43 protein-coding genes (2 of these 43 cut by a window edge) are annotated in these 57671 nt (G+C 57.3%); 23 read left to right on the plus strand and 20 right to left on the minus strand.

Annotation, left to right across the window (positions count from 1 at the left end):
* The 4 genes from FAES_RS03105 to FAES_RS03115 form a co-directional block, all read right to left on the minus strand.
* Positions 1-4483: the 5' portion of an alpha-2-macroglobulin family protein gene (locus FAES_RS03105; RefSeq protein ID WP_015329735.1), read on the minus strand. It extends 1109 nt beyond the left edge of the window; 4483 of the gene's 5592 nt are visible here — the first part of the coding sequence; the start codon lies at positions 4481-4483; its stop codon lies beyond the left edge, outside the window.
* 322 nt (positions 4484-4805) lie between these two features.
* Entirely contained in the window at positions 4806-5936 is a 1131-nt protein-coding gene (locus FAES_RS03110) for a mevalonate kinase family protein (RefSeq protein ID WP_015329736.1), read from the minus strand.
* Positions 5937-5990: 54 nt separating this feature from the next.
* Positions 5991-6161 carry a hypothetical protein gene (locus FAES_RS30290; RefSeq protein ID WP_158408745.1) on the minus strand — a complete coding sequence of 57 codons (171 nt, stop codon included), beginning with the start codon at positions 6159-6161 and terminating at the stop codon, positions 5991-5993.
* A 108-nt stretch (positions 6162-6269) separates the two neighbouring features.
* Entirely contained in the window at positions 6270-7580 is a 1311-nt protein-coding gene (locus FAES_RS03115; protein WP_015329738.1) for a Gfo/Idh/MocA family protein, read from the minus strand.
* A 649-nt stretch (positions 7581-8229) separates the two neighbouring features.
* Here FAES_RS03115 and FAES_RS03120 point away from each other — a divergent pair.
* Positions 8230-8676, plus strand: a complete 447-nt coding sequence (locus FAES_RS03120; RefSeq protein ID WP_158408746.1) for a hypothetical protein — start codon at positions 8230-8232, stop codon at positions 8674-8676.
* Positions 8677-8853: 177 nt separating this feature from the next.
* Here the strand turns inward: FAES_RS03120 and carB are convergent, their stop codons facing one another.
* Together carB and FAES_RS30585 are read right to left on the minus strand one after the other, a co-directional pair.
* The gene (carB, locus tag FAES_RS03125; RefSeq protein WP_015329739.1) at positions 8854-11727 is read right to left on the minus strand and encodes a carbamoyl-phosphate synthase large subunit; all 2874 of its coding nucleotides are present in this window, start codon (positions 11725-11727) and stop codon (positions 8854-8856) included.
* Between the two features lie 269 nt (positions 11728-11996).
* Positions 11997-12155 (minus strand): hypothetical protein, encoded by a 159-nt coding sequence (locus tag FAES_RS30585; protein ID WP_015329740.1) that lies wholly within the window; start codon positions 12153-12155, stop codon positions 11997-11999.
* Positions 12156-12464: 309 nt separating this feature from the next.
* Here FAES_RS30585 and FAES_RS03135 point away from each other — a divergent pair, with 309 nt between their 5' ends.
* The 4 genes from FAES_RS03135 (at position 12465) to FAES_RS03150 (ending at position 19683) form a co-directional block, all read left to right on the plus strand.
* The gene (locus FAES_RS03135; protein WP_041257465.1) at positions 12465-13883 is read left to right on the plus strand and encodes a hypothetical protein; all 1419 of its coding nucleotides are present in this window, start codon (positions 12465-12467) and stop codon (positions 13881-13883) included.
* On the plus strand, positions 13880-15022 hold the full coding sequence (locus FAES_RS03140) for a CaiB/BaiF CoA transferase family protein (protein WP_015329742.1): 1143 nt from the start codon (positions 13880-13882) through the stop codon (positions 15020-15022). Before FAES_RS03135 ends, FAES_RS03140 begins: the two co-directional genes overlap by 4 nt.
* A 400-nt stretch (positions 15023-15422) precedes the next feature.
* Positions 15423-17081, plus strand: a complete 1659-nt coding sequence (locus tag FAES_RS03145; RefSeq protein ID WP_015329743.1) for a T9SS type B sorting domain-containing protein — start codon at positions 15423-15425, stop codon at positions 17079-17081.
* 106 nt (positions 17082-17187) lie between these two features.
* Entirely contained in the window at positions 17188-19683 is a 2496-nt protein-coding gene (locus FAES_RS03150) for an OmpA family protein (protein ID WP_015329744.1), read from the plus strand.
* A gap of 8 nt (positions 19684-19691) precedes the next feature.
* Here FAES_RS03150 and aroC read toward each other — a convergent pair whose 3' ends face one another.
* Together aroC and FAES_RS03160 are read right to left on the minus strand one after the other, a co-directional pair.
* Entirely contained in the window at positions 19692-20771 is a 1080-nt protein-coding gene (aroC, locus tag FAES_RS03155) for a chorismate synthase (protein ID WP_015329745.1), read from the minus strand.
* 80 nt (positions 20772-20851) lie between these two features.
* Positions 20852-22348 (minus strand): BatD family protein, encoded by a 1497-nt coding sequence (locus FAES_RS03160; RefSeq protein WP_041257468.1) that lies wholly within the window; start codon positions 22346-22348, stop codon positions 20852-20854.
* Between the two features lie 130 nt (positions 22349-22478).
* Here FAES_RS03160 and FAES_RS03165 point away from each other — a divergent pair, with 130 nt between their 5' ends.
* On the plus strand, positions 22479-22682 hold the full coding sequence (locus FAES_RS03165; protein ID WP_015329747.1) for a hypothetical protein: 204 nt from the start codon (positions 22479-22481) through the stop codon (positions 22680-22682).
* Positions 22683-23022: 340 nt separating this feature from the next.
* A complete protein-coding gene (gene secA, locus FAES_RS03170) occupies positions 23023-26427 on the plus strand; it encodes a preprotein translocase subunit SecA (protein WP_015329748.1) in 3405 nt (1134 codons plus the stop codon).
* A gap of 93 nt (positions 26428-26520) precedes the next feature.
* Here secA and FAES_RS03175 read toward each other — a convergent pair whose 3' ends face one another.
* On the minus strand, positions 26521-27222 hold the full coding sequence (locus tag FAES_RS03175) for an HAD family hydrolase (RefSeq protein WP_041257470.1): 702 nt from the start codon (positions 27220-27222) through the stop codon (positions 26521-26523).
* Between the two features lie 234 nt (positions 27223-27456).
* Here FAES_RS03175 and FAES_RS03180 point away from each other — a divergent pair, with 234 nt between their 5' ends.
* From FAES_RS03180 to FAES_RS03195, 4 genes are all read left to right on the plus strand, one after another.
* On the plus strand, positions 27457-28602 hold the full coding sequence (locus tag FAES_RS03180) for a DUF922 domain-containing protein (RefSeq protein ID WP_015329750.1): 1146 nt from the start codon (positions 27457-27459) through the stop codon (positions 28600-28602).
* Between the two features lie 187 nt (positions 28603-28789).
* Positions 28790-29908 (plus strand): glycosyltransferase, encoded by a 1119-nt coding sequence (locus FAES_RS03185; protein WP_015329751.1) that lies wholly within the window; start codon positions 28790-28792, stop codon positions 29906-29908.
* A 57-nt stretch (positions 29909-29965) separates the two neighbouring features.
* The gene (locus FAES_RS03190) at positions 29966-30229 is read left to right on the plus strand and encodes a hypothetical protein (RefSeq protein WP_041257472.1); all 264 of its coding nucleotides are present in this window, start codon (positions 29966-29968) and stop codon (positions 30227-30229) included.
* Positions 30219-30629, plus strand: a complete 411-nt coding sequence (locus tag FAES_RS03195; protein WP_041257474.1) for a putative toxin-antitoxin system toxin component, PIN family — start codon at positions 30219-30221, stop codon at positions 30627-30629. Before FAES_RS03190 ends, FAES_RS03195 begins: the two co-directional genes overlap by 11 nt.
* 119 nt (positions 30630-30748) lie before the next feature.
* Here FAES_RS03195 and rnr read toward each other — a convergent pair whose 3' ends face one another.
* The 4 genes from rnr to FAES_RS03215 all read right to left on the minus strand — a co-directional run bounded on the left by rnr (position 30749) and on the right by FAES_RS03215 (position 35211).
* Positions 30749-33235, minus strand: coding sequence for a ribonuclease R (gene rnr / locus FAES_RS03200; RefSeq protein ID WP_041257476.1), 2487 nt, complete (start codon positions 33233-33235; stop codon positions 30749-30751).
* Positions 33236-33311: 76 nt separating this feature from the next.
* Positions 33312-33716, minus strand: coding sequence for a hypothetical protein (locus FAES_RS29935; protein WP_015329755.1), 405 nt, complete (start codon positions 33714-33716; stop codon positions 33312-33314).
* A gap of 55 nt (positions 33717-33771) precedes the next feature.
* Positions 33772-34491: a lipoyl(octanoyl) transferase LipB gene (gene lipB / locus FAES_RS03210; RefSeq protein WP_015329756.1), complete on the minus strand. Its 720-nt coding sequence runs from the start codon at positions 34489-34491 to the stop codon at positions 33772-33774.
* 48 nt (positions 34492-34539) lie between these two features.
* The gene (locus FAES_RS03215; RefSeq protein WP_015329757.1) at positions 34540-35211 is read right to left on the minus strand and encodes an AlbA family DNA-binding domain-containing protein; all 672 of its coding nucleotides are present in this window, start codon (positions 35209-35211) and stop codon (positions 34540-34542) included.
* A 170-nt stretch (positions 35212-35381) separates the two neighbouring features.
* Here FAES_RS03215 and FAES_RS03220 point away from each other — a divergent pair, with 170 nt between their 5' ends.
* On the plus strand, positions 35382-35825 hold the full coding sequence (locus tag FAES_RS03220; protein ID WP_015329758.1) for a sterol desaturase family protein: 444 nt from the start codon (positions 35382-35384) through the stop codon (positions 35823-35825).
* On the plus strand, positions 35822-37483 hold the full coding sequence (locus FAES_RS03225) for a glycerol-3-phosphate dehydrogenase/oxidase (protein ID WP_015329759.1): 1662 nt from the start codon (positions 35822-35824) through the stop codon (positions 37481-37483). Before FAES_RS03220 ends, FAES_RS03225 begins: the two co-directional genes overlap by 4 nt.
* A gap of 82 nt (positions 37484-37565) precedes the next feature.
* Here the strand turns inward: FAES_RS03225 and FAES_RS03230 are convergent, their stop codons facing one another.
* The 5 genes from FAES_RS03230 to FAES_RS03250 all read right to left on the minus strand — a co-directional run bounded on the left by FAES_RS03230 (position 37566) and on the right by FAES_RS03250 (position 43954).
* Entirely contained in the window at positions 37566-38330 is a 765-nt protein-coding gene (locus tag FAES_RS03230) for a glycosyltransferase family 2 protein (protein ID WP_015329760.1), read from the minus strand.
* Between the two features lie 97 nt (positions 38331-38427).
* The gene (locus FAES_RS03235; protein WP_015329761.1) at positions 38428-39372 is read right to left on the minus strand and encodes an aldo/keto reductase; all 945 of its coding nucleotides are present in this window, start codon (positions 39370-39372) and stop codon (positions 38428-38430) included.
* Between the two features lie 107 nt (positions 39373-39479).
* Positions 39480-40268: a TauD/TfdA family dioxygenase gene (locus tag FAES_RS03240; protein ID WP_015329762.1), complete on the minus strand. Its 789-nt coding sequence runs from the start codon at positions 40266-40268 to the stop codon at positions 39480-39482.
* A 267-nt stretch (positions 40269-40535) separates the two neighbouring features.
* Positions 40536-42638, minus strand: a complete 2103-nt coding sequence (locus FAES_RS03245; protein WP_015329763.1) for a BatA domain-containing protein — start codon at positions 42636-42638, stop codon at positions 40536-40538.
* Positions 42639-42727: 89 nt separating this feature from the next.
* Positions 42728-43954: a bifunctional 3,4-dihydroxy-2-butanone-4-phosphate synthase/GTP cyclohydrolase II gene (locus FAES_RS03250; RefSeq protein WP_015329764.1), complete on the minus strand. Its 1227-nt coding sequence runs from the start codon at positions 43952-43954 to the stop codon at positions 42728-42730.
* Positions 43955-44290: 336 nt separating this feature from the next.
* Here FAES_RS03250 and FAES_RS03255 point away from each other — a divergent pair, with 336 nt between their 5' ends.
* The 9 genes from FAES_RS03255 to FAES_RS03295 all read left to right on the plus strand — a co-directional run bounded on the left by FAES_RS03255 (position 44291) and on the right by FAES_RS03295 (position 52944).
* Positions 44291-46135 carry a T9SS type B sorting domain-containing protein gene (locus FAES_RS03255; protein ID WP_041257478.1) on the plus strand — a complete coding sequence of 615 codons (1845 nt, stop codon included), beginning with the start codon at positions 44291-44293 and terminating at the stop codon, positions 46133-46135.
* Positions 46136-46245: 110 nt separating this feature from the next.
* Positions 46246-46593, plus strand: coding sequence for a YbaB/EbfC family nucleoid-associated protein (locus tag FAES_RS03260; RefSeq protein ID WP_015329766.1), 348 nt, complete (start codon positions 46246-46248; stop codon positions 46591-46593).
* 55 nt (positions 46594-46648) lie between these two features.
* The gene (locus tag FAES_RS03265; protein WP_015329767.1) at positions 46649-47650 is read left to right on the plus strand and encodes a glycosyltransferase family 2 protein; all 1002 of its coding nucleotides are present in this window, start codon (positions 46649-46651) and stop codon (positions 47648-47650) included.
* Positions 47651-47792: 142 nt separating this feature from the next.
* Complete coding sequence (locus tag FAES_RS03270) at positions 47793-48671, plus strand: secreted repeat of unknown function (RefSeq protein ID WP_015329768.1); 879 nt, start codon at positions 47793-47795, stop codon at positions 48669-48671.
* Between the two features lie 47 nt (positions 48672-48718).
* Positions 48719-49294 (plus strand): RNA polymerase sigma factor, encoded by a 576-nt coding sequence (locus FAES_RS03275; protein WP_015329769.1) that lies wholly within the window; start codon positions 48719-48721, stop codon positions 49292-49294.
* Entirely contained in the window at positions 49275-50891 is a 1617-nt protein-coding gene (locus FAES_RS30295; protein WP_041257480.1) for a hypothetical protein, read from the plus strand. The genes FAES_RS03275 and FAES_RS30295 overlap by 20 nt, the downstream gene beginning before the upstream one ends.
* A gap of 83 nt (positions 50892-50974) precedes the next feature.
* A complete protein-coding gene (locus tag FAES_RS03285; RefSeq protein WP_015329771.1) occupies positions 50975-51526 on the plus strand; it encodes a QcrA and Rieske domain-containing protein in 552 nt (183 codons plus the stop codon).
* A gap of 105 nt (positions 51527-51631) precedes the next feature.
* Positions 51632-52333 carry a hypothetical protein gene (locus tag FAES_RS03290; protein ID WP_015329772.1) on the plus strand — a complete coding sequence of 234 codons (702 nt, stop codon included), beginning with the start codon at positions 51632-51634 and terminating at the stop codon, positions 52331-52333.
* A gap of 77 nt (positions 52334-52410) precedes the next feature.
* Positions 52411-52944 (plus strand): YceI family protein, encoded by a 534-nt coding sequence (locus FAES_RS03295; RefSeq protein ID WP_015329773.1) that lies wholly within the window; start codon positions 52411-52413, stop codon positions 52942-52944.
* A gap of 86 nt (positions 52945-53030) precedes the next feature.
* Here the strand turns inward: FAES_RS03295 and FAES_RS03300 are convergent, their stop codons facing one another.
* Both FAES_RS03300 and FAES_RS03305 read right to left on the minus strand, forming a co-directional pair.
* Entirely contained in the window at positions 53031-54569 is a 1539-nt protein-coding gene (locus FAES_RS03300) for a S41 family peptidase (RefSeq protein ID WP_015329774.1), read from the minus strand.
* Positions 54570-54787: 218 nt separating this feature from the next.
* The gene (locus FAES_RS03305) at positions 54788-55738 is read right to left on the minus strand and encodes a DUF2279 domain-containing protein (protein WP_015329775.1); all 951 of its coding nucleotides are present in this window, start codon (positions 55736-55738) and stop codon (positions 54788-54790) included.
* Between the two features lie 183 nt (positions 55739-55921).
* Between FAES_RS03305 and scpA the strand changes: the two genes are divergently transcribed.
* On the plus strand, positions 55922-57671 hold the 5' portion of the coding sequence (gene scpA, locus FAES_RS03310; RefSeq protein WP_015329776.1) for a methylmalonyl-CoA mutase. 500 nt of this gene lie beyond the right edge of the window; 1750 of the gene's 2250 nt are visible here — the first part of the coding sequence; it begins with the start codon at positions 55922-55924; its stop codon lies off the right edge, out of view.

A 57671-nucleotide genomic window follows, 5' to 3' on the forward strand; every position in this document is an offset into this window, starting at 1 on the left:
GGTTGGTGCCGGTGAGGGTCGTCAGCCGATCCACGATCTTGCTCTTCACGCCGGCACTGACTTCGTACCCGGCCTTCTGCGCTTCGACCATGAAATGCAGCGCGTAGGCTGTAGTCCAGGAATCTTCAAGAGTAAAGCCGGGCCACAGCGAAATACCGCCATTGTATAACTGCCGACTCTCGATCTGCTGCAACGCCTGCTGGATATTGGTTGCGGGGTTGTAATCGCTGTCGCCAGTTCGGACGAAATAGACCGTGCCCTGCCGTACGCTTTTCGTGAGGTCGGCAAAATAGAGCTGCGGGAAGGCTTTCGAGATGGTTTGCTCCGTACAGCCGTGCGGATAACCGAGCAGGTAACTCAGCGTTTTGGCGTACTGCGTCACCGGTGACCGGCTGATGGTGAGGCTGTTGCGCGTCGTGCCGGGCACGAAATCGCCCGTAAGCGAGAGCGTGGCACTGCGCCCTCCGGCTACGGCTCCCGATATCGTCGTTCTCTGCAACGGCGCGGCGGGCCGGACGGTGATGTCAGTTTTTTCGACGAATGTTTTGCCCATTGCCTTCACCGTTATAGTAATGTCGCCGGGGCCAACGCCACCCGTTGCCCGAATGCGGAAGGCCGTGCGGCTCTCGCGGCCGGGCTGAACGGTCAATGACTGAGCCGTACCGGCACCCCGCCTGACGGCCGAGTCGGCCACGACCTGCAACGGCCCGCTGACGGTGACGCTCGCCGTGACGCCCGCCGCCTGACTGGTGGTGTTGCTCAGGTTGACGGGCATGTTCAGCTCATCGCCGGGCGACAGAAACCGGGGCACACCCGCACTGATGACGATGGGGTCGGAGACGGTTATGCCCTGCTCGGCGGAACCGAAAGCGTTGTCTTTATAGGCCACGGCCATCACCCGCAACGTACCTGAGAACTGCGGAATGTCGATGGTGTATTCGGCCTCGCCCGACGATCCCGTTTTCAGGTGCCCGCTCCAGAGAGCTACCAACTGCACGCGCTTGTTGCTGAGCGGGTTGACGCGTCGTTCGAGGTCGTAGCCATCACCCCCCACGCTCGACCGGCTTCGCAGCGACAGCTCGGGATAAAGCAAGGCGTAACCGTCGTAGGCCTCCACTTCCAGCGCTCGTTTCTGGAAGAAGAACCCATGTGGATTCGGCGTCTTGAAATTCTTGAGTTGTAAAATACCCTCGTCGACCACCGCCACCGTGACTTCGGCGTTGGCTTTGGTTTTGACCCGGATGGTCTGTTTCGTTTTGGAAAACGACTTGGCAACGGCCTCAATCGTGACGGGCAGCTGGGTGGCGGGATCGGTAACCGTGACGGGCGCAAAGCCGTGAGCAACGGTCAGAGGCAGATCGGTGCCGTCCATCGCCCGGATGAGCGTAGCCGTGACGTAGGCAGTGGGCAGGTGCGCATCACCCACCGAAAAGCTCCATTCGGCGGCTTTGTCTTTCGTTTCGAGCCAATGCTGTTCCAGCACCGAGTTGCGCTCGACAGTTACAAGCAGCTTGCCATTGAACGGAGCTTTGAACAGCACTTTTACGGTGGAGCCGGTTTCATAGCTGGGTTTGTCGAACTCCATCAGCACCTGCCCCTCGGTGCTCACCTCAAACGACGAGGCCGACGTGCTGCCCCACCCGTAGGCGTAAAACTCGGCGGAGGTGTATCCAACCGCGTTGGGCCGACGTACTCGTACTTCGTATTCCCCTGATACGGTAGGTACGTATCGGAACGTACCGGCGGAAGCCGCCCCACCCAGCGAGAGGATATTGGTGTACACGATTTTCTCGCGGCGCTTGCTGCTGTATTTGATCTGGCCGTTATCCTGCTTTTCGGTGACGGTCTGGTAATCGAAGCGAACCACCTCGACCTGCGCCTTGGCGGCCTGCGGACGCCCTTCGTTGGTCAGTGCCACCACATCGACTGCCAGCGGCGTGTTGGTCGTCAGGTACGTATCGGCCAGGCGAATGCCGTAGAAAATGGGCTGCGTTTGGATGTCCAGGCGACGCAGGCGGTTGACTGGGCGGCCATTTTCGTCGAACACCGTCACAAACAGTTTGGCTTCGAGCAGGCCAATGTCGCGGTACTCAGTGGGGATGGGGAAGGCCTCGGTAGCCTGCCCGTTGGCATTGGTGCGGCCCTGGCGGAGCGTTTTTTCAAACGTAGCGGGTACGCCCGTTCCCTCGATGGGTACGTTGAAGTGGTATTGTTCGTAGCCTTTCGGCGCGAAATTCTTGCGTTTCAGCTGCAACTCCACCTCGTAGGCACGGTCAGAAGCGGGCGGGCCAAACAGGTTCTGCGCCGTAGTCTGCAACGTGATGGTTTGCCCCGCGCTGTACGATTCGCGGTCGGTTTTTACGTCGACTTTGATGCGGTCAGGAATGAACTCTTCCACGCTAATGGCCTGCGACGCCAGCAGGGTCTGGTTGGCGTTCAGTACCTCGACGGTGTAGCTGCCCGTTACGGCGGCGGGGTCGATGGGTACGTCGGTGAGCACGGCGCCCTGCGCGTTGGTCGTCTGGCGAAACGAGCGGTATTCGGCCCCGTTGGGCATGAGCACGCGCAGGGTTAGCGGCAACGCATCGACATCGGTTTTCGGCAGTTCGCCGCGCAGCACGGTGTTCAGGTGAATGGTTTCGCCGGGGCGATAGATGTTGCGGTCGCCGTAGACGAAGGCGTTCAGGCCGGTGGGGTTGCTGCGTTTGCCGTCAACCTCGAACCGCGACGTTTCAACCTGCGTGTCAGCCAGGTACAGGAAGTTGAAGTCGCCCTGATTGGCGTCGCTGGTGGTGCGAGCGGTGAGCATGGCGATCTTGAAACCGGGCGCTTTTTCGGCCACTTTCTCGAAGCGCACAAAGCCATCACTGTCCGTTTTGAGCGTATAAACCGACTGATTGTTGCTGCTGATGAGTGTGATTTCGACGTTGCTCAGCGGCGCGGCGGTCTGGATGGAATTGGCCCAGACCAGCAGTTCGTTGTCGGTTTTGCGGGTGATCAGGCCAATATCGGAGATCGACACCAGTTGTGTAGCCGACACATAAGCTTCGTCTTTCGACTGCACCGACACCAGGTACGCGCCGCGCAACGGCCGGTCGGGATTACTGCCAGCGGCACCTTCGGGAATCGACAGGTTGAGCGCCGATACACCCCGCACCTTGGGCAAGTCGGTCGTGGTGATGGTTTTGTCGATCAGCACGCTGCTTAGGTCGCCTTCTTCATCGTTGCCATAGGTGTACTTGCCCGTTGGCCCCCACTGGGCCTCTTCGCCATCACCCTGCTGCGCGTATTCCTCATACCGGCCGTTCTTGAAGTAGCTGAGCAGGTTATTTTCATACAGTCGCGAAATCTTCACCTGTACTTTATCGACGTTCGTAATGCTCAGCCCCACGTTGCGCGCCCCTTTCGACGACAGGTACAGCGCCGTGCGGTTGGCAAATTGCAGCCCGGCGGGCATCTTCCCGAAAAAGACATCGCGGGCTACCGGCTCAGTGAGTTTGGCACCCAATACGCCCCGCATAGCGTCGGTGAACGTGACGACGTAGGTGTCGGTTTCGTTGAAATCACCCCGAATCAGCAAGCCGTTATCGGTCAGCTCGGCTTTGGTGTCGATGGCGGGCTGAATGGTGTAATACTGGTTGAGGTTGCCGGGTTGCAGCGTTTGTGTGGTCACGACCCGCACAACGCCCTGCTGCCGCGTATAGCTGGTTTGCACGTCGACCACCTCGAGCCGCGTCGGTGTCGGCAACGTACCTGTCTGCTCGATTATCTCCTTGCTGGTGTAGGCGGTGTTGGGTACGTTCAACCCCTTGTCGACGGTGAGGGTCAGAGGTTGCTCATTGTCGGCTCGGGGGGCGTTGGGCAGCGTGACCACCAGACCCCCACCCATCAGTGGATCGGCGTTGCCCTGCAAAGGCCCCAGCGTCAGCGCCTGTTCGCCCGTTTTCAGGCTGAGTTTGGGTGCTACCTCGGCCCCCGACACGGCATAGTTGAACCGGAGCCGGGTTTTGGCGACGGGCTGCCCGTTGTCGGTTTGGCGCGTCCACCAGGTTTCGGTGCCGGTGAGTTGTAGATACGGCGTATGAAACTGGACCTTATCACCCGATACACTCAGGTCTTTGCTGTCGGCGCGGGTGAGCACGGCTTTGGTCAGCTCGGCGCGGTAGTCGGTAGCCGGGTCGAACGCCACGGCAGGTGAAAAGAGCAACTCGCTGGGCGACACCCATTTGAATTGGCCTTTGACGGCTGGTTTGAACTCGATGTAGGGCGTCGTTTCCCAAACGTCGGTGGGGTTTTCGGGCCCCACGTTTTTATTGAATGAAAACGTCAGGTTCTGCGACTGCTGAATCTCATCGTCGAAGTTGCGTCCGGTGATCTGAACCGTGTTGGAGAGGCGGGCGCATTGGGTAAGCAGAAGGGTGGTTGTGAGAAGCAGAAGGGCCGGGCGAAGCAGTGCCAGACGGGCAAACAGGGGGGAGCGCATAAATGGCCGGAATTAAGACCAGCCAATTAACGCAGAATTCAGACGGGAAAACAGGTTACTCTGGACGAGTGATTGAGTGGCAAGCCAACCGGGACTCTCGTGCAATAACCTAAAAAAAAGCCTACCCGACCGGAGGCGTTTCCGCTCCGGTGGGTAGGCCGCTCGTTAACGGTGGGATAAGAACGATAGGCCGCTTATGGGGCCGTCTTGTTACGGATTGGCTGCCGTTGCCCGTCGTGTTCGGCCCATGGCCATGAGGCTGCTCGCCAGCAAACCGAAGCAATGCATAAGGGCTGTTCAGTTGTTCATCGTAGCGAGTCGGTCAAACCAGGGTTGCGGGGCGTTCATGGGTAGTGGCCTGCGAGATGCGTGTGGTGCCTTCATCGACCGAAACGATATACGCCCGGCCACCTGCCTGCCGAATGGCCTCGGCTACTGGTTCGGGATTAATGGGTGCGTAGGCAAACATGCAACCCCCGCCGCCCGAACCGTTGATTTTGCCGCCCAGCGCCCCCGCCGACAGTGCCGCGTCGAGCATCCGGTCGATTTTGGGCGTCGAGATCCGTTGCGCGTCGCGCAGGTTGGCGTGGTGTTCGGTCAGGAGTTGCCCAAAGCGGCGATCATCAAATGGGGTTGCAGAGGGGGTAGCCCGAATCAGTGTCAGTGCCTGACGCAGGATGTCGCGGTTGGCCAGGTTACCCACCAGAAGGGTATAGTCGTCGGGCGACAGGCGGTTTTTATAAGCCGCCAACGCCCCTACATCGGCCGTAGGGAGCGAGAATACCGGGTCGAGGCGGGTCAGCTCGTTCACAATCCGCAGCATCCCAAACTTCACCCGGCTCAGAATCCCGATGGTGTCTTTGGGTTCGCCGGAGTCGCCCAGCACGAACGTACCCAGCCGGGGCTGGTAGGCTTCGAGCCGGATAGCTGGTTTCGATTCAAGATAGACCACACCGCCAACGGCTGTCGAGTAATGATCCATCATGCCGCCCGGTTCACCAAACTCCAGCACTTCGGCCTCATAGGCCAGTTCGGCAAGTTGCTGGGGGGATAGGGGCTGCGGGTTGTCGGCCAGTTGGCTGAGCACGTTGAGCCAACTGACTAATAGCGCCGACGAACTCGACGTGCCGGCGTTGATGGGAATCTGTCCGCGTACCGCCCCCTCGATGCCATGGCTGAACCGAAAGCCCGCTTTTGCCATGACATTGACCGCACTCCGAAAGTAATCGCGGTCGTGCAGGTACGTTAATGGGAGCGGCGTCAGGCCAAACTGCTCGTCGCGACCGATGTCGGGCAAGTGAAGCCGAACAAGGGGCTGACTGATCGATTCGGCTTGTACCTGAATACGACACGAAATGGCCGCTGCAATGACGGGAAGCCCCAGATAATCCTGGTGTTCGCCAAACAGGCAGATGCGGCCGGGTGTCGAAACGGTGACAGCTTGTTTTTGCATGGTGTAAAAAGGGGGCGTCGATCAGACAGGGAAAGCGCCAGGGGTACAGACTGACTAACTAAGTTGGATAAAGTAAGTAATGCATCGGCCCTGCCCATTTTCGGCGTCGTCCAGGCTACCGCTCACCGTAGCTGGTGCCTGAACCACTGCCCTGTTGACCCCGCTCTGCAAGCCGGGCAGGGCAACAACTAGCCGCCAACTACTCTGAAAACGGTTGTTTTTCATACGTATGCCTGGTTGATGGCTGTAAGAGCGGGTTGGCTTTGGGGGAGCGGTAGGTCAAGGTAAATTGGCCGGGTGGCGCCAGGCGAAGTCAGTTACGGTGGGTAAGGATTAGTAGAGTTCGTTGAGGCCAAAAATGGGCTTGTTCGTCTTCCACTTACCGCGCGTGAAATCCGGAATTTCCATAGGCTTGCTACCGGCGGCAATGCTCTGCTCCGATAGCGGGCTGATGGCGCTCCAGGCAGCCGCATCATACACGTCGATAGGCGGCGCTACCTGGTTCTTGATGGCTTCGATGAAACCACGTAAAACAAAGAAATCGATACCGCCGTGGCCGGCATTCTGGGCGGCTTGTGCGTGCTGTTTCCAGAGAGGATGATCGTACTTGTCCTGATAAGGCGCAAACGGTTCCCACTGGTGCGGTTTGGGACTTACCCCCTCCAGGTAGATGGTGTCGCCGTCGTCCATCCAGATGCCCTGCGTACCCTGCGCCCGGAACCCCAGCGAGTAGGGGCGGGGCGAATTGGTGTCATGAATGATGGTGATGTTTTCGCCGTTGGCGCACTGCACCATCGTGGTGACCACGTCGCCCAGCTTGAACTTGACCTTCACGTTGGGGTGGTCGGGGCCGCCCTTGGCAACCACGTAGTTGTGCAGCCCCCGGCTCTGGGTCGCCATTGACGTCAGGTACGTGAAGCGATTCCCGCGGTTGATGTTGAGCCAGTGCGCTACGGGGCCAAGGCCGTGAGTCGGGTACAGATCGCCGTTGCGATCGACCGAGTGCTGGGTGCGCCAATGCGCCTCCGAATACCCTTTTTCGCCAAACTCAGCGCCCACGCCCGAGATGGATTTACCGTCGTTGAATTTGATGTTGCGCAGGTCGTGCTGGTAACCGCAGTGGGCGTACGTCATTTCGCCAAACATGCCCTGCCGGACCATGTTCAGAATGGCCATCACGTCGCGGCGGTAGCAGACATTTTCGAGCAACATGCAGTGGGCGCCGGTTTTCTCGTAGGTGTTGACCAGATCCCACGATTCTTTCAGCGTCACCGTCGCCGAGACTTCCAGCCCGGCATATTTGCGTGCTTTCATCGTAGCAACGGCCATCGGTGTGTGCCATTCCCAGGGCGTTGCAATCACCACCCCGTCGATGTCGTCGCGCTTAAGCAGTTCCAGAAAGGCTTCGTCGCCCTTGGTATAGGCAACCGGCGCTTTCCGACCTGCTTTCGCAATCAGGGTGTTGGTGCGGGCGATGGCCTGTTGGTCAATGTCGCAGATGGCCACTATCTCCACATCCTCGCGGTAGAGGGCCTGCTGGACGTGGTAGATCCCTCGGGCGCCCACGCCGATAAATCCTAGTCGTACTTTGCTCAGTACTGGCGGGCGGGCACTGGCCGATGCTGTAGTGAACAGGCTTGGCATCAGAGGGGCACTCACGCTGCCGAGGGCAGCCGTTCGCAGAAAGGAGCGACGTGTAGTAGTCATACAAAAACGGATAGAAAAGCAGAATAACGCTCGAATAAGCACCCAATGGCTTAGGGAAATTAGGCACCTGAACGCCCTGAGCAAAGACCGAGCGCGGCGTGACAACCAGCAAAATCGATGGATCTGGATGCGCAAACGTTTGCACGTCGTAGGACAAACGTTTGCGCACTACAGCAGAAAAACAACGATTTTAGTAGACTACTTTGCTAGTAGCGTAAATTTCAGCTTGTCATGCCTGAATGTATGGGACACTAATGAGAAGTCGGCGTAACTCATCCGGGCACTCAGAGTAGACCTTCAGGGAAAAACCATCTTTGAGGCCATCGATGAAGCACCTGTCTTCTCCGGTCGATTTCATCTCGGGGCCGAATTCTTTGTTGACGTTCGGGAATGTTATGTGAGCCATGAGCGCTCAGAGAAAGCAACATGCAGTGAGTGAGCGTATTAGAAGCAGGTTAGTAACTGGTTCAAATTACGGTTGATGCTTGCGCGCTGCTTCACAGATTGTATACCTTTCTACCGCAGTGCTTCATCACAACATACTTACTACTACCCACTTATGTCCTGTATTGTCTCCATCCCGCTTATGTTGTATCTGTTGGTAGCAGCAAATCCGTCCTTACTCGATACAGCTCCCTTGGATAAGGACCCGACCTACAAGAAAGTAATAAGCCGACGGGTTACTTACCCTCCAGTGTCTGATCAACACAAGATCGCTCTGATGGTCTACGCGCGCTTTACGATTAACGAACGTGGGCACGTTGAGCATGTCAAAATCATAAGACATCCCACTGAAGAGGTTCACCACAAGTTTTACGATGCCGTCGTGGAATCAGCGCTCAAGCGGCTTCCTCCTTTAAATCCAAGCTACGTTGGTCATTACATCCTACCGGTTTCCTTCTCCTTAAGAGATGAACACAATGGTCAGCTACTTATACCAGAAGATGTTGGCTATTACGGCGAACAGGTTAATAGTGTGATGCTGCAACCTGTTAAGGTTATAGGCTACAGAAGGTATAGAGTACAAAACTAAATCTGAGCCAAGAACCCATCGCTTCTACGTGGTCGATTCTTCATGGGCGCGTGGTTATAAGCTGGTGCATACCATCTGGTATTACTGGTATCAGGCTTACTAGCTAAAAATGGAATCGGCCAACGTACCTAGATTATTCAGGTACGTTGGCCGATTCCATTTTTTAGCTAGTAAGTCCTACCGGCTCAGATACAGATTGCGCTCGGAGTAGACCTTGAGGAAAAACTCATCCTTGAGGTCGTCGATGAAATAGATGCCTTCGCCGGTCGATTTCATTTCGGGGCCGAGTTCTTTGTTCACGTTCGGGAATTTGTTGAACGAGAACACCGGAATCTTGATGGCGTATCCCTTCTTCACCGGGTTAAATGTGAAGTCGGTCACCTTCGCACCCAGCATCACCTTCGTGGCGTAGTTGACATACGGCTCCTGGTAGGCTTTGCAGATAAACGGCACCGTGCGGCTGGCGCGCGGGTTGGCCTCGATCACGTACACCTTCTCGTCTTTGATGGCGAACTGAATGTTGATCAACCCTTTGGTTTTCAGCGCCACCGCAATCTTTTTGGTGTACTCTTCGATCTGCGCAATCACCGCCTCACTCAGGTCGAAGGGTGGGAGCAGTGCATACGAGTCGCCCGAGTGGATACCCGCCGGTTCGATATGTTCCATAATCCCGATGATGTACACATTCTCGCCGTCGCAGATGGCATCCGATTCGGCTTCGATGGCGTTTTCGAGGAAATGGTCGAGCAGGATGTTGTTGTCGGGAATGTCGCTCAGGATCTTCATCACGTGCTGCTCCAGCTCCGTTTCGTTGATGACGATCTTCATGCTCTGCCCGCCCAACACGTAGCTGGGCCGTACCAGCAGTGGGAAGCCCAGCTCCCGCGACAGGTCGATGGCTGCCTCTGATTCGCGCACCGTCCCGAACTTCGGGTACGGAATGTCGAGCTCGCGCAGCATGCCCGAGAAGAGGCCCCGATCTTCGGCCAGGTCGAGGGCCTCCCAACTCGTACCGATGATCTTGATGCCGTAGCGCGTCAGTTTCTCGGCCATTTTTAGGGCCGTCTGCCCGCCCAGCTGCACAATTACGCCTTCGGGTTGCTCGTGCTGAATGATGGCGTGCACGTGCTCCCAGAACACCGGCTCGAAGTACAGCTTATCGGCAATATCGGGGTCGGTCGAGACGGTTTCTGGGTTACAGTTGATCATGATCGTCTCGTAGCCCGCCTCTTTGGCGGCCAGTACACCGTGGACGCACGAGTAGTCAAACTCGATCCCCTGCCCAATACGGTTCGGGCCTGAACCCAGAATCACCACTTTCTTGCGGTTCGACCGGATCGACTCGTTGCCGGGCAGGTCAGACACCGGTTCGGGCCGGTCGAGCGTGATGGGCAACTGGTTGTTGAAGGTCGAGTAGTAGTAGGGCGTTTTGGCCTCAAACTCCGCCGCGCAGGTATCCACGCACTTGTACACCCGGCGGATGTTGTGGTTCTGGCGGTAGTTGTAAATCTTGCTCTCACGTACCTGCAGGATGTGCGCCAGCTGCCGGTCGGCGTAGCCTTTCTGCTTGGCCGTGCGCAGCAGTTCGGGCGGCAGGTCGTCGAGGTCGTACTGGGCAATCTCGCGCTCCAGTTCGATCAGCTCTTCGATCTGATGCAGGAACCAGGGGTCGATTTTGGTCAGCTTCCGAATGGTGCTGAACGACATACCCGCCTTGAAGGCATCGTAGATATGGAACAGGCGGTTCCAGCTCGGGTGCTCCAGGCTGTGTTTCAGCGCGTTGATGTCGGTCAGCTCCCGGCCATCGGCACCCAGCCCGTTGCGCCGGATTTCGAGGCTCTGACAGGCTTTTTGCAGGGCTTCCTGGAAGTTCCGCCCAATGCCCATCGCCTCACCCACCGACTTCATCTGTAGGCCCAGCGATCGGTCGGCGCCGGGGAATTTGTCGAAGTTCCAGCGCGGTACTTTCACGATCACGTAGTCGATCGCCGGCTCGAAAAAGGCCGACGTCGTGCCCGTGATCGGGTTGATCAGTTCGTCGAGGTTATACCCCACGGCCATTTTCGCCGCGATCCGGGCGATGGGATAGCCTGTAGCTTTCGATGCCAGCGCCGACGACCGGCTCACCCGCGGGTTCACCTCGATCACGATGATATCGTCGGTTTCGGGGTTGACCGAAAACTGGATGTTACAGCCACCGGCAAATTGCCCGATGCCGTTCATCACCCGAATGGCCAGATCGCGCATTTGCTGATACAGCGTGTCGGGCAGGGTCATGGCGGGGGCTACCGTGATGCTGTCGCCGGTATGCACGCCCATCGGGTCGAAGTTCTCGATCGAACAGACGATGATGAAGTTGCCGTTCCCGTCGCGCAGCAGTTCGAGCTCATACTCTTTCCAGCCCATGACACTTTGCTCCACCAGCACCTCGTGAACGGGTGAGGCGTGCAGGCCGTGGGTCAGCGCTTTGTCGAAATCTTCGGGTACGTTGACGAAACCGCCACCGGTTCCCCCCAGCGTGAACGAGGGCCGGATAACGAGCGGGAAGCCAATTTCCTGCGCGATCTCTTTGCCTTCCAGAAACGAGCGGGCCGTGCGGCCTTTGCAGACACCGGCACCCAACTGAAGCATCAGCAGGCGGAACTTCTCGCGGTCTTCGGTGGTCTCGATGGCCTTGATGTCGACGCCGATGATCTGAACATCGTACTTCTCCCAGATACCGGCCTTGTCGCAGTCGATGGCGAGGTTGAGGGCGGTCTGACCGCCCATCGTGGGCAACACGGCGTTGATGGGTTTCCCCATTTGCTGGTGTTTTTCCAGAATCTCGATGATCGACTTTTTCTCCAGCGGTTTCAGGTACACATAGTCCGCGTTGATCGGGTCGGTCATGATCGTGGCCGGATTGGAGTTGATCAGCGCCACCTCGATACCTTCTTCGCGGATAGACCGGGCAGCTTGTGAACCCGAGTAGTCGAATTCGCATGCCTGACCGATGACGATGGGGCCGGAGCCGATGATAAGAACCGAGCGGAGATTGGGATTTTTGGGCATGATGGGGCCAAAAAGACGGATATAACGAACAAATAACGCCTTGATTCTGACCAGCCTCGGTCGAGAGGTATGGGCAAAAATCCCGCAAAAGTAGGGGGTATAGCGGCGGAATACAACCAGAATGCCCGTTAAAATCAGATATAACCGGTTGGCCTCATTTGATAAACCAGTATTTTCGAAGAAGTAGCGTACCACATACACTTAAAAGGGCGTTTCGGTCTGTTAGCCGAAACGCCCTTTTAAGGTTCGTTGTCAATCGCCTTGTGCCGTTACCGGCTGCCGTTACGGCTGTTGCTGTGGCCCGAGTGTCCATGACCACCACGTTCGTCGGCTAGTTTGGTCTTGGTCTTGCCGCCGGGCGTCCCCTGGCGACCCATCGGTGCGTGATTGTCTTCAGGTTCCTGTTTGCTCTTATTGGCGTTGGTCATGTATCGCTCCCCGTTGGGGCGCTGATGACTCGTGTCGTGGGCGTCGTGGTTACGCGTGTGTTCGCCATGCGGCTGATTGTCGTTCGAGCCCGGCTGGTCAGTGGTTTTGTGGTTAGCGATAGTTGTAGCAGTCTATTAGTTATATAGATTTATAACTGACCGGATTCGCTACTGTTTACCGTTGGGGCAGCTAATTAGCTTTTGGTATGCCTGTCCCTCAGAAACCATAGACCAATCATGTGCCTATGCGCCCTATGCCGTAACTTCGGGTCGTTTCGTACCCCGCAACCTGTACCTTTTGTATACGTTATGAGTCAACGCATCGCTACGCTTGTCGTTTTTTCTATCCTGCTGCTCGGCTGTGCGACCTACGAACCGCCCCGTGATATCAACACGCCGTATACCTTCCCCAACCGGGGTGGCGATGGGCCAGCCGTGAAACCGCCGCCGCCTACCACGCGGGTGTTTGTCAGCAATGCGCTGATCAAGCTGGGTATCGACCCTAACCTGGGCGGCGCCATCACCTACCTGTCGGAAGCCAACGGAACAAACATGATCAACAATCATGATTATGGCCGGCAAGTGCAGAATAGCCTGTATTCGGGACCGGTGCCTTACGAACCCAACGGGCAGAAACCCCACCCAGCCTGGGCAACCAACGGCTGGAATCCCGTTCAGGTAGGCGATTACAGCGGCACCCCCGCGCGCAGCATCGAATGGCGTAAGATCGATAGCACGCACCTGTATACAAAAGCGACGGGCATTCAGTGGCCACTCGTGAACGTACCTGGCGAATGCACCATGGAGCATTGGTACGAATTGCGCGATAACACCGTACGGGTCCGCAGTCGAACGACCGTACAGCGCACCGACACCTCATTCTACAACCCGAGTTATCAGGAGACACCATCGGTTTACCTCAACGGTCCCTATCACCGATTTGTCAGCTATCAGGGTGATCGGCCATTTACGAATGATGCAATCAGCGATCGAACCTTCACCAACAAGTCGGAGGTGCAGTATTGCTCCGAAAACTGGGCAGCTATCGTCAACGGGCAGGGCAGAGGGATCGGGCTCTACAAACCCAACGAGTTTAACTGGGGCGGTGGTTTCTGGGGTTCGTCCCAAACAGGCGACGAGTATGACAACGCTACCGGCTACGTAGCGGCATTGCCCGTCGACCAGATGGATTACAACGGCGTCTACGAATACGAGTATGTGTTGATCGTTGGGTCGGTTAACACCATTCGGCAGTTTGCCTACAGCCAGCCTCGCCCGCGCAACACGCCCGATTTTGTGTTCGACACAGGTCGAAAAGGCTGGTCGTACTTCAATACGCGTGATCAGGGCTGGCCGATCCAGACGACACTGAACGTACGGTGGGAAGGATTACGGCCCGATCGGTTCCGGGTAGCCAGCCCGTTTATGTTTGTACCAGCCAGCAACGTACCCAGGCTCTACATACAGGCCGCATTCTCGACCAACGCAACGTCGGCGCACCTGATCTGGACCCGGCAGGGCGACAACGATTTTCGCCACAAACCCAATCAGGAACTCGACTTTCCCATCATTGGCGACGGGCAAATGCGGGTGTATGAAATCGACCTGAGCCGGGTCGCCAGTTGGCAGGGCGTCATCTCCCGAATTGGGTTGGAACCAACGAGCATTGAAGGCCTACAGAAGGGCGGGCTGATGCGCCTGAAGAGCGTGACCACCACCCGACCATGACCCGCACCCCCACCACCGGCCCCTTGCAGGGGCTACGCATTCTCGACCTGACGCGCCTGCTGCCCGGCCCGCTGGGCACGATGTTGATGGCCGATATGGGGGCCGACGTCACCAAGATCGAGAACCCCAATAGCCCCGATTATGTCAGCGTATTTCCGCCGCATATCAACGGTGTGTCGGTCAATTACCTGGCCTACAATCGGTCGAAGAAAACGCTTACCCTCGACTACACGACGCCCGACGGCCGTGAGGCTTTTTTCCGGTTACTCGACACCGCCGACGTCGTGGTCGAGCAATTTCGGCCCGGTCATCTGGATCGCCTGGGCATAGGGTATCAGGCCGCTGCTGCCCGTAATCCGGGTATCATTTATGTATCGATAACGGGTTACGGCCAAACCGGACCGTATGCGCACCTGGCTGGCCACGACCTCAATTACCTGGGCCTGTCGGGCGTGCTGAGCCTGACGGGACAGCCCGACGAACCACCAACTGTGCCGGGTGTACAGCTGGCTGATATTATGGGTGGAGCATACAGCTGTGTGATGGCTACGCTGGCCGCGGTCTATGCCCGCCACCGAACCGGAACTGGTCAGCAGGTTGATGTGTCGATGACCGACTGTGTCATGCCGTTGTTATCGGTGGCGCAGGCATTGTATGCGGGTACTGGCAACGTACCCAGGCGGGGCGAAATGCCGCTGTCGGGTGGGCAACCCAACTATGGTGTTTATCGGTGCCGTGACGAAAAGCGCGCGGATACCGAGGCAGTTCAGCCTAACTATATAGTGCTGGGTACGTTGGAGCCCAAGTTCTGGCAGAAGTTTTGTGCCCTGGTCGATCGTCCCGACTGGCTGGCGTTCATGCTGCCCCAAACTCCCGACGAACTAGCTACCTACAAAGCGCAGATTCAGGCCCTGATTGCCGAACGTACCCAGGCCGAGTGGACTGCCTTTGGCATCGAGCATGACCTGCTGATCACCCCCGTGCTCACCCTCGACGAACTCCCGCATCACCCTTATCATCAGGCTAGGCACATGATCGACACGCAGTTGCATCCTGTTGCCGGTGAGGTGCCCCTGATTGGTGTACCGATCAAATTTTCAGATACCCCCGCCACGCCTACCGGGTGGCTTACGGCGTAAGCAATACCACCAGTTTGCTATTGATGTAAGTATTTGCCTGATTTTATAAACGGCGTCGTATTTGTTGTTTATTTTAGAAATTTGGTTTCAATAGCGTTAAAATACAGGCTATTTGCAACAAGGCGGGGATTGTTCAGTTTCCAAATTTTGGGCATAAATACTCTATTTTGTCTGGCATGATTTGTGAGGCTAACTGGCAGCTTCATATGAAATGATGCCGTTATCGTTGGCACTACCTGAATTCCGATAGAATGGCCGTTGGCTTAGTCAAACAGCCCCGCAAAGGCTTTTAAGGCGAAGTTGGCATGAAATTCGTCATCCATTGGGCGAAATCGCGACAACGAACAACGGCTTGGTGAAAACGGCAATTGGGCACTTAATAGGGTGGTGGCTTGGGGTAATGATAACCCTGACGGGCAAGGCATTGGCATTGCCGTTGGCGCATCCGGTTGCTCCTGCTTCACTGACCTGCACCACGCCGCCACCCCTCATTCGGGGGGATCGGACCCTGATTTGCCGCGGCGAGACCGTTCAGTTACGGGCTGCCGACTGTGCTGGTACCGTCGTTTGGTCCACAGGTGATTCGGGTGCATCCATTCAGGTGACGCCCCATCAGACTACTCGATACACCGCCGTTTGTCGGTTGGCCGAAGGGTGCGTCAGTTGCTTTGCCGATGCGTACACCGTGGCGGTTGTCACGCCCGGTGCTCCTGAGGTAGTCGCATCTGCGCCTGTCGTTTGTCCGGGCAACGCCGTCACGCTCACCGCTGCCTGCACGGCCGGCGTTGTGGCGTGGACCGACGCTTCGCTGACGGGTTCGACGCCCGTGGTGTATCCGACTCAAACGACCAGCTATGGCGCCACCTGCGTGCAGAGCGGTTGTCGGTCCAATCCGGCTCCGCCCATAACGGTCCAGCTTGCATTGCCCACCATTCCTACAGTATCGATTCAAAACGCACCCAATACCCTCTGCTCAGGTCAGTCGGTGACCTTGCTGGCCGAGGCCTGCGCCGGACAGGTCTACTGGTCTGATGGCCAAGTGGGGGCCTCCCGCCGCCTTACGGTTGGGTCGGTAACGCGCTTCCGAGCCGTTTGCCGGGTGGGTAGCTGCCAAAGCGACAGTTCGGCCGTGCTGACACTGCCGTTGGTTTCCCGGCCATTCAGTCCATCGCTGGCAGCGGTTGTCCGAAATACCTGTCCGTTTCAAACCGCCGATTTGGCACGGTCGCTAGATGGCGTCTTCGATCCTCAACTGACCTATGAATTCCGGATGGGTTCGGCGCCAGATGCTCCTCTTGTGCCCTCGCCTGGGTCGGTGCTGGCCGATACGTATTATGCGTTCGCTCGTACGCGTGAAGGCTGCGTAAGTCAACCAGTAGCGATATCGGCCAACGTAACGCCCTGTGCTAACGGCATCGCGCCTTGCCTGAGTAACCCACCCTCGGCGCTGGTGTGGCTCGATACGCTCGATCAGGCCCGGGGGCTGGTGTGCCTTCAGGCGCGCCTGCGGGGCTCAGCCACCGAACCCGCCTGGGCATGTACCGGCACGGGCCTGCTGACTCAACAGCAGAGCGTTCGGCCCCGTTATGTTGCCTCGGAAGACGATCGGCAGCGCGGCACGGTTACGTTTACGCTCACGACACCCGACCCCGACGGCAGTGGCCCCTGCGTTGGGGCACTGGCGCGGCTGACGGTACCGCTGTCGGCGTCGATCAACGTACCTGACAAAAAAGATTCGACACTCGTCTTAAATCCTAATACACCCGAGTCGTCTGTCGTTTTTATACCGGAAGGCTTCTCGCCCAACGACGACGGCGTCAACGATCGCTTCGTGATTCGGGGCGTGCCGGCGTCGGCAACGGTGAGTCTGGAGGTGTTCAACCGCTGGGGACATCGGGTTTATGTGAATCCAGATTATCAAAACGACTGGGACGGGACGGCCAATCAGGGCATTCGCCCCAGTAACACCGAAACGGGCCTGCCCGACGGTACCTATTTCTATGTTGCACGGATTAGCGACGGACGCGAATATGTTCGTTTCTTGATCATATCTCGGTGACGGGCCGTTTGTATTTGGGTCTACTAGAGTAGAAGGGTATGTGAACACACTAAGGCCCTGACTACTCTGGACAGCTGACCTACAGACAGACAAATCGCTGTTAAGAATGAAACGATTTTTACTGATAGCACTCGGATTTCTGCTGCTGAGCAACACGCTGGCCTGGGCTGGTCTTGCTCAGCAACCCGATTCGTTGCTACAGCAGGCCGACCGTATGCTCAGTTACAAGGCATACGGGCGGGCCATCGACCTCTACACCCAATTGTTAAGCACGCCCTCACTGACGGTTGATCAGCGGGCTACTGTGCAGGCCAATCTGGCGCAGGCCTATCAGGCTATTGGCGACAATGTAAAAGCCGAACGGACCTTTCGCGAGTGGCTAACGACCATTCCGCAGGGGCAGGAGCAACCCGCCGTTTTGCTGGCCTACGCGCAGACATTGGTTAGCAACGGTAAATACGCGGAGGCGCAGGTCCAGTTCGACCGGTATCAGCTCATCCGGGAGCGAGCCCGTTTCCGGTTACCAAGCCCCATCCCCACCTCATCGCAGGGCGCTCCAGCTGGGCGGCGTGATCCGGTTCGTTACCAGATCGAAGACCTGGATCTGAATTCGCCCAACGAAGAGTTTAGTCCCATGTTTTACCGGGATGGCCTCGTTTACGTGGCCGGCAGGAAAGGAGGCGCCCCCATCGAAACCAGTGGCAGCGGTGGCGGCGCAGGCTATCTAGATCTGATCTACGTCGTAAACCGGGGTATGCTCAACGCCCGTCGCCGGTTCGATGCTGATGGCGAACCAATCAAAGAGACGCCGGGAACGAACGCCACTACGCAGTCGAAAAATCCGTGGCTCGTTGGGCAGGATTACTATACCCGGCCAACATCCAATGATTCGCGCACACCGGTCGGTTTTGAGGCAGGTATCAACGTGGCGCAGGGGTTAGGCTACGAACGGAATGCGGTCGATCTGGCGAAAGAGTTTAGCCGGACGCTCAACACGCGCTATCACGAAGGCCCCGCTACCTTCTCGGCCGATGGGTCGCGGATCGTGTTTACCCGTAACAACTACAGCGACGGAAAAGCCAAAACCAGCGCGGAGAACGTCAATAAGCTTAAACTCTACACGGCTCAGCAGGCCAACGGTACCTGGGTTAACATCGAAGAACTGCCCTTCAACAGTGACGAATACTCGGTAGGCCACCCGGCCCTGGCCAAAGGCACTGACGGTACCCCCGACCAGCTACTGTTTTTTGCGTCCGATATGCCCGGTGGCTTTGGGGGTACGGACTTGTACGTGTCGAAGTGGACGAACGGCAAATGGGGTGAACCCATCAATCTGGGGCCAACCATCAACACCCAAAGCAACGAGCTCTTTCCGTTTGCCGATGAAAACGGAAACCTGTATTTCGCCACCGATGGACGGCGGGGGAAAGGCGGGCTGGATATTTTCTTTGCAGCGATGGATGGCACTACCGTTGAGTCAATCGAAACCATTGATGCACCTATTAACTCCAGCGGCGATGATTTTGGTCTGATCACCGACGGAAGCCGCCGAACGGGGTATTTCAGCAGTAACCGCAATGGGTCTGACGATATTTTCCGCTTTTCGCGCCAGAGTTCGCTCTATGGCTGCCGCGACCTGACCATCCGCATCTACGCGCCCGGTACCGACGTACCCATCGACAGCGCAACGGTATTGGCGAAAGGCAACCGCACCGGCCAAACCGATCAGATGCTGATGGTTGATAAAAACGGGTTTGTGCGGATGTGTCTCGAAGCCGAAAGCGACTACACGTTTACCGCCTCACGCGATGGCTACGTGAACGCAACGGTTGGCTTCTCGACCAAAAACCTGACCGATGATCAACCCTCGCGGCTGGAGATTCCGCTGGTACCGCCCACGGTCATCATCGACACCGTATATGCCATGCCTGAAGCCACCACCCGGCGCCCGGCCCGCCCGCTGACCAATTCACGCATCAAAGGCATCGTGTTGAGTGAAGGGAACGGTGCGCCCATCGAAGGCGTGACGGTGCGGCTCAAGAATGAGTGCAACGGCGCCATCGTGAAGACCGAAACGAATGCGGATGGCTCCTATGAATTTGATATCAAGGAAGGCTGCGACTACACGCTGATCGCCAGCAAACCTACGTATGGGACCAGCACCAGCCGGGTACGAAAGCTGGCCAAGAAGTCGAAACCCGACGAACTGATGGCCACGCCATTCCGGATGTTGCGCGAAGGCGACGTGGTTACGATGGATAACATCTATTACGACATGGGCAACGCCAGCATCCGCACCGACGCTGCGCGTGAACTCGACAAGATGGTAGCCACTATGCAGCACTACCCCACGCTGGTGATCGAGATTCGGTCACACACCGACAGCCGGGGCGATGCCGCTGTCAATAAAGCGCTCTCGACCCGGCGGGCGCGGGCCGTAGTCGACTACATGGCCTCGAAAGGCATCAGCCGGTCGCGCATGCGGGCCATTGGTTACGGCGAAAGTATGCTAGTCAATAATTGCACCGACGGGGTCATCTGCACCGAAGGCGAGCATCAGCGCAACCGCCGTACCGAGTTCAAAGTGCTGGCGATCAAGTAGCCCGCCGCTTACAGCTTTGCGCTTTTGCTGCGCAGCCACATATCGGCCAGCACCAGCGCAGCCATCGCTTCCACAATCGGTACGGCCCGGGGTACAACGCAGGGATCATGGCGCCCCTTGCCACTAACCGTGACGGCATTGCCCGCCGCATCCACACTGGCCTGGTCCTGCATGATGGTGGCAACGGGCTTGAAAGCGGTACGGAAATAGATGGTCTCGCCATTGCTGATGCCGCCCTGAATACCCCCCGACTGGTTGGTGCGGGTACGTACCTGACCCGCTTCGTCGGTGTAGAATTCGTCGTTATGCTGCGAGCCATATTGCTCGGCGCCCGCAAAGCCGCTGCCGTATTCAAAGCCTTTTACCGCGTTGATGCTCAACATGGCCTTGCCCAATTCAGCGTGCAATTTGTCGAAAACTGGTTCGCCCCAGCCGGCGGGTACACCCGTGCACACGCAGTCGACTACACCACCGATGCTGTCGCCCTGCTTGCGGGTTTCATCGATGAGGGCAAACATCTGCTCAGCGGTAGCCGGATCGGGGCAGCGCACGGCATTGTCTTCGGCCAGCGCCAGATTCAGTTCCGAATAGGATTTTTCCAGTTTGAGTTTCCCAACCTGCGACACGTAGGCCTGCACCGAAACGCCCAGCTGGCGCAGCAGCAATTTGGCCACCGCCCCCGCCGCTACCCGTGCCGCCGTCTCGCGCGCCGACGACCGGCCCCCGCCCCGGTAGTCGCGGGTGCCGTATTTAGACTGATAGGTGTAGTCGGCGTGGCTCGGCCGAAACTGCTGGGCAATGTGGCCGTAATCCTTGCTGCGCTGATCGGTGTTGCGAATCACGAGCGCGATGGGTGTGCCCTGCGTGACGCCCTCAAACACACCCGATAGCACCTCGAACTCATCGGCTTCGCGCCGTTGGGTCGTGATGCGCGATTGGCCGGGTTTGCGCCGGTCCAATTCGGCCTGAATGAAATCAGTATCGAACGCCAGACCCGCCGGGCAACCGTCGATGGTGACGCCAATCGCCGCGCCATGCGACTCGCCGAAGGTGGCTATTTTGAAGAGAATTCCGTAGGTGCTGCTCACGATTTCGTTTAACGGTCAAGGGTCAGCGTTCGACCAAGTCACTACGGCTCTCGAGCAACTTTCAACGGCAAACGCTGAACTCATTTCCTGGCAAAGACAAACAACGTACCCAGAATCATGATGATGATAAGCACGTTGGCAATGGCCCGAACCAGCACGGGCCAATTCACCGATTGCTCGGCGCTGTCGGTTTGTTCCAGCCCCGCGTAGATCGACGGGCGACCTGCCTGATCGAGGGTGTCAGACGGCACGATGCCCGTTGCCAGGCTATCGGTGGCTTCCCCAACGCGAAGCACCAAACGGGGGCGCAACGTATCGTACCGGCCAATCTGGGGGTCGAAATAAACCCAGAAAAACCGATTAGCCAACGCCACCGGGCCTTTTTGCTTCGGAATCAGAAAGTAGCGAAACGACTTATAGCCACTCACGGCCGCGCCCACCCGCCCAATCTGTTCCTGCGATTGTGGCGGAAAGACGTCGAGGCCATCGCCCACATTGACAAGTTGGGGCGCCTGTATACTGGCAATATTACCCTGCCCTTCGATCCGAATATCGTAGCGCACACTCTGACCAACGCCCACTCGGCTACGGTCGGCTTCGTCGATCAGGCGAAATGAACCTACCGATACGGCCCCCGTTTGGCCGCTTCGGCCGGGTAGGGGCTGCACCATCACTTGCACGGGTTCACTCGTAAACGCCACCTCATCGGCCTGTGGGCTGGATGCCGTGGCCGCCCGCCCCGTTTGCGAGCCCGGCCCGGTCGGCTGAACGGGTGTGGGGCTCAGGCGCGACACCCGCAACGATACCGCCGGGAGCGTAATCGTCCGGGGGAGGCCGGTGCGAGTCGCCAATGGAAAAAACGTGGCCGAATAAACCGGGTACTCCACGTACCGCTGCCCGTTGAGTAGGGTAGGGCGGGGCCGCAGTTCGCTGATGTTGTCGTTTTCCTCCCAGGCGTTAACCGGCCTCAGTTGCCGGGTTAGCAACTCCACCTGCTGGGCCAGCCGGTCGAAACGCAGTTCATAGGGGTAGTTTTCGGCCACGTAAAAAGACACCCTGACATGCAGCCCCTGCCCGGTGTAGAGCCTGGTGTAATTTACGGTCGTCTGCAAGAAGGCCGTCCGTTTGTCGGTTTTTGCCTTGGCCAGGGCGGTTGCTGAGAGCGCCGATGTGGATGTGGCGGCGGTTGTGGAAGGCCGTACGATGAGTTGCGCGCCGGGTGAGCGCACCGTCTGCCCGTCGACGGTAACCGTAAAGGGAGCAAGCCGAAACGTACCTGGCTGGGTAGCCGCATAGGTCTGAACAACAACCTGACTAACTACCTCGCGGCCGCCAAATTCACTGCGGCTCGAACTGTACGACGTCCCCTGTTTGACGAAACCCGCAATGGCCGGAAAAGCGATAGTAGGGCGGGTTTCACTGTCTCGAACGATAATTGAAATGGTAAAGGGCCGTTCAATAGTAAAACTGGTTGCACTTAACTCGATAACAATTGGATTATCAGTGGATTGGGCAAAAACGCTGGTTTTCTCATGGAAATATAATGCAAAAACTAATATGAATATTCCAAGTTTCATATACATTTGTCAGCAACAAACTGACCGGAAGCCCGTTACAATGATAACGAGATTCTAGCTCAGTCTGGGCTGTTTCGAATTCCCTCTTTCCACCAGAGCCTTAGTCTTTAATCAAAAAAACGAATGCAGTATGGCCTCCATGCTTGAGTACGTTAAACTAATTCTTCAAAAGGTCAGCTTTGACCGTCAGTTGTTTGAAAAAGAATTAAAAAAAGCACTTCAGACCCTGGTAGGTGACGAAGTGAAGCAACTTAAACAGTGGTGTTATGCGCAATTTGGGCGGATGTATCGGGTCGTTTTGAACCGTTGTTTCTCGCGTACCCGACTGGCGTGATCATTGGATAGACTTGACAACCAGGCCTTCCCCAGCGGGGAAGGCCTTTTTATTAGTAACCCAACGCGTTGGCATAGCACCTGCCCGGCGTCCTGACAATCTGTCTGACACTGACCGGTTGGGCTGATTATTGCCAAGGCATAGGCTGACGGATTCGGAGTCACTAACCCGCCCCAAACCAGGGTAGGCGTGGGGTATGCCCGGTGGCCGTTAGCAGGTGTGTCCCAGTGGCCTACCAACATTCCCGGCATTATCTGTTAATTTTGTAAACGGAAAAGTAACGACGAGCTGATCAGCCTGTTGGCTTCGCGGATAGCCTGACCAGCCTCTTTATAGCTAAATGAGTAATTTCATCACGAAAAGTATCGCCAAACTATTTGGCACCAAGTCGCAACGCGATTTGAAAGAGTTGACGCCCTATGTAGAGCAGATCAACGCCGAGTTTGCGCGCTTGAAAGACCTCTCGAACGACGAGCTGCGGGCTATTTCGGCCCAGCTACGTACCCAGATCGCCGACGAACTGATGCCCATCGACGAGCAGATCGCCGGGTTGCGGCAGCAGGTTGCCGACGATCCCGATATGGACGTCGATCGCAAGCAGTCGCTGTTTAGCGAGGTCGACCGGCTCGAAAAAGACCGGAACAAAGAACTGGAGCGCGTGCTGTTGGCCATCCTGCCCCTTGCCTTCGCCGTGGTTAAAGAAACCGCCCGCCGCTTTGCGGAAAACGAGTCGCTCGAGGTAACCGCCACCGACTACGACCGTGAACTGGCGATGCGCAAGAAGAGTATCCGGATCGACGGTGACAAAGCCTATTGGGCCAACACCTGGGATGCTGCTGGTAACACCATCCGCTGGGACATGGTGCACTACGATGTGCAGCTGATCGGTGGGGTGGTGCTGCATACGGGTAAAATCGCCGAGATGGCCACGGGTGAGGGGAAGACGCTCGTATCGACGCTGCCCGCTTTCCTGAACGCGTTGGGCGGCCGGGGTGTGCACATTGTAACGGTCAACGACTACCTCGCCAAGCGTGACTCGGAGTGGAACGGCCCCCTGTTTGAGTTTCATGGCCTGCGCGTGGATTGCATCGACAAGCACCAGCCCAACTCGGAAGCGCGCAAAAACGCCTACCTCGCCGACATCACCTACGGCACCAACAACGAATTTGGCTTCGATTACCTGCGCGACAACATGGCCCGCACGCCCGACGAACTCGTGCAGCGGAAGCACCACTTCGCTATGGTCGATGAGGTTGACTCCGTGCTGATCGATGACGCCCGGACGCCCCTGATCATTTCGGGACCCGTGCCGCGCGGCGACGAGCAGGATTATGCCGAACTGAAACCCCGCGTGTCGCGCGTGGTGGAGGCCCAGCGCCGTCTTGTGAATGATCTGCTGGTAGAAGCCCGTAAGAAAATTGCCGCTGGCGATGAAAAGGAAGGCGGTCTGGCGCTGTTCCGGGCCTACCGTGGCCTACCCAAAAACAAACCCCTCATCAAGCTGCTCAGCGAAACGGGGGTACGTCAGGTGCTGCAAAAAACCGAAGGTATCTATCTGGCCGAAAACCAGAAGCTGATGCCCGAAGCTGATTCGCCCCTGTTCTTCACCATCGATGAACGTAACAACAGCATCGAGCTGACCGAAAAGGGAATCGACTACATCACCGGCAACGGCGAAGACCCGAATTTCTTTATCCTGCCCGACCTGTCGATCGACATCAACATGATCGAGAAGAGCGGCGATTTCAGCGAGCAGGAGAAAATTCTGCGTAAGGAAGCCGTGATCCGCGACTACGCCGTGAAGACGCAGCGCATCAACACGGTCAACCAGTTGCTGAAAGCCTACTGCCTGTTTGAGCGCGATGTGGAATACATCATTCAGGAAGGCAAGGTGAAGATTGTGGATGAGCAGACGGGCCGGATCATGGAAGGGCGCCGCTGGTCAGATGGGCTGCACCAGGCCGTGGAAGCGAAAGAAGGCGTGAAAGTTGAAGACGCCACCCAGACCTACGCGACCATTACGCTACAGAACTATTTCCGGATGTACCACAAGCTGTGTGGTATGACCGGTACGGCCGAGACGGAAGCCTCTGAATTCTGGCAGATCTACAAACTCGACGTGGTGGCCATCCCGACCAACCGCGCCATAAGCCGTAAAGATCAGGAAGACAAGGTATATCGTTCGGTTCGGGAGAAATACAACGCCGTCGTCGACGAGATCGTTGAACTGGTGGGCAAAGGGCGTCCGGTGCTGGTGGGTACCACCTCGGTGGAAAACTCGGAGCTGCTAAGCCGCCTGCTGACGTTGCGGAAAATCCAGCACCAGGTATTGAACGCCAAATACCACCAGCGCGAGGCCGAAATCGTGGCCGAAGCGGGTAAGCCCGGCACCGTAACCATCGCCACCAACATGGCTGGCCGGGGTACAGATATCAAGCTCACCGCCGAATCAAAAGCGTCGGGTGGTCTGGCCATCATCGGTACGGAACGCCACGAGTCGCGGCGCGTCGACCGGCAGCTACGCGGCCGGGCGGGTCGTCAGGGTGACCCAGGTACGTCACAGTTCTTCGTTTCGCTCGAAGATAGCCTGATGCGTTTGTTCGGGTCGGAGCGTATCGCCAAACTGATGGACCGCATGGGGCTGGAAGAAGGCGAGGTTATCCAGCACTCGATGATCACCAACTCGATCGAACGGGCGCAGAAGAAAGTTGAAGAAAACAACTTCGGCGTGCGGAAGCGGTTGCTCGAATACGACGACGTGATGAACTACCAGCGGACGGCCATCTACGACCGTCGGCGCAACGCCCTCTTCGGCGAGCGGCTTCCACTCGACATCGCCAATACCATGTATGACGTGGTGGAAGAGGTTGTCAACAATGCCGAGGGTGATTTCGAGGTGGTGAAACTACAACTGCTGACCAACCTCGGTCTCGACACGCAACTGTCGCAGGGTGATTTCTTCAAGCTGAAAAAAGCCGATCAGATCAACAAACTGTACAGCGAGGCGGAGCAGCATTACCAGGCCAAAAACCACGCGGTAGCCGAAAAAATGCTGCCCGTTCTGACGCAGGTGTTGGAGCAGCAGGGCCAGTTCATCAAGAACATCGTGGTGCCGTTTACCGATGGCGTCCACGACCTGCAGGTCGTAACTGACCTCCGGTTGGCTGTCGAAACGGGTGGCCGCGAAGTGGTGCGCGAAATGGAGAAATCGGTAACGCTGTCGCTCATCGATCAGGAGTGGAAAGAACACCTCCGCGAAATGGACGATCTAAAGCAGTCGGTACAGAACGCCGTATTCGAGCAGAAAGACCCGCTGTTGGTGTACAAATTCGAGTCGGTCGAGCTGTTCAAACGATTCCTCAGCAAAGTCAACTTCGACACGATCAGCTTCCTGGCCAAAGCCGATATTCCGGCCGAAGATGCGCAGGAGGTGCAGCAGGAAATCCAGTCGGCCCCGGCGCAACGCCGCCCCGAGCCGATGCCCGAACTGCACACCAATATCGAAGATTTCGACGACGATCATCTGGCCAGCGGCCCCGAAGAATATGCCCGCCGGATGGCGGCTAACAACGCGGCGGGGGCCGGTGCACCTCCCATGCCCAAGCAGTTGCCGGTTCGTAACGCCAAGATTGACCGCAACGCCCGCGTGACGGTGCAGTACATCGACGGCACGGTGAAGAAAGACGTGAAATACAAGAGCGTCGAAGCCGACATTATGAGCGGTAAAGCCATGCTGGTTGAGTAAACCTGTTTAATAGATACAATAGATACCAAAACGAAACCGGCCCCGACTCTTGCGAATCGGGGCCGGTTTCGTTTTGAGCAACTGCGCGCGAAGTCAACGGGTCGTTGTAAGCCACTCCAGTACATCGCGGATGCTGTCCAGTTGCACATACTCGCCCAACTGGTAATTGTCGGGCAGCTTTTCGAAGTGCCAGGTCGTGTGATACGGGATGTGAATGGCCTGCCCGCCTATGTTGACAACGGGCAGAATATCGGATTTAAGCGAATTGCCAATCATCAGGAAGTCAGCCGGTTCCACGGAGTAGCGCGACAGGATACGCCGGTAAGCGGCTTCGTGCTTTTCGCTTACGATCTCGACGTGACTGAAATACTGCCCCACCCCCGAACGGGCCAGCTTGCTCTCCTGATCAAGCAGGTCGCCTTTGGTCAACACCATCAATTCGTGGTCGGCACTCAGGGTCTGAAGCACCTCTTCCACGCCGTCGATAAGGGCAATCGGAAAGCGTAGCAGTTCCTTGCCCAAATCAATAATCTGCTGAATATGCGTGCCACGTACCTGTTCGTCGGTCAGGCGGATCGCCACTTCGATCATCGACAGCATGAAGCCCTTAGCCCCATAGCCCATCAGATGAAGGTTTTCGGCCTGTACGTCGATCAGTACCTGATTGATTTGGTCGTCGGTGCCGAACTGCCTGAGTAGCGAACGGAGCTCTTCTTCTGCCTCATCGAACAGCGGTTGATTGGCCCAAAGGGTATCATCGGCGTCGAAGGCGATTAACTTGGGAAACGGTCTCATACAGGTGCAAAAGTAGCGCAAGCCTGTCACCCGCCCACCACATAACCCGGCCCATTGACCCGAAAAGGAGGCATCGATCTGGCGTAGTTGAAGATAACAACGTACCCGAACACCGGTCATCGGCAACGAACAAATCGCGCCAGATCAGCAGGAGAACCGAGCCTTTGTCGCGGCACGATTGGGCGGTTGGCTGCGTTATATATATGTGGGGCCGCACTACTGGCCTAAACCCCTATGTATCTGATTATAAATAAGTTTGCGATCGGTGGGTTGGCGTTGGTTGGGCTCTTGTTCGGGGGCAGCGTGATGAATCCTACCGGCCCCGCCAACGCCCGAATCACCAGCCTCCACGTACCGCCTCTGCCCGCCGTCATCCAGCTCCGGCCCGAGCCGCTGCCCTTTACCCCAACAGAATTTTACGTAGCCGACGTGCTCGACCAACGGGCTGAGAAAACGCCTTTTGCCAACCTGATTCTGCGCCCTGATAAACCCGCTGAACCCGTTGATTTGCAGGGCGGAACAGGCCCGGCTTTGGAACAATACATTGGTCAGATTGTGCGCCGGAATACCAAATTGCGCCCGATTGTGCTGCGCGTAACGGCGGGTAAACTGATCGAAACCGCTGGCCCGCGCGGTAGCGTCAGCGGCAAACTCGCGCTCACGCTGGCCTTCGACGTGCGTCGTGAAGACGAAAATCTGTCGCTGGTCACCTTTCAGGGCAACGCCCGCTACCAGCGCCCCGTTGGCCAGACCGACGTGATTGAACGCACCATCCGGCAGAGCGTCAATGAGGGGCTGCGATACCTGAATAACTACATGAACAAAGAGGTCGACAACGTACCTGCGCTGGCGGGTAAACTGGCGGTATCGCTTACTGACGTGAAAACACGTACCCCCGCTAGCAGCGACACGGTCTTCTATGACCCCGACCGGCCCCTGACCTGGGATGATTTCCGGGCGTTACCCCCAGTCAACAACCGCTATGCCGCGCAGATTATGCCCGGTGTGTCGTATGAGGGCAAAAGTCAGGTAGAAAAGGGGACCGTCAACGTGCGGCTGAAACTGAAAGTGTTCATGCTGAAAAGCCAGTCGTGGGTTAAGCCCATCGGCCACAACGACTACGCCCTGAACCACGAGCAGCGGCATTTCGACCTTGCGCGGCTGGCGATGGAAGAATTCAAGCAGATTCTCAACCCCGACAGTCTGTCGCTCAATGATTACAACAGCAATATCCAATATCGCTACATCGAGATGTATCGGGAATTGGGGAAACGGCAGCAACAATACGACGACGAAACCCGCCACGGCATCGATGAGGGAGCGCAGGCTCGCTGGAACGCCCAGATCGACCGGGAACTGCGTCGGTATGGCTACAAGTAGCCTGCCCGCCAACCGAGACGTAGATCGTCAATGGCGATTTTAATATGTTGCCGATTTTGGCGACCACGATCGATCAATTTTGCCGAATTAGCTAAGTCGTTAAGCAAGACACGGTTTGTCATCGATTTTCAAGGTAAAGTCAGCCGTATGCCTGACTATTGCGTAAGCTGCCGATGATGACCGACTGATGCGCCCCCGTGTTCTGCACATTACAACCGCCCACCGCCCCCATGACCCCCGCATTGTTTACAAGCAATGCCCGGCTTTGGCCGACACGTATGAGGTTTGGTGCGCCATCCCCGATGCCGACCCGGCGGTGGCCCCGAACGTGCGGTTTATCACCCTGCCCTACTACGAGCAGGTTATCTGGCGCATCCTGCTCACCTGCCCGCTAATTGTCTGGAAATGCTGGCGGCTCCGGCCCGACGTGCTGCATTTCTACGTACCTGAGTTTATCCCGTTTGCGTTCCTGTTCCGCCTGCGTGGTACCCGGCTGATCTACGAAGTGCAGGAGAACCTATTCAAGAAAATGCACCTGAAGACCCGTAATAAAAGCTGGCTCCTCACCCGCGCCTTTGCCGGGCTTGATCAGCTTGCGCGGCGCTACTGTTACTGCGTATTCACCGAACACGGCTACCTGACCACCTACACCAACCTGCGGAAACCGTCGGTAGTGGTGTATAACTATGCTTCGCTGCCGTTGCTGGAGCCTTTCCGAAGCTCTTATAATCCACACACAGCGCCTTACTCGTTCTTTTACATTGGCTGGCTCAGCATGGAGCGTGCTTTCGATACCCTGCTGGCTTCGTTCAATCATCTACAGGGAACGTACCCGGATTTCGTCGTGCATCTGTTTGGCCGACAAACCTTCTCGCAGGCTACCCTCAACGCCAATCCCGATTATCAGGCGGTGAAGCCGAAACTGCGCTTCTACGGCTACACCGATCAGCAGCGGGCCCTTCCATACGCCAAAGGCGCCGTTGCCGGATTGGCGCTGCTCAAACCCGTCGGCGACTACCCCGAATCCTACACGACGAAGCTCTTTGAGTACATGGCGCTGGGCCTGCCTGTCATCACCGCCGATTTCCCGCTCTACAAAGACGTTGTCGAGCGGCACAATTGTGGTTTCTGCGTATCGCCTTACGATCCCGAGGCCGTAGCGGCGGCGCTAACGTACCTGATCGCCCACCCCGACGAGGCCCACGCAATGGGCCAACGGGGCCGCCTCGCCGTTGAACAGCAGTACAACTGGACTACCGAAGCCGACAAACTACGGGCATTCTACCGCGAGGTGATAGGCGCTTGAGAGTGAACTCATTATAACTAGTGTTGTTATGCTGAAAACAGCTAAATCGTATTGCTTATGAACGCTCTTCGACAGATTGTAAGCCCACAGAATGGTCGTCTGTCTATCGATGTACCCAGGGGATTGGAAGATCAGGCATTCGAGGTTATTGTAGTCCCATTAGGACAGATGAGCAGCCCCTTAATAAATGCGCTTAAAGTTGCCAATAATGAGCAATTGAGTACTGCTTTCTGGCAGGCTACGGAGGCTATGCAACAGCAGGCTACGCAAAATGGGCTGACCCCCGAGCGGCTTGATCAATTGCTGAGTGATGAAGACTGATCGTTTTGTCTTTGATACAAATACACTGATTAGCGCCGTCATTTTACCGAAGTCAACCGCGGCGCTCGCGCTTCAAAAGGCAGAGAATAGTGGTTTTTTATTTACGTCGACCGATACGTTTGCCGAGTTAGAATCTGTATTAGCCCGTCCCAAGTTCGATCGGTACATTCCGTTGTCAATTCGGCAGGGGTTCTTACAGCGTTATAAAGCCCTGGCCCTGTTTCTGACCATATCGCAACCGGTGACGGATTGCCGTGATCCTAAAGACAACAAGTTTCTTGAATTAGCGCTGTCCGCCGACGCTCATTATTTGATTACTGGTGACAACGACTTACTGGAGTTGCATCCATATCGAAACACGCAGATCATTTCGGCGTCCCAATTTCTAGTACTCACTTAACGTACCTGATCGCCTGCCTGGCTGGAACCGGGCGTTACGGCTTGCGAAGCCTCAAGCTAAAAAGGGCTAACGTTGATCAACGTTAGCCCTTTTTTTACGATTAATGAGCGGTCTCGTTTCTACCGGCTGCGGCCACCGCGGCGATTCTGGCCTTTGGGAGCGGTGCCTTTGGTGCGTTTGGTTTCATCGCCAGCAGCTTTGCGGGCGCGGGTTTCGTTGCGCGCGTTGCCCGATGAGCCACTAAACTTGCGGCTCGCCCGGCGGTCGGCTAGGCTATCGCCGTCGTCGTTACCCGATCGGCGTGACGTGCCCCGGTCAGGTGCCGTTTGGGCATTATCACGGACGAGGGCAAAGTCGATGCTGCGGCGGGCGAGGTTTGTTTCCTTCACCTTCACCGTGACCGAATCGCCGAAGGTGTACATCTTCTTGCTCTTACGGCCAATGATGCGGTAGTTGTCTTTATCGTACTCGTAGAAATCGTCGGTGAGGTCCTGCATGCGCACCAGACCTTCGCAACTATTCTCGGGAATCTCGACGAAGAAGCCAAACTCGGTGACCCCGGCAATAACGCCCTCAAATTCCTGATCGGCGGGCATCCGGCTCATAAACTCGACCTGCTTGTACTTGATGCTGGCGCGTTCGGCTTCGGCGGCGGCTTTTTCCCGCTCCGACGAATGCTTGCATCGGCTTTCCAGCGCCTCCTGATCCACCGAGCGGCCCCGGTCGAGGTAATGCTGAAGCAGGCGGTGCGCCATCATGTCGGGGTAACGGCGAATGGGCGACGTGAAGTGCGAATAGCGCCGGAACGCCAACCCAAAGTGGCCAATGTCGTCGGTGCTGTAGCGCGCTTTCGACATCGTCCGGACGGCCAGTTGCGACAGCATCGTTTGCTCGGGCTTACCCTCGATATCGGCCATAAACTTGTTCATGGCGGTCGACAGTTTGTCTGACGTGACGTTGAGCTTGTAGCCCAACTTCCGGGCGAAATCGGCAAAGACCTGTAGCTTATCCTCGTTGGGGCCTTCGTGTACGCGGTACACCATCGTGTTTTCGTCGGGCCCTTTCGAGAGGCTCACCACAAATTCGGCCACGCGCTTGTTCGCCAGCAGCATAAACTCTTCGATGAGCTTGTTGGTGTCCTGCCGAATCTTGGGCACGACCGCCAGCGGTACGCCGTTTTCGTCGAGCTTGAAGCGCACTTCGGGTGTCTCGAAGTTGATGGCCCCGTGGCGGAATCGCTGATCGCGCAGTTTGTGCGCCAGTTCGTTGAGCAACGTCAGCTCCTTCACAAAATCCCCTTCGCCAGCATTCAGAATGGCCTGGGCTTCTTCGTATGAAAACCGGCGGTCGGAGTGGATGGCGGTGCGGCCAAACCATTCAGCCTCGATCTTGGCGTCGGTCGTCAATTCAAAAACGGCCGAGAAGGTCAGCTTGTCTTCGTGCGGACGCAGCGAACACACGCCGTTCGACAGCTTTTCGGGCAACATCGGCACCACCCGGTCAACCAGGTACACCGACGTGGCCCGTTTGTATGCTTCTTCTTCCAGTTCTGTGCCGGGCAGTACGTAGTGCGTTACGTCGGCGATGTGGACACCAATTTCGTAGTTGCCGTTGTCGAGATACCGAACCGACAGTGCATCATCGAAATCTTTGGCGTCGACGGGGTCAATCGTGAACGTGGTGACACCCCGGAAATCACGCCGCCGGGCAATTTCTGCCTCGTCGATCGTCACCGGGATCTCCTCGGATTCGCGTTCGACCTCGGCCGGGAATTCGTTCGGCAGGCCAAATTCGGCCAGAATCGCGTGCATCTCGGTATTGTGCTCACCGGCCTTACCCAGCACCGTAACGACTTCGCCTTCAAAAAGGCCGTCTTCGTCACCGGCGTCGGGGTAGCGGGTCAGGCGCACCAGCACTTTCTCGTTCAGCACGGCCCCGCCCAGTTTATCGTCGGGAATCAGGATGTCGTGGTAAATCCGGCGGCTGTCGGGCACGACAGCGAGGCCTTTACCCCGCTTTTCCAACGTACCCACGAGCTCGGGCCGACCCCGTTTGGCAATGCTGGCCACGCGGCCCACCAGCCGCTTGCTGATTTGCCGGGTGCCGCGCTGCCGCGAATCGCTGAAGACGACGACCCGTACCTGATCGCCATCGATGGCTCCGCCGAGGTCTTCGGCCGGGATCCAGATGTCTTTGTCGCGATCACGGATGGTGTTGTCGGGGACGATAAACGCAAAGTTGGGGCTCACGTGCTCAACCGTACCGAGAATGGTGTTTTTATCGCGCTGTTCGTTGAACTGATAGCGCCCATCGGGCAGGCGGGTCAGGCGGCCCTGATCAGCCAGATCACCCACGATCTGTTGTACAATTCGTTTCAGCCGCAGATCATGAACCTCAAAATTGTCCATGACCTCCATGGTCGACCAGGGTTGCGCAGGATTGATTTCAAAAAACGCCGCGACATCGTTGGCCAGTTCATCGACATACGACATGGGTTGGCGGGGTTGGGCTTCCTGCCCAGACGGCTTGCGCCGGTTCGATGGTTTGCCGGGGCCCTTTGCGGAGCCTTTGGCGGGGCGGTTATAGTTGGTTTGTTTAGGTCTCATGTGAAATGGCAGGGGGCGTGGGGCTCGGGGCAATGGACTGTTTGTTTCCACTGCCTGTTGCGTCAGGCCCGCCGCCTCAAACGTGTAATATCCCTTCCAGCCCAAGCGCCGGTACGTTGACCAGGTGCGACTCGGTGATGCTGTCGGGGACGAAGATGAATTTTTTGTCGTAAATCTGGGAGCCAATAAAATAACTGACCCAGTATTCATTATTCAGGTGAAAAACGTCGGGCATGATGGTCTCGATTACCTCATGCTGACCAGGTTGCAGGCTGACGAAATAGTGGCGGAGCGTCGCGGTTTTTTGCTCTTCGCCATTTTTCTCGCCGTAGCCTCTTGAGGTAACAAACACGTTTTCAATTGGTTGTTGATTCTGATTGATCAGGAAAACCTGCCAGTCATATTGGTTCAGTTCGTTCAATTTGCGAGCCACAACCACTTGTATGCCCTCAACAGGTAAGAAAGCAATGTCTTTTTTCATGAAGTAAACGATAGAACGCAGATGACGCAGATCGGACGGATCGACGCGGCTTACCTCAACGTTCCATTTTCATCTCAAATAACTCAATCAGGTGTGTTTGCACGCGCTCGGCTACGTCGGGTAGCGGGACAACGTACCCAAGCTCCTGCTGCATCGACGTAACGGCTTTGTCGGCAATGCCACAGGGTACAATATGATCGAAATAACGCAGATCGGTGTTGACGTTCAGCGCAAAGCCGTGCATCGTTACCCAACGGCTCGCTTTCACGCCCATCGCACAGATTTTGCGGGGACCGGCCTCGTCGTCGAGCCACACGCCGGTGAGGCCGGCAATGCGCCCCGCCACGATGCCGTAGTCGGTCAGCGTCAGGATAATCGCTTCTTCGAGCAGCCGCATGTAGCGGTGGATATCGGTGAAGAAATTGTCCAGATCCAGAATGGGATAGCCGACCAGTTGGCCGGGGCCGTGGTAGGTGATATCGCCACCCCGGTTGATGCGGTGGTAGGTCGCGCCGATCTGCTTCAGAAACTCGTCGTTGGCCAGCAGGTGCGCCTCATGCCCGCTCTTGCCCAGCGTGTACACGTGCGGGTGTTCGCAGAAAAGCAAGTAATTGGGCGTGGGTTGTTGCTCATCGGGCGAGAGGCCCCGATTGGCCACCTTACGGGCTACCGTATCGGCAAAAATCCGTTCCTGCTCATCCCAGGCCGTCTGGTAGTCGATCAGGCCCAAATCACGTACCTGAATGACTTTGTTCTGAAGTGTAGTCGTCAACATAACTACCTACAGAACACCGAAAAGGCTCAGGTACGTTCAGTGTGGTGCTTACCCCACCACCTTACTGGTGTACTTGTCCATGACATCACTGGGGTGGATGTCGAGCACATTGGCTAGCACGAGCAACACCAGCGTACGGGAGGCAATCTTGCGGGGGATGTTGGCCAGCATCGCAAACGAATCGACCGTGATCGACGGGTGCTGAACCAGGTGCTGCATGAGTACGCGCTCTTTGTCGCCGTAGGTGAAGCGCACATTTCGGTCGGCGCGTTCGGCTTTCAGAATCTCGCGCACCTCCTTACTGGCCTGCACCGACTTGTCGGCCACCCGCACATACACCTTCCGGTTGTCGGGGTCGGCGGGGTCGGGCAGCACATAGTGGGGCCGGTGGGGGCTGCGGGGAATATGAAACACCAGCACCTCGCGCTCGTCGTGCAGCGAGACGCGTTCAAGCGTGTACGGAATCGCCGGAAAGCACAGCTTTTCAATGGCCCGCACCAGCAGGTATTCGTCTTCGTCAGCGTATTTGAGGCCTGGGATGCTGCGGTCATCGCCAACGCCGATCAGGAGTGTACCGCCATCTGTGTTGGCGAAGGCGACGACTTCCCGAACTATCTTGTCGGGATGGTTGGTCTTGAGTTTAAACTCAAGTGAGTGGCCCTCGCCCTGGCGAACCAGGTCTTTGAGAGCCTTATAGTCGAGAGTTGATCTGCCCACCATACTGCGTTTCGATCACACCTAAATGTACGACCCTTCGGCGAAATTGCAAGCGTAACCTACACAATAGGCAAACGCCCGAAAATAAGCAACATCGCCAACGTATCGCTCGCCAACTTTATGCCGGCGTTGGTCGTTACTCAATCAAACGCGATTACTTTATAAACGCAAAAATGCTCGTAAACGTTGTCATCGCACTCGCCACTCTCGTCACGATGGAGGGGGTCGCCTGGTTCACCCACAAATACATCATGCACGGTATTATGTGGAACTGGCATCATTCGCACCACAACCACCACAAAGGCTTTTTCGAAGTAAACGACTTATTCAGTGTGGTGTTTAGTTTCGTAGCTACCGGTCTGGTAGTGGTGGGCATGGAAGTGTCTTCGCTCTGGTTTCTGGCCCCGATTGGTGCGGGCGTCACGCTCTACGGAATTGGCTACTTCGTCTTTCACGATGTCATTGTGCATCGGCGTATAAAGATCAATTTCAAGACGAAAAACCCGTACTTACTCCGTATTATGCGGGCCCATTACGTGCACCACAAAGTGCACACGCGCGAAGGAGCCGAAGCGTTTGGCTTCCTGTATGCGCCGAAGAAATACGACAAAAAATGAACCGCGTTTCCCACCTGAACCGGCTGCGGACCGAACCGTTTGATGTGTGCATTATAGGGGCTGGGGCTTCCGGTGCGGGTTGTGCCGCCGATGCGGCAAGCCGTGGTTTGCGCGTAGCCCTGCTCGAAGCTGACGACTTTGGTGCCGGTACGTCAGGTACGTCGACCAAGCTGGTGCACGGTGGCGTTCGGTATCTGGAACAGGCCGTCAAAACGGCTGATCCCAAACAACTGGCACTGGTGCGGAAGGCGTTGCATGAACGGCGTACGCTACTGCACATTGCGCCGCACCTCTGCCATCCGCTGGCGCTGGTCACGCCCTGCGCTACACTGCTGGAAGGCTGGTATTACGCCATAGGACTGAAAATCTACGATTGGCTGGCCGGTAGCCGCCGCATGGCCCCCAGCCGCTGGCTCAACAAACGCGAAGCCCTACGCCACTTTCCCGCCTTCAACGCCAACAAGCTAAACAGCGCCGTACTGTATTACGACGGGCAGTTCGACGACGTTCGGCTGAACCTGAGTCTGGTGCAAACGGCCGTCAAGCACGGTGCAGCGGCGGTAAACCACATCCGGGCGGCGAGTTGGGAGACCAATACGAACGGAAAACTGACGGCAATTCGGGCGGTGGACAAACTAACCGGCGAGTCGCTAACCATCCGGGCCGACCTTTTCATCAATGCTACCGGCACCCACGCCGATCAGCTCCGGCAAGAGGCTAACTCTGGTCAGGGACGGCGGATGCGGGCGAGCAAAGGGGCTCATGCGGTGCTGCCCGCCAACGCGTTGCCGATGACCACCGGTACAACAGAGCAGGCCGCGTTGCTCGTGCCCAAGACGCACGATGGACGGGTGCTCTTTGCCATTCCCTGGCGCGGCCAATGGCTGATCGGCACTACCGACACCGAAGCCGAACCGACCGATACCCCCACCTTACTGCCCGAAGAGGCCACCTATTTACTGGAGCACGTCAACGAACTGGTGACGAAACCTGTGCCGGTAGAGGCCGTGACGGGTGGTTTTGCTGGCCTGCGACCTTTGCTGCAGGCCGACCCCAACGCTAGTAGTAAAGCACTGGTGCGCGACCATGAGGTCGAAGTCGACGAACGGTCGGGGTTGGTCAGTATTATGGGGGGGAAATGGACGACCTACCGGTTGATGGCGCAGGAAACCATTGATGTATGCTGCCAACGTCTGGGTAAATCGCCCGCGTGCGTGACCGAAACGTTGCTGCTCCAGGGGGCGGATGGCTTCAACAAGCAGTACGTGCAGCATCTGGCCGACAGCTACCCCGAATACCCAACCGACGTGTTGGCGCATCTGGCCAACACCTACGGTACCGATGCGCTGGCTGTGCTGCGGTTGCTGCGCGAAGAACACGAGTGGATTGCCCGGCTGGCGCCCAATCATCCCTTCATTGAGGCGGAAGTTATTTACGCCGCGCGCCAGGAAATGGCCCAAACGCTGCCTGACGTGCTGATGCGGCGCATTCGACTCGGCCTGATCGACTGGCAGGCGACGCTAACCGCCATTCCCCGCACAGCGCAACTCCTCGCCGTCGAGCGCGGCTGGACGCCTGAGCAACGTACCCAGCAGGAGACGGAATTCCGCGCGCATATCGAGTTGTTGATGGGGTCTTTGTTAATGAATAATGCATGATGAATAGTGCACAATTGGCTGCGTGCGCAAGCTTTTAATCGGCATCGCCATTATACATTGTGCATCATACATTGTTCATTCCCTACCGGCTCACCTCAACCGCCGGTTTGACGGTTTTCTTTTTGTAATCGCCGCGTGAGAACGTTTTCTCGATCCAGCAATAAAGCAGGATGAAGAAATACCGGCTCCCCATCTCCTTGATTTTCAGCTTCGACTCGCCGTACTTCCGGTTTGTCCAGCTATTGGGGACTACCTCATAATTGTAGCCGCGCACGATGGCTTTCAGCGGCAGTTCGACCGTAAGGTTAAAATGGGGCGACAGAAACGGCTTGAGCCCTTCCATCGTTTCGCGACGGTAGAGTTTAAACGCGTTGGTGGTGTCGTCGTAGCGAATGCCCATCATAATCCGGATGATGAAATTGGCCACTCGGTTGATCACCTTCTTCACGCCGGGGTAGTCGATGACTTTGCCCCCTTTCTGCCAGCGAGAGCCAAACACGGCGTCGGTGCCGGTTTCGCGCATTTTGTGGTAATACTTGACCAGGTCCTCTGGGTCGTCGGACATATCGGCCATGAAAACGGCCACGCAGTCGCCGCTGAAGCGTTCGAGGCCGTACCGTACTGCATAGCCAAAGCCGTTGGGGCCGAGGTTGGTAAACACCACGAGCGTCGGGATTTGCTGTTGCAGGTTTTGCAGTACAGCCAGCGTGTTATCCTTCGAGTTGTCGTTGGTCACGCAGATTTCGTGGTCGATACCATGCTTCACCAGTGTCTGGTAAAGAGTTTCCAGGGTCTGCGTAATCGACTCTTCTTCGTTGTAGGCCGGGATAACGACGCTTAGCTTCATAGGGATGCTGACAGGATGTACGAGACTAATTGATCGGAAGATAGCGTAAAAAGAAAAGCCTTACCTGCGACATATCCGGCCAAAAGTTTCCGCAAAGTTACGCCGGTTTCCAGTGCGCTGGTACGTCGGGTACGGCTTGTTTGATGGCCTCGAGGCTCTCAGTGGGCAAAACACCCTGTTGAGCGGCCGCAACATGGGCCAAGACGTGCTCGGAGCGGCGCATGCCCGGGATGACAACCGAAACGCGCGGATGGCTCAGGCAAAACCGCAGGGCCGAGGCACTGATGCCGCCCGGTAGCTGATCCAGAAAGGCCAGTTGGCGCACGCTGTTTAGCAGCCAATCGCGGTCGCGATCGGGGAGATAGTGGCGGTATTGGTCGGTTGCGAAAGTCGGATCCTGCGTCAGGTACGTTGTTTTCAGAAAACCCGACGCCAGCGGTACCCGCGCAATGAACTGGTAGGCATCAGCGGCGGGATGCGTAAACAGCAGGTCTTCGGCCCGGCGATCCAGCGCGTTGTAAATCACTTCAAGGACCGACCCAAAGCCCGCTTCCATCACGCGCCGGGCACCATACACCGACCGGGAACTGACGCCATACGCCCGAATCTTACCCGCCTGAACCAGCTTTTCGTAGGGAGCCGGGTCGTACGTGGCCCAGTCGAACGCATCGGGCGGGCTGTGTAACAACAGGATGTCGAGGGTATCGCGCTGCAAACGGCGCAGGCTGGCGTCGACGGCTTCGGTCAGGTACGTTGGGCTATAATCCTGATAAGGTTGATTGGCATCGTCGCGGCGGTTGCCGAATTTGGTGCAAACGACCACATCAGCCGCCGGTTGTTGAGCCAACGCGTTGCCCAGCCAGGTTTCGGCCTGACCCTGCCCGTAGCTATCGGCGGTATCAAAAAAGCGAATGCCCGCGTCGAGCGCCTTCAGGATCGCCTGCGCCGCCTCGGCTTCGTCGGCCGCACCCCAGCCCGTGGGCTTGTCGTTGACGTAACTCGGCCCGCCAAACTGCCAGGTACCAAACCCTAGTTGTGCCATAATGGAATGAGTGAAAGACAGAAAGAGCGAACGAGTGATGCTGTACAGGTACGTTCCCTGTCAAAGCCCATCACTCGTTCGCTCTTTCTGTCTTTCACTCTTTAGTATTACGCTTCTACCGTCGCGGGCGTCAGGATGATTTTGCCTTTGATGAGGCTGCGCTGACCCGGATACTCGGCGAAGAAGGCGTTGCGGCCGTGCATCACCCGGTCGTCGTGGAAGAAAACGCACTCGCCTTCTTGCAACTGCACCGGCGTAATGATACCCGCTTCCATCACACGCGTTTCGAGAAATTTGTGCCAGCGATCCACCAGATCAAGTGCTTCGGGCGTGTTGTCGTCGCGGTCGACGCAGAAGAAGTTGAAGTTGGCCAGATAGCCGCCTTCGCCGTCTTCGTAGAGGCACTTGCGCACTTTACGCTGACCACCTTTCTGGTGCACCACGTCGGTAGTCAGCAGGTCGTTGAGCAGTTTTTCTTCGCCGTCGAGCTTGAGGCATTCGATGAGCAGGGGCAGGTCAACGAAGGTCGTGGCGCCGCCCAGCTTGGCCCGTGAGGCACAGTAGAAGAAATTGACCGCTTCTTCGCCGTTCAGCTCCACATACGAGTCGTCAGTGTGCAGGGGCTGACGGGTGTTGCTCGACCGGTACCGATCCGGAATCTCCGGGTTGTAGGTGATGTCGATCCAGCGGTTGTTCACCTGTTGGCCCGTCGCGATGTCTTCATCGGCCGCATGAATTTTACCAATTGTCTCCGACAGGTGGCTGTAAAATTCGTGGACCGGCATATCGGGCTTGAAATCGACGAGCTGCACAACGCGGTTAGCGAGAACCGCCTGCTTCACGTTCTCGATGGTTTCATCGAGGGTGGTATAGGTGACTTTGGCAAAGAAGTTCATGTGTGTACGTGTCTGTGTATGTGTTGGTTCGATGTGATTAGTCGGCAAGGTACGCAACGAACAGTCAGGTTGTGGCGGCGGCAATCAACTGCCAATCTGATTGTTATCAACCCGTCGTGGGCGGGGCCGGTGCGAAACGTACCTGCCAGCGCAGTTGCGTATATATCAACCGGTACTACAAGCAACGGTGCCCAGATGTTCCGCAAATCAGCTTTTTTAAGCGAACGGTTTTCGCCTACCTAACTAGACCGCTGTGGTGTTGTGGGGTCACCGAAGGAACCGGATAATGCCGATTTCGAACAGCAGAAAGGCCAGCGCCGCGATCAGAAAATAGGGCCAGAGGTTAGTGCCCACATTTTCGCGCTCCAGTACCTGCACAAAATCGCGGTCCTGCGCGCTATCGAATACCTCGACATTTGCCTGCCCGGCAAAGGCCTGCCGAAGCTCCGCCGGGCTGTAAAAATTCATCTGCGACTCGGCCCGGCCGTGGTTGAGGGCCACGATGCGCTCGGTTTGGGGTTGCCCGTTAGCATCGGTTCGTTGTAACTCAAAAAAGCCCGCCTCGATCGACTGCCCGGCATTGAGCTGGTTGGCCTTGGGTAGTTCCAGCGTTAGCTGATTGCCTACTACCCGTTGCACCGGAATAAATTCGAACGCTTTGTTCTTCAGCTTGTACACCGCCTGATCGGTAGCCTGCCCGGTGCCGGCCCGGGTGGGCAGCGTCAGCAGGTTGTCGTCGAAGGTGTAGGCCACGCGTTGCGGCCGCACGCTTAGCGCGGCCATTTTGTACATCAGCGGCACAAAGAGGGCGTGTTGGGCCAGATTGCCATAGTCGGGGCTGAGTGGGCTGGCCAGTAGGTACAGTTGGCCCTGCTGCCGGTTGCCGTTGGATACGCGCGACTGCGTCAGAAACGCCTGCCCACTGCGGAGGGTCAACAGGCGGTCGCCGCTGGCCCACTGCCAGACGGGCGTAGCCTGTGGCATGTTGAGGCTTTCTTGCTGAAAACCCTGCTGAAATACGTCGGAAAAGAACGGATTGCGCCGGTCGGGCTCGGCTACCGGCAATGGTGTGGCCCCTGCCGATGAAACAACCTGCAAACCAGGTACGTTGAGCGCGGCCAGAAACGGCCCATAACTACCCTGATCGGGCTGTGAGGGCGGAATCACGACCAGGCTACCACCCTGCCGGGCAAACTGCTCCAACTCGGTGCGCAACGTACCGGCGATCTGCGCCACGCCTTCGAGCACGACCAAGTCGGTGCCTTTCAACTGCCCCACGTCGAAGTTCTGGGCGGTAAACTGCCGGAAGCTAAAGAGGCTATCGTTGTCGAAAACCGCCTGCACATAATCCGACGGGCTGCGTTGGCCGTAGAGGTGCAACACCCGGATAGCGGGCGACGCTTCGAGCGTAAAATAATATTCGTTGTCGAACGTAACGGGGAAGTCGTCGAAGACCACGCGGCCCCGGTGAAAGCCCTTCTTCGTCACGTTGATGGTCATGGCTACGTCGCCGGTGCCGTTGGCGGGTAGGTTAACCGAGGCCGTTGACACCTGCACGTCATCGATGTAGAGCCGGATGGGCAGGTTCTGCACGGCTTCTTTGCCGCTGTTCTGAAGCCGCACGTTCAGGCTATTGTTCTGCTGCTCGCGGATAAACGGCGTACCCAGCCAGACCGAATCGACGGCCACGTTGCGCACGGCCTGCGCCTGAATCGGTACCAGAAAGAGCCGATCGGCGGTGTCGATTTTAAGGCGGCTTAGGTCGCCAGCAGTGCTTTTCTGGAAATCGGAGAACCAAAACAACTGATGCCCGGCGCCCCGGTTGGTTGCCGCCAGCAGGTTGCGCTGCCGCCGGTATACGGCATCGAGCGTGCGCGGCGTCTGCGCCAGTTTGATCGACGTGACGCGATCGCGCAGGTCTTCGGCGTTGGTGGTTTGCTGCTCAGCGGCTGAAAAATCGTTGGTGAGCAGTTGCAGCGACGTGGCGTTGCGAAAGAGCGTCAGCAATTCATCGAGTTTCCCGACGGCAATGTCGATATACCGCTTTTCGTTCTGCTCGTTCTGCATGCTGAACGAGTTGTCGACATAGAAGCTGGTAATGCCCTGTCGCTTGAGGCCCATGGCACTCTTCGACGCCTTGAAGGGCTGGGCAAAGGCCATGACCAGCGCCGCCAGAAACAGGCAGCGTGCCGCCAGCACCAGCCAATGCCGCAGCCGCCGAAACGACCGGGTGTTGGTCTGCACCGACTGTAGCAGGGCCACGTTGGTGAAAAACACCCGCCGGGTACGTCGGAAGTTAAAAAAGTGAATGGCAATCGGGATGGTTAGCCCCAATAAACCCCACAGAAAAGACGGGAAAAGGAAACTCATGAAGAGGAGAAGGGACGTTCAATGGTCAACGCTCAACGTGTACGCTTATTCAATAAAGTACATAAACGCTGAACATTGAACGCCAGACGTTAAACCTTATTCAATAGGTGCCCCATTTTATCACGCTTTGTTGCTAAATAACGCTCATTATGGGGGTTACTGGGCATTTCAATTGGCACGGTATCTACAATTTCCAGGCCATAGCCCATCAGGCCCGCGCGTTTCTTCGGGTTGTTGGAGATGAGACGGAGCTTGTGGACGTTCAGGTCGCGCAGGATTTGCGCCCCCACGCCATAATCGCGGGCATCCATCGGCAGGCCCAGGTCCAGATTGGCTTCCACGGTGTCGCGGCCCATTTCCTGCAGTTTATAGGCTTTCAGTTTGTTGATCAGGCCAATGCCGCGCCCTTCCTGAAACATGTAGAGCACCACGCCTTTGCCTTCGCGCTCAACCATTTCCATGGCCGCGTGGAGCTGCCCGCCGCAGTCACAACGGCACGAACCGAAAATGTCGCCCGTGACGCAGGACGAGTGTACGCGCACCAGCACGGGTTCGCCCGGCTCCCAGGTGCCTTTCACCAGCGCCAGGTGAGTGTCGTCGGTGTTGCTTTGTTTAAAGGCGATGAGGTCGAAGTGGCCCCATTCGGTTGGCATATCCACACCGATTTCGCGGCGGATAAGGCTCTCGGTGCGTAGGCGGTAGGCGATCAGGTCCTGAATGCTGATGAGCTTCATGCCGAAGCGATCGGCCATCACACGCAGCTCGGGCAGCCGGGCCATCGTCCCATCTTCGTTCAGCACTTCGATCAGCACCCCGGCGGGTTTCAAGCCCGCCAGCCGCGCCAGATCAACGGCCGCTTCGGTATGCCCCGCCCGACGGATAACGCCCCCTTCGACGGCCCGCAACGGGAAAATATGGCCGGGACGGCCTAACTCATCGGGGTTGGTGTCAGGATCGACCAACGCGCGAATGGTCTTCGACCGATCGGAAGCTGAAATGCCCGTGGTGCACCCATGCCCCAGCAAATCGACCGACACGGTAAACGGCGTGGTGTGGACCGACGTGTTGTTGCCCACCATCATATCGAGACCAAGTTCGTCGCAACGCTCAATGGTCAGCGGGGCGCACATGAGGCCCCGCGCTTCTTTGATCATGAAATTGACCAGCTCAGGCGTGATGGTTTCTGCCGCGCAGATCATGTCGCCTTCGTTTTCCCGGTCTTCGTCATCAACCACCAAAACGATCTTACCGGCGCGTATGTCGGCGATCGCCTCCTCTATAGTATCCAGGTGGATAATCGTAGTATCTTTGTTCATAGCATGTAGCCGTTGGCTTTACCGAATAGTGGCCTGTTTTTTGTGACGAACTGGTCAGACTCAGGTACGTTGCGGAGGCCCAGGTGGCTTACGAGGGTAAAACGGGTTCTGACAAAGATACGTTTCGTCCGATGCGAAAACGGCGCAATCGACGTTAGGAAGTCAGATCATTTAAGTAGTTGTTATACGAAAGAGCAATACGTTGTGAGCGCAATTTTTTACAGGCTTTTGGCGGTTGGTGCCCTTTGGAGCTGCCTGTTTTTTAGTGTCCATACGGCGTGGGGTCAATGTCCGACAGGTAGTTATCCAGGCGACCCCAACGTTGGCTCGTTTACTGTGCCCGCAAAAGTTTGTCTGGGACAGCCTATCACCGTATCGGGCTTACCCACCGATGTGAAGAATCCGGGTTATGCCTATCAGTACGACGGAAAAACCCCCGCCGTGAATGTCAACACCATTTCTACAACGACATTTACGTACACCCAACCCGGTAGCTTCACCATTTTGCAGAAAGCCAACCGGGCGCAGGGCACGATTGCCTGCCGCACCGTCGAAGTGATTCAGCCCAAACCCATCGAGTTTACAGCCAAAGTCTGTTCGGCCCTGAGCACTACGCTGACATATAACTTGACGGCTGAAACCGCCACGTATGACGTCATCACCATTACGTGGGGCGACGGGTCGAGTGATACGTACCCAACACCGGGGCCTAAAACGGTCGTCCATACTTACGCCAACACGCAGTCGCGTACGGTCACCGTACGCGGGCTGATCACCGGTGCTAGCGGCTGTCAAGGGCCGTCGTCACAGACAGTGGTGGTTCCCCAAAATGCATCCTCGGCCGTGAATCCGGTTATCAATTCACTGATCTCGTCGGATAATGCCATCACGCTGCGCTACCAGGCGCCGACGGGCACGACAGCGGAGATCCTGCGCAAAGACGCGGGTGGCAGTGCCTTTGTCAACGCGGGGCTGATTAGCCCGGGCAGCCCGTTTACGGTGGCCGCTCCTTCCGATAAAGTAACCTGCTTTCAGGTGGTGGCTAAAGATGCCTGCGGTGTCGAGCGGCGGTCGTCGGAAGTGTGTAGCCTGGTGCTCAACGCGCAGGCCGGCGACCGGCAGAACAAGCTCAACTGGATTCCCTACAGCGGCACCTACGACAGTTTCCGGGGCTATCGCATTTACCGCAATGGTGGCGCGCCACTCGTCGGTGGGTTGCCCTCGGGACAGAGTGCCTACGCCGATGCCTTCAACATTCAATGCGGCGATCGCTACTGCTACCGGCTGGAAGCGACACTAACCAACCCGCCTGTTACACCCGACCAAACGATCGTCACCTCGGCCGAGTCGTGCGTGACGGGCGTCGATGCAGGCACTATTGCGGGACCCGCGTCGGTGTTCGTCTCGGTGCAGGGTGATGGCGTCTACGTGAAGTCGGCCCTGCCCCAGCCGCAGACAACGCCAGCGGCCGTGTACACGCTGGTAGTGGCCCGCGCCAATCAGTTCGGTGGTCCGTTTACCGATCTGGGCACCAGCAACGACCTGACCTATACCGACAAAACCGCCAGCACCGGTACGCAGAGCTACTGCTACCAGACGGCCGTCATCAACAAGTGTGGCAGTAAATCAGCCTATACCAAACCGGCCTGCTCGATCCTGCTGACGGTTGGCCCCGATGGGGTATTGCGCTGGAATAAAGATTCGCCGTTTTCCGATCAGTCGCCCGGCTCGTACCTCATCGTCCAGATCGACCCCAACACGGGACAGCCCGATAACAAGTTCGATATTGGCCGGGTGACGCAATACACGCCCGATCCGCAAAGTCAGGTGACACAGTATCAGGTCGTAGCCGTTGACTCGAAGGGCATCGAGAGCTATTCGAACCCGATTGATGTGCAACTGGCTCCGCGGTTGTTTGTCCCGACGGCCTTCTCACCCAACGGCGACACGCAGAACAACGAATTCATACCCAAGGGTATGTTCTGGAATGAGTTAGACATGACGCTGTTCGACCGGTGGGGCAACGTGGTGTACAACACGACCAACAAAGACGATAAGGGCTGGAACGGCGACGTAAACGGGCAGCCTGCACAATCGGGCTATTACACGTATCGCATCAAGATCAAGGATGTAAACGGTAAGACCTACGAACGGACCGGCCGCTTTCTGCTCATCCGATGAACTGAAACGAACCGAACGATGTGTAATGAACAAGGTATAAAGAATGATGCGCCCCCGGCGGACCGCATTGTTCATTATACACTATACATTACTCCTTGTTCAGTAAAGCTATGTTTGGAAATCTTGGCGATATGATGGGCATGATGGGGAAGATGAAGGAAATCCAGGCCAAAATGAAAGCGGCCCAGGATAGCCTCAACACCATCAGTGCCACCGGCGAATCGGGCGCAGGCCTGGTTCGGGCCACCGTAAATGGCCAGAAACAACTCATCCAACTCGACATCGACCCCGATCTGGTCAAGCCGGATGATCGTGAAATGCTTCAGGATCTGATCGTGGCGGCCATCAACAAGGCGATGGATAACGTCGAGCCGAAAATTAAGGCGCACATCCAGCAGGCCACCGAGGGGCTGCTGCCCAACATTCCCGGCATGGACTTGGGTAACCTGATGGGATAAAGGATTGGCAACGTAGCGGCGTACCGTACAGATGACGCGGCGGTGCCATCATAGTATGCAGTTAGCCATTGTTATTCTGAATTATAACGGGCGGGATTTCCTGGCCCGGTTCCTGCCGTCGGTGTTAGCACACGCCGACGGCTTTTCGGTTTATGTGGCCGATAACGCCAGCACCGACGATTCGGTAACGTACCTGCGCGCGCAGTTTCCGCAGGTACGTATACTGCAACTGCCCACCAACGAGGGCTACGCCGGTGGCTACAACACCGCCCTCCGGCAGATCGACGCCGAGTTTTATTGCCTGCTCAATTCCGACGTTGAGGTGTCGCCCAACTGGATCCGGCCCGTGCTCGACCTGTTTGCGGCCAACCCCAAGGCTGTCGCCTGCCAGCCCAAGATTAGGATGCACGCCCAACCCGAGCTGTTCGAGTATGCGGGCGGAGCCGGTGGCTACCTCGACTGGCTGGGCTTTGCCGGTTGCCGGGGCCGCCTGTTCGATACGCTCGAGCCCGATACGGGCCAGTACGACGACGACCGGCGGGTGTTCTGGGCGTCGGGGGCGTGCCTGTTTGTGCAGGCGTCGGTCTTCCACGAAACGGGCGGGTTCGACGCGTCGTTTTTCGCGCATATGGAAGAAATCGACTGGTGCTGGCGGGTGCAGCGGCTGGGCTACGAAGTCTGGACCTGCGGTGGCTCGGTGGTGTACCATGTGGGGGCCGGTACGCTGGCAAAAACCAACCCGAAAAAGACGTACCTGAACTACCGCAATAGCCTCGCGATGCTGTACAAAAACCTACCGCAACGCAATCCGTGGGGGTTACTGCTGTTTCGCCTGATCGTGGATGGCCTCTCGGCGGCGCCATTGCTGCTACGTGGCGAACTGGCAGCCATCTGGGCCATCATCCGGGCACATTTCGCGTTCTACGGCTGGCTCCCCCGGCTCCGGCCGCAGCGGCAGGCCCTGGCACGGCAGGCTACCACCACCGTACCGCTTTTCCCCAAAAGCTTTATCTGGGCCTACTTCGTCAAAGGCATCCGCCGCTTCGCTGATTTGTAGGGGGCTCGGGGCAGGGGATAGATCGACGACCTTGCTCCCTGCCCCGAGCCCCCGCCCCAAGTCCTTCGTCCAAAAACTTTTCCTGCCGACGCAACCGGCGGCGAAGGCTTTCCGTACAGCGTAATGAACCGGTTCAACTGTCATGTTTCTCTCCGAAAATCAGTTGAAAATTATGCTGTACAAACCTTACTTTTTCCGTTCTTTTCTGGTGGCTATGCTGTCGACGGCTTCGCTCGTTGCTGCGCTGACAGCCTGTAAGAAAGACACCGAAGCGACGCCCGGTCCCGATATTCAGGTCAACCCGACCTCGCTCGGCAACGTCATCACCGACCAGAATGGACGAACGCTGTACTTCTTCGCGCCGGACGTCACGGGCAAATCAGCCTGCTCGGGTCAGTGCCTGGATACGTGGCCCATTTTTTACAAAGAAACGCCTACCTTGAGTACGAGTCTTGCTGCGGCGGATTTCACAACCATCACCCGCGCCGATGGCAGTAAACAAACCGCTTTTCAGGGTTGGCCGCTGTATTATTACAAAAGCGATACGAAAGCAGGCGACGTGCTCGGCGAGAATGTCAATAAGGTCTGGTACGTAGCCAAACCCGACTACACGGTGATGATCGCGTCGGCGCAACTCGTGGGTAACGACGGTAAATCATACACGAAAGACTATAAGGAAGGCACCGGGTCGACGCTCTACTTCACCGATGCAGGCGGCAAAACGCTGTATGCTTTCGCCAATGACAAGAAAGGAACGAACAACTACACCAAGGCCGACTTCAGCAACAACGCGACCTGGCCCATTTGGGAAGGTTCGGCGATCAAGTCGATTCCGTCGATCTTGAAAGCGAGCGATTTTGCTACGACCACGGCCGCCGGTCGCACACAACTTACGTATAAAGGGTGGCCGCTCTATTATTTTGGTCCGGATGCCGGTCAGCGTGGTGTTACCAAGGGCGTTAGCGTACCCAGGCCGGGTGTGTGGCCCATTGTGTATGTCGACTCCCCGGATGCGCCCTAGTCAGTTGCTTCTGATTGCTTGATTTATAACGCTTCGACGCTCGTTTTATGGCGAATCCGCCGTCCATACAGGCTCTACCTGACTTGCTGGCAGGCTGTCTGCGCCATAACCGGCGTAGCCAGGAGATGCTCTACCGGCAATTCTATGGCTATGCGATGAGCGTCTGCCTGCGCTACACGCAGACCCGCGAAGAAGCCGTGGAAGTGCTCAACGATGGATTCCTGAAAGTGTTTACGAAGCTACACCAATATGATCCGGCGCAACCCTTCAAGCCCTGGCTGCGCCGGATCCTGATCAACACCGCTACCGACTATTACCGGCAGGCCGCGCCGCACTATTACCAGAACGACCTGCACGCCGCCGAACACCTGATGAGTCAGGAAGCCGACGCCCTGAGCGGGTTGAGCCATGAGTACCTGCTGTCGTTGGTACAGCAACTGACGCCAGCCTATCGGATGGTGTTCAACCTGTATGCCATTGATGGGTACAGCCACGACGAGATCGCCACGCAGCTAGGTATCTCGGTGGGGTCGTCGAAATCGAACCTGGCGCGGGCGCGGGAAAATCTGCGGCTGTTGCTACAAAAAAAAACGAGCGATGAGTATGGAAGAGTGGCCCGATAACCATCTGGACGAACTCTTCAGAAAATCAGCTGAAGAGTTCGACGCGCCCTTCGATCCGGCCGACTGGACCGATATGTCGCGCCGACTGGATGACTACGACCGACGTACCTGGTTTGACCAGATTAGCCGGTGGGGCGGCATTGGGGCCATGCTGCTCTTGTTGTTGGGGGGACTCGGTTGGCTAATCTACGTACCTAAGGCGGCTGGTATTCATCAGCAAGGGGCAATCAAGACCAGCCCGGTACCACGACAGGCCGCCGCGTCCACCCCGCTCTCTGAAGCGGACCGAGCATTGACTCGGGAGCCGGCTAAACCGCAGGCAACAGCGTCAGAAGCTACGTCGCTTCCCGCGCCTGTTGCGTCGGGAAACGATGAGTCGCCTACATTGGCACTAAATAAGTCCAACCCCGCAACGGCTAACCAGCCTACCTTAACCGACAAGCCAACCTCCACTGCGCCTGTTCGACAGCCAATAACACAGCCTGAAACGTCGCCCCTGACCTTAGCCGACCGGCCGCTTGCTACTCATGCGGGCGAGCCAGTCGGTACGGCGGGGAAGCCGTCGCGGCTCACGCTGACGAATCGAGTGGCCCGCGCCAAACGAACTGGACGGCAGCCGGGCACGGGGATGATGGACGCGCTGGTGCTGGCTAAAACGTGGCCCGGAGCCCCCGATCGAGCGGCGACGAAGAACGTACCTGCACGCGCTACTCTGGAGGTGCCCGGTACAGACGTACACAGCACGAACGTACCCGGTAAGGACGTACCCGGTATGGATGTACCCGGTATGGATGTACCTGAGGCGCCTGTGCCGGCCGAAACGCCGCTGGCGACGGATGCCCGTTGGTTGCCTGCCCTCTCGGCGGCGAGCAGCCTGAGTAGTGTCGTAGATCGTCCTTTGAAACAGGCGGTCGAGGTACAGGAAGTGGCTGTTGAGCGGCCCGCTCGTCGGCCAACACCCCGGCTATCGCGGTTCAGCGTGATGGTGTTCGCCTCGCCGGACCTAAGCAGCATCGGGCTAAAAAACTTCGATCGACCAGGAAGCAACATGGGCGTGTCGGTGCAATACCAGCTCACCGATCGCCTGAGCTTGCACACTGGCGCCATGCTCAGCACCAAGCGGTACCAAACGTATTCAGATGAGTATGTATGGCCTAACCCGCCGCTACATAGCCATTTCTATCTAGTTCCGCAGGAGATCGATGGCGTTTGTAAAATGATTGACTTGCCGCTGAACCTGCGCTACGATTGGCTATTGCGGCCGCGTGGCGACGGACGTGCCCCGGCCCGCTGGTTTGCTACGGCCGGCATGACGAGTTACTTCATTCAACGAGAAACCTACACCTATGAATTTGCCGATCCGACCGACCCACGAATCGGGATGAATACCGGTTGGGATAACCAAAAAGCGGGACGGCCGGGTGGGTCGTTTGGCTTCAGCAACATCAACGTGTCGATGGGATACGAACGGCCTATTACCGGTCGTTTATCCTGGCAGGTTGAGCCGTTCATGAAAATCCCGCTCAAAGGCGTAGGTGTTTTCCGGGTGAAACTGATCAGCACTGGCGCGTTTATCGGTCTTCGGTATCGCTTCTAACCGCCTTATCCAATGTAGTAACTGCCCTTTCTTCTCTAATTAACTGTATCAACACACGATTGCCCCTTAAACGTCAGCCTGTTATGAACAAAAATAGCCAGTCCGTCGATACCGATCCGATCAACGAATCAGCCGCCATCTCACGGGGCGATTTCATGCGCAGCCTTGGTCTCAGCTCCGCCGCCCTGATGGCCTTCTATTGCATGGGCACTACGCTCTCGTCGTGCAAATCGAGCGATCCCGCACCGACCACGCCCACTATCCCCAGCACAGGCGGAAGCGGGAGTAACGGGCTTACCGGCAACGCCACCACCTCTGCCGGCGCCATCAACTTTACGCTTGACCTCACCAACAGCAACGTCGTTGGCCTGAAAACGGCGGGCTCAGCCCTCAAAGTGGGCGACGTGTTTATTGCCAACGCCAAGAGCGGATATGTAGCCCTGCAACGGTTGTGTACCCACGAAGGGCAGGACTTGCTCGCTTATCGCTCCGGCAGCGACGACATCGTTTGCTCAGCCCATGGTTCCGAATTCAAAACCGACGGGTCGGTCAACAAAGGGCCCGCTGCTACGGCACTCAAACGGTATACGGCTACGCTATCGGCTGATGGCAATACGCTGACCGTAAAAGCCTGATCCGTAAACCCGTTTCGTACACACGCCCCGTCTGTCGGTCTGCGCTCCAGCAGACACAAGACACTGAGACGGGGCGTGTGTCGCCTACATAACGCTTAGTCCTACATGAGTATGATTCGCTCCTTTTTAGTCGGCCTGTTGAGCTGCTGTGCGTTTTCGATGGTACAGGCGCAGGACAGTACCAAAGTAGCTGCCCCCGCAACGGCCGTTACGGATACCACCCGCCCCGCGGCGGAATCGGCCGACGCGCTGCTGTCCAGCCTGACTGATTCCATTGCCGCCCCTCCGTTGCTGCCCGACCATATGCTTCTTACCCAACGGGTGTTTTGGGGTAAAAAAGGGCTGGTGCGTCTGGTCGGTGCGTCGCCCCCTACGGTGGAAGGCCGTGAAAAGGAACTGAAGGTTCGCCGGACCATGCTGAGCCTGCATCAGATTGGCGGCTTTGTCACGCTGGCGGGCTTCATCGCGCAGGGAATCATCGGTTCGCAACTATACAACGCGAAAGGGAACGACTATTCGCGCATCAAAGAACTGCACGAAGGCATGGCCACGGCGATCAACATTGCCTACGGCACAACGGCGCTGCTGGCGCTGACGGCCCCGCCCCCGGCGGTTGGGCAGCGGCGTGGTCTCAGCACCATCAAGCTGCACAAATACCTCGCGATTGTTCACCTGGCGGGCATGGTGGCGACCAACATTCTGGCCCATCAGATTGAAAAGGATTTCACCCTGAAGCCCTATCACCGCGCGGCTGCCTACACCACCTTCGGGGCGTTTGCGGCCTCCATCATCGTCCTGAAATTTTAATAGATGTGCGCCTTTGTCGTCAGTTAACGCCAACAGTCTGTTGACTGCTGACAAAGGGCTATTGTCTCTGCCAACTCATGAAACTCCTTGCGCTGCTCCTGATCTGTACCGCGTTTGCCCCCCTCGCGCCCAAAAAACTCGTTGCCGATAAGGCCAAATCTACGGTGACGTATGCCATGAAACACCCCATGCACGATTGGGAAGGGGTAAGCCGCGACGTCAATGCGGCACTGGTCATTGACGATGCCACCAAACAGGTGCAACAGGTGGCCGTGGTGGTTCGGGTGGCGTCGTTCGACAGCCAGAACCAAAACCGCGACTCGCACATGGTGGAGGTGCTCGACGGCCTCAAATACCCCAACGTGACGTTCACGAGCCAGGACGTAAAAACGAATGCCGACGGTTCACTGACGGCTACCGGCAAGCTGACGTTCCACAACGTGACCAAGCCCGTGACCATCCAGGCCACCCGCCGCGACCAGAACGGCCAATGGCAACTCGACGGCCAATTCACTGTCAAGCTGACGGATTATGCCGTCGAGCGGCCCACCCTGCTGGCTGTTCCCACCGACGATCAGTTCAAACTGTCGTTTTCGATTTTGTTTAAATAAGCGTGGGACATAGGGCTCGGTGCGCGGGGTAGCCAAGTCGTTACTCCATGCCCCGAGCCCCGAGCCCCGAGCCCCACGCCCTATGCTCATTTAAGCGCTTCCAGGGGGCCGCCGGTAGTAGCCCGGACGGCCGAAACCCCCTCTTTGATGAGCAGAAGGGCCTGATGCAGCGTGTAGTTGCGATTTTGCAGCAAATCGTCATACGAGCGCGACGTCGGGAAATCGGGCTCGATGGTGAAACCGTTGGCGTGGTCAGCTGCGACGGCATGCACCAGTTTTTTCAGCGGCAAACGGACCTGGATCTGCGAGTGGGGGAGGGTGATGTATTTAAACTGACCCGCAAAGTCGCCCCAATAGGCACCACCGCAAGCTTCGCCCACAAACGTACCCCGGCCTGCGTCGAGCGTTTTAGCCAGCACTGAAGCCGCCGCCGAAAACGACGACCCGTTCATCAGCAGGTACAGATTACCCCGGAACGCCAGCTTTCCCGCTGGCCGAAACCGCTTCCGGGCCACCCGGTTGGCAAACCAGCCCCGGCCGTCATCTTTGTAATTCATGCTGAAATTCAGCACCGACAGCGGATTCCAGCGCGTAACAATTTCGGCGCGGGCCGCCCGTTTCATGTGTTCGCCCTCCATTACCGTAAACGGTTCGGGCAGCCAATATTGCAGCAGCCGCGCTGAGTTGAGTACCGCTCCCCCGCCGTTGTTCTGCAAATCGACGACCAAATTCTTGACCCCGGCAGCCTGAATCTGTTGAAATGCTTTTTTGAGGCGCCGTTTGAATTGCCATTGGAACGGATCGAAGCCGCGCGGGTTCATAAACGACGACACACGCAACACGGCGGTGCCGCTGAGCGAGTCGACTAGCCGGACGCTGAGGTTAGGCTGGCGCAGGTCGGGCTGTTGCTCAAAGTCGCGGCGGTAGCGCTGAGCCAGCAGATTCCGAAACCGTTCCGACGTAGGGCAGGCCAGTCGGGTTTGGCGCGTGAGCGTGTCGTTGGGCAGTCGGTAACGTACCTGCACCGTGTCGACGGAGCCGTACCAGGCGGCGTAATAATCGGCAAACTGGGTGAGGCTCCACTGCTCGCGGCCACTTTGGTTATCGCCGTCGGAGCCCGAGCGGTCGCCATCCATCAGTACCTTGTGAATGATGGCCACCGATTTGCCCTGGATCGACAGCAGTTCGGTGCCGCGCCGCAACGTGGTATCTTCCGAGGCGTTGTGGCTGATGTAGTACCGGCCATCGACCTGCCGAATGTAGAACGGCACATAGTGGGTGGTGCGGTTGAGGTAGCCGTTGCGGTGGTTGAGGTTCGTGTGCCCGTCTTTAAGGCTGCTTACGTAGGGAGCTACGTACCTGAACAGCGACAGGTAGTCGATGGGCGCATCGAGGTGATTGTACAGTGAGTCGAAAAGTTGCTCCATGCGGGCCTCGGGCGTGTAGTAACCGATGCCGGGATGATAGGTTTTCAACTGCCGCCGCAGGTACAGCATGTCTTCATGCGCCTGATCGGGGGTAAAGGTTTGGGCTACCGACGAAGCCACGCAGCAGGTGGCGAAAATTAGTATCAGTAACCCCAGACGAGCCAGAGGCCGCCGGGTGATCTGAAATAAGAATCGCATGGTTAGGTTAAAACAAGAGGAAGCCCGTAGGCTAATTATTTTACGGTCCTCTAAACTAATCGAAAACAGAATAAAATACAAAGCATACCGAAATAATCGGCTTTATATACGGTGTGTGGCAGGTATAGCCGAAGATTGTAGTAAGAATAGTCCTATAATCGATGTAGGTATAGGTAATTAACGCTATCGTTAAAAAAACAAATTGCTCAGAATCTCACTCAAAAATAAATCCACCAAAAGCGTGGTTTTGGCCCGATTTGAAGCGTCGGAGCTGGTACTTTGATGTAGCTCAGGCAATGCAGTACAGTCTTCATCAGTGGTCGCCGCGGCTTGACTAGTTTGACCAGATCTATGTCGGGCGCCAGATACCATTCCCAGCGGCCGCCTTCGCCGGTGCGGCCAATGCTCCAGGTTTCGGCCTCAAGGCCAGCGCCAATTGATAGCTGTAGCCAGTCAGGCCACACCCGCTCGAATCGGTGGCCGCCCAGGTGCTCGGGTGAAAACGAAAACCAATAAGTCTGATTGATGTAATCGTCGATGCTGAACGCCTGCGTTTTGATACCCCGATGATCGAAATACTTGTCGGTGCGCTGCCAGTAGCTCGCCTTCCACTGACTGTCGCGCAAAAACGCCGACTGTTGTTGCGCCATCGGCCATAATCCGCCCAGTGTACCTGCCGTTACGTCGGCCCAGCTAAAACCATAGCGCGGTGAGAACCCGTCTTTGAACTCGATGCTTAGCTGCACAAACGCCGCTGCCCCGGCCGCATACCAGGCGGCGCGCTTCGGGGCCATACCCGCCCAGCTAAAACCCGCGTAGTAGGCGTCGGCGGTGAACACGCCTCCCAATAGGTGCCCCAGCTTATCGACGTTACTGGCGTACCGAAAGTCGCGCCCGTTGTCGAAGTGAAAGCGAGTGTAGCCCTCGCGCCACCATTTGTTTTCCAGGTATACGTAGGTGGCTCCCAACGCGAGTACGGTGGTGCCGCCCAGTAGCTGACGGCGTTTCCGTTGGGTAACAGCGGTCGAATCCGTAGCGAGGTACGTTGCCTGCCCGCTCCCTGTCGAGTCGGTAGGAATTGGCGGGTAAAGCGCATCTTGTGCCCAACTGGTCAGTGGTATAAGGAGTTGGCCGAGCAGCAGGTACGTTCTAAAGCGGTGGGTAACCATAAGCCGTGCGTAAAAACCACTAAAGGTAGCGGTTAAATCAACCAAATGGGGTCAGGCGGTGCGTAAGGCCGGGTACGTTCCGACAGGATGGAGCGGCATCACGAATGTGCGCCGAAAGCCGTTATTTTGGGTTAGCTTATCGGCGGGTCTGCCCGCCCGTTTTTCCTGATCAGCCCTACTGCCATGCGCCCTGACTTCACCAACCTACCGTCTTTCCCCGTTTCATCGCCTATCCCGGCCAGCGCGCCGCCCTTCACCACGGCGGAAGGCATTCGGCTGAAGCCCCGCTTCACGCAGGCTGATGCCCCGTCGGAACTGGCAGGCTGGCAGGCGGGGATACCGCCGTATCTGCGCGGTCCCTACGCCAGCATGTATGTGCGCCAACCCTGGACTATCCGGCAATACGCGGGTTTCAGCACTGCCGAAGCGTCGAATGCGTTCTATCGGCGTAACCTGGCGGCGGGGCAGAAAGGGTTGTCGGTTGCGTTTGACCTGGCCACGCACCGGGGCTACGATTCGGACCATCCGCGCGTGGTGGGCGACGTGGGCAAGGCGGGCGTTGCCATCGATTCGGTCGAGGACATGAAAATCCTGTTCGACCAGATTCCGCTCGATCAGATGTCGGTGTCGATGACCATGAACGGGGCGGTGTTGCCCATTATGGCGTTTTACATCGTAGCGGCCGAAGAGCAGGGCGTTTCGCCCGAGAAACTGTCGGGCACGATCCAGAACGACATTCTGAAGGAGTTCATGGTGCGGAACACCTATATCTACCCGCCCACGCCGTCGATGCGGATTATCGGCGATATTTTTGCGTACACGAGCCGCCACATGCCGAAGTTCAACAGCATCAGCATCAGCGGTTACCACATGCACGAGGCGGGCGCACCGGCCCATCTGGAGCTTGCCTACACGCTGGCCGATGGCCTTGAATACATCCGCACGGGGCTGGCGGCAGGCATGAGCATTGATCAGTTTGCGCCACGCCTGTCGTTTTTCTGGGGTATTGGCGTGAACCACTTCATGGAGATCGCCAAAATGCGGGCCGGCCGGGTGTTGTGGGCATCACTCGTGCAGGGGTTCGGCCCCCAAAATGCCAAGTCGCTGGCGTTGCGCACTCACTGCCAGACGTCGGGTTACAGCCTCACCGAGCAGGACCCGTTCAACAACGTAGCCCGCACAACCATCGAGGCGCTGGCGGCGGTGTTGGGTGGCACCCAAAGCCTGCACACCAATTCGCTGGATGAAGCCATCGCCTTGCCCACCGATTTTTCGGCGCGTATCGCCCGCAACACGCAGCTCTACCTCCAACACGAAACCGACGTCACCCGCGCCGTTGACCCCTGGGGTGGCTCATATTATGTCGAATACCTCACGAAGGAACTGATCGACAAAGCCAGCGCTCTGATTGACGAAGTAGAACAACTGGGCGGCATGACGAAAGCGATCGACACGGGCCTGCCCAAACTGCGCATCGAAGAAGCCGCCGCCCGCAAGCAGGCCCGTATTGACAGTGGCCGCGACGTGATCGTGGGTGTCAATAAATACCGCGCCCAGACCGAGACAAACATTGAACTGCTCGAGGTTGACAACCAAGCCGTACGCACCAGTCAGATCGAGCGCCTGCGCCAGGTACGTGCCACCCGCGATCAGGCCAAGGTGCAAGCCGCGCTAGCCGCACTGACGGCGGCGGCTAGTACCTCACCCCCCGGCCCCCTCTCCTTAAAAGAAGGAGAGGGGGGGATCTCTGGTAGTGTGGAAGCGGCGTTCGTTCCTTCTGACTTCTCCCCCTCTCCTTCTTTTAAGGAGAGGGGGCCGGGGGGTGAGGTAAACCTCCTCGCCTTGGCTATCGAAGCGGCGCGCCACCGGGCTACGCTGGGCGAAATTTCGGATGCGCTCGAAGCGGTGTTCGGGCGGCACAAGGCAACCATTC

Origin of the sequence: Fibrella aestuarina BUZ 2 (genome assembly GCF_000331105.1) — a bacterium.
Classification (GTDB): domain Bacteria; phylum Bacteroidota; class Bacteroidia; order Cytophagales; family Spirosomataceae; genus Fibrella; species Fibrella aestuarina.

Excerpts from the sequence above, each read along its gene's own strand:
- secA (WP_015329748.1), top strand. The coding sequence starts at position 23,023 with ATGAGTAATTTCATCACGAAAAGTATCGCCAAACTATTTGGCACCAAG.
- FAES_RS03145 (WP_015329743.1), top strand. The coding sequence starts at position 15,423 with ATGATAACCCTGACGGGCAAGGCATTGGCATTGCCGTTGGCGCATCCG.
- FAES_RS30290 (WP_158408745.1), bottom strand. The coding sequence starts at position 6,161 with ATGAAAAACAACCGTTTTCAGAGTAGTTGGCGGCTAGTTGTTGCCCTG.
- FAES_RS03215 (WP_015329757.1), bottom strand. The coding sequence starts at position 35,211 with ATGGTGGGCAGATCAACTCTCGACTATAAGGCTCTCAAAGACCTGGTT.
- FAES_RS03245 (WP_015329763.1), bottom strand. The coding sequence starts at position 42,638 with ATGAGTTTCCTTTTCCCGTCTTTTCTGTGGGGTTTATTGGGGCTAACC.
- FAES_RS03160 (WP_041257468.1), bottom strand. The coding sequence starts at position 22,348 with ATGAAACTTGGAATATTCATATTAGTTTTTGCATTATATTTCCATGAG.
- FAES_RS03120 (WP_158408746.1), top strand. The coding sequence starts at position 8,230 with ATGTTGTATCTGTTGGTAGCAGCAAATCCGTCCTTACTCGATACAGCT.
- FAES_RS03235 (WP_015329761.1), bottom strand. The coding sequence starts at position 39,372 with ATGGCACAACTAGGGTTTGGTACCTGGCAGTTTGGCGGGCCGAGTTAC.
- lipB (WP_015329756.1), bottom strand. The coding sequence starts at position 34,491 with ATGTTGACGACTACACTTCAGAACAAAGTCATTCAGGTACGTGATTTG.
- FAES_RS03265 (WP_015329767.1), top strand. The coding sequence starts at position 46,649 with ATGCAGTTAGCCATTGTTATTCTGAATTATAACGGGCGGGATTTCCTG.
- FAES_RS03295 (WP_015329773.1), top strand. The coding sequence starts at position 52,411 with ATGAAACTCCTTGCGCTGCTCCTGATCTGTACCGCGTTTGCCCCCCTC.
- FAES_RS29935 (WP_015329755.1), bottom strand. The coding sequence starts at position 33,716 with ATGAAAAAAGACATTGCTTTCTTACCTGTTGAGGGCATACAAGTGGTT.
- FAES_RS03250 (WP_015329764.1), bottom strand. The coding sequence starts at position 43,954 with ATGAACAAAGATACTACGATTATCCACCTGGATACTATAGAGGAGGCG.
- FAES_RS03270 (WP_015329768.1), top strand. The coding sequence starts at position 47,793 with ATGTTTCTCTCCGAAAATCAGTTGAAAATTATGCTGTACAAACCTTAC.
- FAES_RS03150 (WP_015329744.1), top strand. The coding sequence starts at position 17,188 with ATGAAACGATTTTTACTGATAGCACTCGGATTTCTGCTGCTGAGCAAC.
- FAES_RS03140 (WP_015329742.1), top strand. The coding sequence starts at position 13,880 with ATGACCCGCACCCCCACCACCGGCCCCTTGCAGGGGCTACGCATTCTC.
- FAES_RS03225 (WP_015329759.1), top strand. The coding sequence starts at position 35,822 with ATGAACCGCGTTTCCCACCTGAACCGGCTGCGGACCGAACCGTTTGAT.
- FAES_RS03305 (WP_015329775.1), bottom strand. The coding sequence starts at position 55,738 with ATGGTTACCCACCGCTTTAGAACGTACCTGCTGCTCGGCCAACTCCTT.
- FAES_RS30585 (WP_015329740.1), bottom strand. The coding sequence starts at position 12,155 with ATGACCAACGCCAATAAGAGCAAACAGGAACCTGAAGACAATCACGCA.
- FAES_RS03300 (WP_015329774.1), bottom strand. The coding sequence starts at position 54,569 with ATGCGATTCTTATTTCAGATCACCCGGCGGCCTCTGGCTCGTCTGGGG.
- carB (WP_015329739.1), bottom strand. The coding sequence starts at position 11,727 with ATGCCCAAAAATCCCAATCTCCGCTCGGTTCTTATCATCGGCTCCGGC.
- FAES_RS03115 (WP_015329738.1), bottom strand. The coding sequence starts at position 7,580 with ATGCCAAGCCTGTTCACTACAGCATCGGCCAGTGCCCGCCCGCCAGTA.
- FAES_RS03190 (WP_041257472.1), top strand. The coding sequence starts at position 29,966 with ATGAACGCTCTTCGACAGATTGTAAGCCCACAGAATGGTCGTCTGTCT.
- FAES_RS03175 (WP_041257470.1), bottom strand. The coding sequence starts at position 27,222 with ATGAGACCGTTTCCCAAGTTAATCGCCTTCGACGCCGATGATACCCTT.
- FAES_RS03185 (WP_015329751.1), top strand. The coding sequence starts at position 28,790 with ATGCGCCCCCGTGTTCTGCACATTACAACCGCCCACCGCCCCCATGAC.
- FAES_RS03290 (WP_015329772.1), top strand. The coding sequence starts at position 51,632 with ATGAGTATGATTCGCTCCTTTTTAGTCGGCCTGTTGAGCTGCTGTGCG.
- rnr (WP_041257476.1), bottom strand. The coding sequence starts at position 33,235 with ATGAGACCTAAACAAACCAACTATAACCGCCCCGCCAAAGGCTCCGCA.
- FAES_RS03275 (WP_015329769.1), top strand. The coding sequence starts at position 48,719 with ATGGCGAATCCGCCGTCCATACAGGCTCTACCTGACTTGCTGGCAGGC.
- FAES_RS30295 (WP_041257480.1), top strand. The coding sequence starts at position 49,275 with ATGGAAGAGTGGCCCGATAACCATCTGGACGAACTCTTCAGAAAATCA.
- FAES_RS03165 (WP_015329747.1), top strand. The coding sequence starts at position 22,479 with ATGGCCTCCATGCTTGAGTACGTTAAACTAATTCTTCAAAAGGTCAGC.
- FAES_RS03285 (WP_015329771.1), top strand. The coding sequence starts at position 50,975 with ATGAACAAAAATAGCCAGTCCGTCGATACCGATCCGATCAACGAATCA.
- FAES_RS03240 (WP_015329762.1), bottom strand. The coding sequence starts at position 40,268 with ATGAACTTCTTTGCCAAAGTCACCTATACCACCCTCGATGAAACCATC.
- FAES_RS03220 (WP_015329758.1), top strand. The coding sequence starts at position 35,382 with ATGCTCGTAAACGTTGTCATCGCACTCGCCACTCTCGTCACGATGGAG.
- FAES_RS03135 (WP_041257465.1), top strand. The coding sequence starts at position 12,465 with ATGAGTCAACGCATCGCTACGCTTGTCGTTTTTTCTATCCTGCTGCTC.
- FAES_RS03230 (WP_015329760.1), bottom strand. The coding sequence starts at position 38,330 with ATGAAGCTAAGCGTCGTTATCCCGGCCTACAACGAAGAAGAGTCGATT.
- FAES_RS03260 (WP_015329766.1), top strand. The coding sequence starts at position 46,246 with ATGTTTGGAAATCTTGGCGATATGATGGGCATGATGGGGAAGATGAAG.
- FAES_RS03195 (WP_041257474.1), top strand. The coding sequence starts at position 30,219 with ATGAAGACTGATCGTTTTGTCTTTGATACAAATACACTGATTAGCGCC.
- FAES_RS03110 (WP_015329736.1), bottom strand. The coding sequence starts at position 5,936 with ATGCAAAAACAAGCTGTCACCGTTTCGACACCCGGCCGCATCTGCCTG.
- FAES_RS03180 (WP_015329750.1), top strand. The coding sequence starts at position 27,457 with ATGTATCTGATTATAAATAAGTTTGCGATCGGTGGGTTGGCGTTGGTT.